Genomic DNA, 56,739 nt, shown 5'->3' on the forward strand with positions numbered 1-56,739 from the left:
CAGGTTGCCTTCCTCACCCAGCAAGGGGATGTTGGGCCGCCCCATGATTCGCAGGTTGATGGAATACAGCGCGATCATCATGATAATTCCGGATAACAGGTTGTTGATTTTTCCTTTCGTATGAATGAGTCCGGTGCACATCCCGGCCAGCATGCCTGCCCCCAGGGCTGCAAGGGATGCCAAAACAGGATTCGTGCCGTTGATGATAAGGACAGATGCGATCGCTCCACCGGTTGTAAAGCTGCTGTCTACCGTCAAGTCCGGAAAGGCCAGGATGCGAAAGGTAAGGTAAACGCCGATGGCCATGATGGCAAAGATGAGGCCGGATTCCACCGCTCCTTGCAAAGCGTAGGCCAACTTCATTCACTCCTCATTTCCCGCTTTGACGCTTTGCTTTGCCAAAGCGATCTGTGCTATGAAAACGCATCACTATACATGATACATGAAAGCGTTGGACAAGCCAACGCAAAAAATGACAGTTGCGATATTTACCAGTGCGACATTTGCCAAAGAGGCGGCTTTGGGCGTTATTGTCTGGGCTGATTGTCGTCCTCGGCATTGATCATGTGCTCGGCAGTCAGAACCAGCCGGTGGAAGAATAGATCCCGCGCGGGACCTTCCAAGCCCACTTCATCCATCGCCTGTGCCATGCAATTCAGCCATGCTTTGGCCCGTTTCGGCGTGATGGGAAAAGGCAGGTGGCGCATCCGCAAGCGGGGCGGGCCGTATTCATCGGTGTACAGGGAAGGGCCGCCCAAAAATTGGGTGAGGAACTTGTATTGTTTTTCCATCACCGGCGTCAAATCCTCAGGAAAAATCGGACTGAGGTCCGGGTCCGCTTTGACTCGCTTGTAAAATGCTTCAACCAATTTCCGCAGGCGCTCCGCTCCGCCGATGGCCTCGTAGGGCGTTTGTTTCGGAGATGGAGAAAACGGGATTTGTTGCGGCTGATCGGGAGTCATGCCTTTGCACCTCTTTCTGAAGATGCTTTCCGTTGTTTTTGGATTTTTGTCCTGGGAGCGAATTTCAGGTATAGTGATCCACAGTTCCTGATTTTCTATTGTACACGATTCCGCCTTTTCTTCACATACAATGAAAAAAGGTTCACATCCTGCATTCGACACCTATCAAATGCACAGGAGGGAAAAACCAGATGGCTGAACAGAACACGTACACATTGCCGTCGCGTGACGAGATTGACGCGCGTTATAAGTGGAAACTGGAAGACATTTATCCGTCTGATGAACAGTGGGAGCAGGATTTTGCGGAGGCCCGGGCGATGGTTGAAAAGTTTTCCCAGTACCGCGGGCAAGTGACAGCGTCGGCTGACAAGCTGCTCGAAGCGATCAGGGCGTACGAACAAATCAACCAGCGGCTGGAAAAGCTCTATGTCTACGCGCGGATGCGCAGCGACGAGGATCAGACGGTGACTAAATATCAAGCCATGTCTGACCGGGCACAGGGTTTGAGCGTGCAAGCAAACAGCGCGATGGCGTTTTTTGTTCCGGAAATCCTGTCGTTGGATGAGCAGAGGTTGGAACAGTTTTTCCAGGAACGGCCCGACCTGCGTCTGTATGACTTTTTTTTGCAGGAAATTCTGCGGGAAAAGCCGCACCGTCGCACACCCGAAGAAGAAGAGATCATTGCCATGGCCGGCGAACTGGCCCAAGCGCCGACGAACATTTATTCCATCTTGAATAACGCAGAGATTCGGTTTCCGACTATCCGGGATGAACAGGGGCAAGAGGTTGAACTGACAAAGGCGCGGTTTCTCACTTTCATGGAAAGTCCAGACCGGCGGGTGCGCCGCGATGCTTTCAACGCCATGTATGAGACGTATGGTTCGTTCCGGCATACGCTGGCCGCCAGTTTGAACGCCGGCGTGAAGCAGGAAATCTTTTTTGCGCGGGTGCGCCGTTTTGGTTCCGCTCTGGAAGCGGCGCTTCATCCCGATCATGTGCCGGTCGAAGTTTATCATTCCTTGATTGACACGATTCATGAACATCTGCCTCTCCTGCACAGGTATATGGAACTCCGCAAAAAACTGTTAAAGCTGGATGAACTCCATATGTACGACCTGTATGTGCCGCTGGTTGAAAATGTGGAGATGAAAATCCCGTATGAAAAGGCGCTTGAATTGGTGAAAGAGGGACTGCATCCGCTGGGAGAAGAATATCAGCAGTTGCTCGAGGAGGCGTTTGCAAGCGGCTGGATCGATGTGTATGAGAACCGGGGGAAACGCGGGGGCGCCTATTCATGGGGAGCTTACGGCACGCATCCATATGTGCTGCTCAACTACCAGGAGAATCTGGACAATGTGTTCACGATTGCCCATGAGATGGGGCATGCGCTGCATTCGTATTACTCTGATCGCGAGCAGCCCTATATTTACTCCCAATACACCATCTTTGTCGCGGAAGTGGCCTCCACCCTGAATGAGGCGTTGTTGATGGATTACCTGATGAAGCGGACGGAAGATCCAAAACAAAAAATGGTTCTCGTCAATCATTACCTGGAGCAGTTCCGCGGGACGGTTTTCCGTCAGGTGAAGTTTGCCGAGTTTGAAAAAATCATTCATGAGAAAGTGGAAGCAGGCGAGGCATTGACCGCCGATCTGCTCTGTGAGATTTATCTTGACCTGAACAAGACCTATTACGGTCCGGCGATGGTGGTGGATGAAGAGATTGCCGTCGAATGGGCGCGCATCCCGCATTTTTATTCCAACTTTTACGTCTACAAATATGCCACCGGCTTTTCTGCCGCACAAGCCCTTGCCAACAAAATTCTCACAGAAGGGGCGCCTGCTGTGGCCCGTTACCTGGAGTTTCTCAAGGGAGGGGGTTCCGATACGCCGATCAACCTGTTGAAAAGGGCGGGAGTGGATATGACCAAGCCGGAACCGGTGAGGGAAGCGATGCGGACATTTGGCCGCCTGCTGGATCAGTTGGAGGAGCTGGCAGAAAAACAAACTTCCTGACCGCATCTTGCGTTTATGAAAGAAGAAAATTATATACAATTTTATACAATAGCTGCTATAAAACTGGACAATTTCATATTCCTCTGTTATAATCTGAAGGTCACCAACCCGCAAGCGGAGGTGTTGCATGAGGAAACGAGCAACTTGGATTGGTGCCGCCATGGCTGTTCTGGTGGTGGCCGGGCTCTTTGCCGGGACGCTGACCTTTCTCGGGACACAGAAGGAGGTCAGGCTCCTCTTCAGTGACCGGGAACAGCCACTTACGGTGAGGTCTCATGGTGAGACGCTGCGTTCGCTGCTGAAGAAAGCCGGGTATGACCCGGAGCGGGTAGCGGAGCAGTACCGGAGCAACCTTCCGTGGGAGGCGGTCATCAATCGGGATACGCAGGTGCAATTCCAGCGTATCTATCAAGTGACGTTGACCGAAGCAGGGCAGCAGCGGGAGTATCGAACCACTCAGCGGGACGTCCACGCTTTTTTGAATGAACTGGGGGTTTCGCTAAGTCCGCTGGATCAAATCAATGTGGACCTGAATGCTCCGATTGCGGACGAAATGCACATCATCATCGACCGAGTAGAAAAGAAACAGGAGAAGCGGCAAGAAGTTATCCCCTACCAGACGACCTATGAGAAGGACAACCGCCTCGCAAAGGGAAAGGAACAGGTGTCGCAGCAAGGGAGAAACGGCTACCGGACGATTCGCTTGATCCATACTTATAAAAACGGCAAAAAGATCCGTACAGAGCGGCAGGTTGTGGAAGAGGTCAAACCGCAACATAAGGTGGTTCGTATCGGCACCAGGGAAATGCCTCGGCCGGAGCGCTACCGGCTCGTGGCTTCCCGTGGCGGTTCGGGGGAGCGGACGGCTTCCCGTGCTGACAAACGCACCCAGACCATTGCCGGGATGCCTTATAAAAAGTCAATTCGGGTGGTGGCAACGGCTTATACCCATACCGGCAGTCGAACGGCCACGGGCGTGTATCCGAAACGGGGAACCGTGGCGGTCGATCCCAGAGTCATCCCTTACGGGACACGGCTCTACATTCCCGGATATGGTGTGGGTGTGGCGCAGGATACGGGAGGCGCCATTGTAGGCAACCGCATCGATCTGTTTTATGAAACATCACGCGAGGCCTACGCGTGGGGGATGCGGACGGTAACCGTCTATATCCTCAAGTGACAAAACATGGCGTGAACTTGGCATGACAGGAAAAGAGGGTGTCCCAGAAGCAGATCAAAACGACTGAGGGACACCCTCTTTTTTGCTCCCTTGACACAGGCAAAGACGATGGCTATCCTCGGGATAGGCGCCAAGGGGCTGGAAGAGGCGCATGTTTCGTGGTGACCAAAGGAGGTCGGGAACGGATAAAGCGAAATGATCAGCATCCAGTTACAGCCAGAATACGTTGAGCAATTGCAAGCGGAACTGCTGGCCTGGTTTCGCCGAAGGCACCGCAATCTGCCCTGGCGGAGGGAAAGGGATCCGTACCGCATTTGGGTATCTGAGGTCATGTTGCAGCAAACGCGTGTCGATACCGTGATCCCCTATTACGAACGGTTTATCCGCCTTTTTCCGACCTTGGAGGATCTGGCGAGGGCGGATGAGGCCGAGGTGCTGAAGGCATGGGAAGGACTGGGGTATTATTCCCGGGCGCGCAATCTCTTGCAAGGGGTGCGAGAGGTTTGCGAGCGCTATGGAGGCCAGGTGCCTGATACAATAGAGGAAATGTTGTCAATTAAAGGCATTGGTCCCTATACGGCAGGGGCCATTTTGAGCATTGCTTACGGGAAACCGGTCCCGGCGGTAGACGGAAATGTGATGCGGGTGATCTCGCGTCTTTTTTCAATTCAGGAGGATATTGCCAAAGCTTCTACCAGAAAGCGGATCGAGGAACTGGTTCAGCGGCTTATTCCGCCTGACGCCAGTTCACACTTTAATCAGGGACTAATGGAACTGGGGGCGCTTGTATGCCTGCCGCGCTCTCCGGCCTGCGAAGATTGTCCGCTTCAGGCATTATGCCAGGCGTATCGGGATGGAAACCAGGAAACATTACCGGTCAAGGCGCAAAAAAAACCACCCCGGCCCGTGGGATTGGCAGCCGCTGTCCTATGGTGGGACGGCAAGGTCTTGATCCGGAGGCGGCCGCACGAAGGCTTGCTGGCCGGTCTCTGGGAGTTTCCCAATGTGGTCTGGGAGGCTTCGTTTGACAGGTGGCGGAACATGTCGCGGGATGAAAAGGTTTTCTGGCTCATCGGCCGCCTGGAAGCCATTTATCCGTTTCGATTTGAAAAGCCGCGCTATTTGATGCCCGTCCGGCATGTTTTCAGCCACATCAAATGGGATGGAGCTGTTTTTGAACTGGCTGTCACCCCGTTGGCAGAATGGCAGTGTCAAGACGAACGGTGGGTGAGTGTGGAAGAATTGTCGCGGCATGCTTTTCCTGTTCCATACGGGAAAGTGGTTCGAACTATCCAGCGTACTCAGCCACGGAAATCATAAAATATAGCGGGAAAGGGGCGGATGACAGGGAATGGAGAGGTCAAATGCTCGGCGTTTTGAAGGGAAGGTCGCCCTGATCACGGGCGGCGGCCGTGGCATTGGCCGGGCGATCGCGAGGCGCCTGGCTGCCGAAGGGTGTGAGATTTACATTAACTTTTTCCGTAACCGCAAGCCGGCGGAAGAGACGGCAGAGGAGATCAGCAGGGAATTCGGCGTGAAAACCCACCTCATCAAGGCCAATGTGGGGGATATGGCCAAATTGCGGGAGATGTTTGCGGAAGTGGAAGCCGCCTCAGGCGGCCTGGATATTTATATCAACAACGCTGCCTCGGGAGTTTTGCGTCCGCTGGTGGAGCTTGAAGAGAGCCACTGGGACTGGACATTGAACATCAACAGCAAAGCGCTGCTGTTTGGCGCGCAGCAGGCGGCCCGGCTGATGGAACGGCGCGGGGGCGGGAAGATTGTCAGCATTTCCAGCCTCGGCAGCACGCGGGCGTTGCCCAATTATACGGCCGTAGGTGCCTCCAAGGCGGCTTTGGAGGCGTTGACGCGATACCTGGCGGTTGAGCTGGCCGAAAAAAACATTGCCGTCAATGCCGTTTCCGCCGGTACAGTGGATACCGACGCATTGAAGCATTTCCCCAATCGGGAGGAGTTATTGGAAGATTCGCAACGTCGGACCCCGGCGGGAAGGCTGGTGGAACCGGATGATGTGGCCAAAGTGGTCGCCTTTCTCTGTTCGGAGGATGCCTGGATGATCCGCGGCCAGACCATTGTGGTGGACGGCGGCATGTCACTCTTGCTTTGACGCTGGTTTTGCTGGTTCGCTCTGTTCCGGATGGGGCTCCTGACTTGTCTGCAGTTGTTGAACCATCAGGCCGACATGCCTGAGCTGAGCGAGATATTCCTCGGCAAACAGGAGCACCGGCAATACCTCGGGATGGCCTAAAAAGGGGGCCAGCGGCAGGGGCTGCAGCTCATGTTCCTCGCCGTCAAGGCGTGCCTCCCTGAGCTTTTTTTCAAAGAGCAGGTAAATTCTCTCCTGTTCGCTGGCCATCCGCTCCAGCCAGTTGAGCAGTGCCTCCTGCAAATCAGGCGGGAGGTGCTCCAGTGCCGTGCGGTGATGTTCTGCCTTCTCGAGGAATCGCAGCGCTTCGTCGGCCAATTTGAGCATTTCCCGGTATACGACCAGTTTGCGCCATTGCGAGAAACGGGTTTTCTGAAAATAGGTTTTTTCCTCCTGCAGCAGGAGGTAGAGGTTTTGTGTGTTTTCCTGCAGTTTTTTCATTTCCTGGATATCTTTGCGGCTTTCCTTGGCGTCGCGGGCCGGATCGAGAAGAAAGCGCAGGGAAAGGGCGATCTGTTCCATCAATTGTTTATGCTGGGCGAACAGCCTTTTTTCGTATTGCGGCCGGAAAAAGATGATATTGATGGCCAGGGAAGACAGGACTCCGATCAGAATCAGGAAAAAACGATCCAATCCATACTGCAGGAACTCCTCTTTCGGGACAGTCATCATCGCCAGAACGGTGACCACGGCCAGCTGGGTGCTTTTTTCATACTTCAATTGCAGGTTAATGCCGATGACCAGCATCACCACCATGGCGATGATGAGCGGTCCATTTCCCAGGAACAAGGTAAACAGTGTGGCGATGATCGCTCCTATGATGTTGGATTGTACCTGTTCCAGGCCGTTTTTCCAGGAACGATAAACAGATGGCTGAATGGACAAGGCAGCCGCGATCGCTGCCAGGACAGGGGGTTCCAGATTCAGCCAGATGCTGGCGTACAGGGCCAGGATCACCGTCAGCCCTGTTTTGAAGATCCTTGCGCCAAAACGCATCGCGTTTCCTCCTCCGGTTGTCCAGGCCTTTCGGGCAGCGCAAACGGTTACGGGTTATGACGGGCAAGTTCCGCAAAGGCCTCATCCACCGCTTGCAGTGTATCGTCGATGTCCTGGTCGGTATGGGCCAATGTGAGAAACCAGGCTTCAAACTTGGAAGGCGGCAAATAAACGCCCCGTTCGAGCATCAGATGGAAAAAGCGGGCATACTGTTCGCCGTCGGTTCGCTGCGCGTCGTCGTAATTTCGCACCGGATGACTGCCGAAGAACAGGGTCAGCGCGCCGACCACCCGGTTGACCGTGACGGCGATGCCGTGCCGTTGGGCCGCTTCCAGGATTCCCTTTTCCAATCGCCGGCCGAGCCGATCCATGGTTTGATAGACGGTCGGATCTTGCAGCAACTCCAGGCAAGCCATGCCGGCTGCCAGCGAAGCGGGATTGCCGGCCATCGTCCCGGCCTGGTAGGCGGGGCCAAGCGGTGCCACCTGTTCCATGATCGACTGCCTGCCGCCATAGGCGCCAATCGGCAGGCCGCCGCCGATGATTTTTCCCATTGCGGTCATGTCCGGTTCTACGCCCAACAGATTCTGGGCGCCACCGTAGTGAAAGCGGAAGGCCGTGATCACTTCATCGTAGATGACCAGCGCGCCGGCCTGGTGAGCCAGCCGGTTTACGCCTTCCAAAAAACCTTCCGCCGGCGGGACGATGCCAAAATTGCCGACGATGGGTTCGACCAGTACCGCCGCCACATCCTCTCCCCAGGTGTCGAGCGCTTCCGCCAAGGCGTCCAGATTGTTGTAGGGAACGGTGATCACTGTTTCGACAATCCCTTGCGGAATTCCGGCGCTGTCAGGCATGCCGAGGGAGGATGGTCCGGATCCGGCGGCCACGAGGACCAGATCGGAATGGCCGTGATAGCATCCGGCGAACTTGACAATTTTTGTTCTTCCCGTGTAGGCGCGGGCCACCCGGATGGTGGTCATCACCGCCTCGGTTCCCGAGTTGACGAAGCGGATCCTTTCCAGTGAGGGAATGGCCTCCTGCAGCATCTTGGCAAATTGGATCTCAAGCGGTGTCGGTGTGCCATAGAGGACGCCATTTTCCGCCGCCTTCAGGATGGCCTGTGTGATGTGCGGATGCGCGTGCCCGGCGATAATTGGTCCGAAGGCCGCCAGGTAATCGATGTACCGGTTGCCGTCCACATCCCAGAAATAGGCTCCCTTGGCTCTTTCCATCACGACAGGGGTGCCGCCGCCTACGGCCTTAAAGGAACGGGAAGGGCTGTTGACGCCGCCCACGATATAGCGCTCCGCCTCCCGGAAAAGCTTTTCGGAATTGGGTCTTGGAAAATAAGCTGGCTTCATGTTTTCTCATCTCCGTATGCATGGTGCTGTAGGATGAATGAACTAGATTTACATCTGCGTCTTCCAATTTTGTCAAAAAGGCGGTGCTGTGGCAAGATAAGACTGGGATTGTCCCGAAACGGAAAACGGGCAGCGTGAAAAGGAGCAATAAAAACAGATGGATCGGTCCGTTCGCACGAAAAAAATATTAAACATCCTGGAACAGACGTATCCGGATGCCCACTGTGAGTTGAATTACAGAAACCCATTTGAATTGCTTATCGCGACCATCTTGTCGGCGCAATCCACCGATCAGCGGGTCAACGAGGTGACGGCCGAACTGTTTCAGAAATACCCGACTCCGGAAAGTTTCCTCACCCTGTCGCAAGAAGAACTGGCGGCGGAAATTCGCGGGATCGGACTGTATCGGAACAAGAGCAAAAATATCCTGAAAACCTGCCGCATTCTCGTGGAAGAATATAACGGACAGGTTCCTTCCGACAGGGAAGCGCTCGAATCGCTGCCGGGTGTGGGAAGAAAAACGGCCAATGTGGTATTGAGCAACGCATTTGGCGTTCCCGCGATTGCCGTCGATACCCATGTGTTTCGGGTGGCCAATCGGCTGGGCCTGGCTGACAGCGATGATGTCCGGGAAACGGAAGAGCAACTGATGCGCCGCATTCCCAAAACGAAGTGGTCGCAGGCGCATCATTGGCTGATTTGGCACGGGCGGCGGATCTGCCACGCCCGAAACCCTCAATGTCACCGTTGTCCGTTGCTTGAGGTTTGCCGCTATGGACAACAGCGGAAATAAAAGGTGGCTCCCGCTTTATTGACAAGGTTTCGACAGATCACATAAACTATTTATAATGATTCTAAAATCGTTTGGGGAATAAACGGAGGGTTGCAGCGTGTTGCCCGAGCAAAGTGGCTGTCACGGAGGAACGATGAACCGTGTACAGCAGCGGATCAATACAGCGTTTGACAAGTTAAAAGCGACTGGCGTTCGGATCACTCCGCAACGCCAGGCGATTCTGGAATTCTTGATCCGGTCGATGAAGCATCCGACGGCGGACGAAATCTACAAGGCGCTGTCAGACCGGTTTCCAAATATGAGCGTCGCTACGGTATACAACAATTTGCGTGTGTTTAAAGATATCGGGATCGTCTCCGAGCTGACCTTCGGCGATGCCTCCAGCCGGTATGACGCAAATATTGAACACCCGCACTATCATGTGATTTGCAAGTCGTGCGGAAAAATTGTCGATTTTGAATATCCCTCGCTGGCGGAGCTGGAGCAGGTGGCCTCCCGCCACACCGGGTTTACGATCGACCATCACCGCTTGGAAATGTACGGGACATGCCAAGACTGTGAGCGCAAGAAAGCGGCGGAATAAAAAGGCGAAATGAAAAGTCGTATGAATGACTAAATGACCAGTTACGAGCGTATCAATGCGCGCGACGTCGCGGCGTATAAAACGTATAAAATGACGTGCAAAAGACGCGCAAAATCCTGCTCAGGAAGATGGCGGCGTATGCTCCGGCTGTTTCGGGGCATTTTGTTGTTCCGGAGCGTATTTCGGATCAAAGGTGAGTGTTACGCCACAGAAGAGACACTCATCGGTTTTGCCGATCACTTTGGTGATCCGATTGCAACGCGGGCAAACCACTTTCGGTGCGCCATTGGAGAGCGTGCCGGCGAAAATATAGATGATGGTGCTGAACGCCAGCATGAGAATTCCCAAGGTCAGGAACACGAAAAGACCAGGCCGCCACAACAGGCCGATATACATCAAGATAACTCCGATGAAGATCAGGAGCATCGCGATCGTACGAAACTTGTTCAGCTTTCCTGTAAACAGCATCAGAATACCTCCATTTCGCCAACAGTATAGCACAATCTCCGTGCTTCATCATCCGAATTTCTTTCAATTGCAATCGCAATACATCGGGTGTTGATCTTTCCGCAAACCTGTGCTAAGATACCAATTGCCCCTGGAAATCAGAGTGGCAATCGTTCTGCCAGGGAGAAGAAAATGTTGCAAACCCGTTCCTCGGGTGTTATAATTTAAAACGTGCTTGTTCCTCCGTAGCTCAATGGTAGAGCGCCCGGCTGTTAACCGGTAGGTTACAGGTTCGAGTCCTGTCGGAGGAGCCATCTTGGAGAGATGTCCGAGCTGGTCGAAGGAGCACGATTGGAAATCGTGTAGACGCCCAAAAGCGTCTCGTGGGTTCGAATCCCACTCTCTCCGCCATTAAAAAGGTCATGTGGCCCGTTGGTCAAGTGGTTAAGACACCACCCTTTCACGGTGGTAACAGGGGTTCGAATCCCCTACGGGTCACCATCTGGACGGTTAGCTCAGCGGGAGAGCGCTCGCCTCACACGCGAGAGGCCACTGGTTCGATCCCAGTACCGTCCACCATCAAAAAAACCGTCGCGGGGTGGAGCAGTTGGTAGCTCGTCGGGCTCATAACCCGAAGGTCGTAGGTTCAAGTCCTACCCCCGCAACCAATGTGGAGCTGTGGTGAAGTTGGAGTTCACGCCTGCCTGTCACGCAGGAGGTCGCGGGTTCGAGTCCCGTCAGCTCCGCCATTTTTTTCGTGGTTCGGTAGCTCAGTTGGTAGAGCAGAGGACTGAAAATCCTCGTGTCGGCGGTTCGATTCCGTCCCGAACCACCATGTTAGGGGCGTAGTTTAACGGTAGAACAGCGGTCTCCAAAACCGCCAGTGTGGGTTCGATTCCTGCCGCCCCTGCCAAATTGATATTTTGATACGTGGCGATCGTGGCGAAGTGGTTAACGCACCGGATTGTGGCTCCGGCATTCGTGGGTTCGAGTCCCATCGATCGCCCCATTGGGGAGTAGCCAAGTGGTAAGGCAACGGACTTTGACTCCGTGATGCGTAGGTTCGAACCCTACCTCCCCAGCCATCAAAACGGCTCATTTATCAGCAGATTCCATATAAACAAGACCATGTTTCAATCAAGCGGAAGTGGCTCAGGGGTAGAGCATCGCCTTGCCAAGGCGAGGGTCGCGGGTTCGAATCCCGTCTTCCGCTCCATTTTGATCATTGTATAAAGATCTGCGTATGAGAGCGTGGCGGCATAGCCAAGTGGTAAGGCACGGGTCTGCAAAACCCTCATCCCCGGTTCGAATCCGGGTGCCGCCTCCATTTATTATTTCCGAAGAGAACGATGCAGCCGTTGTCATGTTGCGATGATCTTGCTTCAACAAAGAGGAGGCGTCAACGGGCAACCAGACCGTAACAAGCGGATGCTGGTTGCCTTTTTGGTTTTCCGGCACTTGTGTCATTTGTGGTTCTTTTTGTGGCGTTGCTTGTCTATATATGAAGTATGATTGCTGACGAAACCATTGACGAAAGCCGCAGGTGTAAAATGGAACACTGGATTCTCGCATTTTTGGAACGGTTCGGCTATCTTGGCGTCTTTTTGCTCATTGCGCTGGAAAACGTGTTTCCGCCAATCCCTTCCGAGGTGATCTTGACTTTCGGCGGCTTCATGACCACATACACCGGTCTGACGGTGCCGGGTGTCGTGGCTGCGGCCACTGCCGGCTCGCTTGTGGGCGCGGTCATTCTGTACGGAATCGGCCGCTTGCTGGACGCGGACAGGCTGGAACGGCTGGTGGCGCGATGGGGTCATGTGCTGCGCGTCAGGCCGGCAGACATCCAGCGAGCGGACGCGTGGTTTAAAAAATACGGCTACTGGGCTGTTTTTGTTGGCCGGATGATTCCTTTGGTGCGCAGCCTGATTTCCATTCCTGCCGGGATGTCGCGAATGAATTTTTGGGTTTTCCTTTTTTTCACTGCGGCGGGAACGGTGATATGGAATGTGGCGCTTGTCTCGACAGGCGCCCTGTTGGGCCAATCGTGGGAAACGATTCTTCATTACATGGACGTCTACTCGTATGTGACTTACGCCGTTCTTGGCTTGGGAGCCGTGATTTTCTTCGTATGGTGGTTTCGCCGGAGCCGTTCCGGACGGTAAGGTTTCAAGCGGAAGACGGCCTGTCAGAAACATGTGCCGGTCAGAAATGCGAATAAGGGGAACAAAGAGGCATGGATACAATATTGGGTTTGGGAATGTTGTTGAAAGCGCTGATTTTAGGGTTGGTCGAAGGGGTGACTGAATATATTCCCGTTTCGTCGACGGGACACATGATCATCGTGGATGACATGTGGCTGCGGTCGGAGGAATTTTTGACCAAATACGGCGCCAATACGTTTAAGGTCGTGATTCAGCTCGGCTCCATTTTGGCCGTTGTCATTCATTTTTGGGACCGCTTTATGGGGCTTTTGGGACTGTCCAGGCGTCATGAAGTCTTGCGGGGCCGGGGCGGCGGGTTGCCGCTGGGGAGGCGGAACAAACTGACGCTGGGGAAAGTCATTGTCGGTTTGTTGCCGGCGGGTGTTTTGGGATTGGCGTTTAAAGATTTCATCGATGATTATTTGTTTTCGACCCAAACGGTGCTGTGGGCTTTGGTAATCGGAGCTCTGCTGATGATTCTTGCGGACCGGGTGGCTTCCAGAAACGCCAAACACATAAAAACGCAGACGGTGGACGATGTGACCTATGGGCAGGCGTTTTTGGTCGGCTTGTTTCAATGCCTGTCTTTGTGGCCCGGGTTTTCCCGTTCCGGCGCCACCATTTCCGGCGGTGTGCTGCTCGGCATGAGTCACCGGGCGGCGGCTGATTTTACGTTCATCATGGCCGTCCCGATCATGTTCGGAGCCAGCCTGGTTTCGTTGCTCAAAAACTGGGAATATATCACGTGGGAGATGTTGTCCTTTTTTGTGGCCGGCTTTATCAGCGCTTTTGTGTTTGCGTGGCTGTCCGTCGGTTTTTTCTTGAAAGTGATTTCCAAGGTCAAGTTGTTGCCGTTTGCCATTTACCGGATCGTTTTGGCTATCGTGATTTGGCTGGTTTATTTTTAAAAAAAGGGCAGATGAAACACCCCGTCACGTTCAAGAAACGTGACGGGGTGTTTTTTCTTTGACAGCTCCTTTTACTGCGTTGAAGACGGCATTGTCTTCCGGTCGGATCGGGCAAGTTCGCGCTTGACCACCGGGGCCACCTCGGTGCCCAAGAGTTCGATGGCGCGCAGCACTTTTTTGTGCGGCAACGTGCCCACGGTCAACTGCAAGAGGAAGCGATCGTGGCCGAAGATTTCATGCTGGAACAGGATTTTTTCAATCACCTGCTGGGGACTGCCGACAAAATCGGCGCCCCGAAGCGAACAGGAAAACTCAAATTGCTCCCGCGTCATGGGCGGCCAGCCCCGTTCCTGTCCCAACCGGTCCATAACCGTCTTGAACGCGGGAAACGCGGTGTCGACCGCTTCTTGCGATGTGTCGGCGAGGAAGCCGTGAGAGTTGATGCTCAGGCGAGGCTTCGGATGTCCGGCTTTTTGCGCGGCTGTCCGGTGCAATTGGGCAAAAGGCGCAAACCGTTCCGGCAAGCCGCCGATGATGGCCAGCGCCATGGGCAGACCGAGTGCGCCCGCGCGGATGGCCGACTCAGGGGTTCCCCCGACGGCCACCCAGACCGGCAGCGGATTTTGCAGCGGCCGGGGATAGACGCCGCGGTTGTCGATGGGCGGGCGGTGATTTCCCGACCAGGTGATATGTTCCGACTCCCGCAATTTGAGCAGCAGATCGAGTTTTTCCGCAAACAGTTCGTCGTAGTCCTTCAGGTCGTAGCCAAAAAGAGGGAACGATTCGATAAAGGAACCGCGGCCCACCATGATTTCGGCCCGGCCTTGGGATAGCAAGTCCAAGGTGGCGAATTGCTGAAACACCCGGACCGGATCGTCGGAACTCAAGACGTTCACCGCGCTGGTCAACCGGATCCGTTTCGTGCGGGAAGCGGCGGCCGCCAGCACCACGGCCGGTGCGGAAACGGTGTAGTCCGGACGATGATGCTCGCCGACGCCGTACACGTCGAGGCCGACTTGATCGGCCAATTCGATTTCTTCCATCAGGCGTTGCAACCGTTCGGAGGGGCTGATCAACTGGCCGGTTTCCGGATCAACGGTTCGTTCGCCAAAGGTATAGATGCCGATTTCCATCGGTTGGCGCCTCCTTAAACTTGCCGATGATAGTGTGTGATTAGGCACACCATGTCATGTTTGGATCGGACACATCATCAAACACATATACAGATGGAAAACCATATATTAGATACATATTACTCCCATATTACTCCGTTGTTGCGACACTAGGCAACACGCACCTGACAGTCACCACGGGTGCATGGACGGGACTGTCGGCCAAGGCGGGGAGTTCGCGAAACATAGGTAATTCAGAAGTTTCCATGATAAAATGATCGTGATTGAAAAAGGAGGGGAGAAACAGATGTCATTCGTAAACAAGCTGTTGGCAAGTGTTGGTATTGGTTCGGCAACGGTGGACACGAAAATTTTTCGCAGCCAGCTGGTTCCCGGGGAGAACGTGGATGGGATCGTGCAAATCCGGGGAGGGAATGTCGAGCAGAACATTGACGGTATTTACCTTTCTTTGTTCACGACATACGAGCTGAAAAAAGATGACCATCGGGTAACCGCGCAAACCGAGATCGGCCGCTACCAATTGACCCAGCCTCTGGTCATTCGCCCAAATGAAGTCAAAGAAGTTCCCTTTTCCTTTCAATTGCCGCTGGATACCCCGATTACGATCGGTAAAACCAAGGTATGGGTACGGACTGGACTGGACATCAAAAATGCCGTCGATCCCGCTGACCGTGATTACATATCCATTGTCCCGACACCATTGGTCGGAGCATTTTTTGATTCATTGAGCAAATTGGGTTTCCGCTTGCGGAATGCCGATTGTGAACAGGCAAAAGGGATTTTCCGCAAACGGCTGCCCTTCATCCAGGAATTTGAATTTGTACCCGTGAGCGGGGCGTTTAGAGGGAAGCTGGACGAATTGGAGGTTGTCTTTTTTCCGAACCCTGACGGTGTTGAAGTGTTGATGGAGGTGGACAGGAAAGCGCGAGGATTTGCCAGCTTATTGGCCGAAGCGCTGGAAATGGATGAAAGTCTGGTGAGATTTTTTGTCTCGGAACGGGATATTCCTCATTTGACCGAAATCATTCGCTCCGTGATAGCCCGTTACAGTTAAACCGGATGAAAGAACGCGGAATGTTTATGGGATACCGGGCACACCCGAAGCGGCGGATATGGCGCTGGACGGGCATGCGCGGAGTGACAGGACATCGGGACAGGTCATCAGGACAGGACATCGGACGCGGTGAACGCCGCGTCCGATTTTGCATCTTCAGGGCATTTCACATGCGACACGACACGGTTGATCGCGTGATTTTCGTCATTGGGATTTACCCCTTTTTTCGGCATTTGACACAAAGCATGATCTTTGATAAATTATTCATCGATAATGAGAATCGTTATCAATTATCAATGCAAAACATCCGGAATTCTTCGTTGAAAAGCTGATCAACCGTCAAGGAGAATCAGGGCATATGGAGCAAAAAGGAGGGCGTCATGTCAACAAACAGACTGCAACTGGCCGGTGTTGTTCTTGTCGCTTTCATGCTGCTGCTGACTGCTTGCGCAGGTGCCGGCAATTCCGGTGGTGAAAATGCGGCGACGCCGTCATCAAAGGAAACCTCAACATCTTCGTCCGCCGGATCGGCTGAGCCAAAAACCCGTTCCTTTCAGACCGTCAAGGGAGCGGTGGAGATACCGGTCCATCCGCAGCGGATTGTGACCGATTATTATGCAGGCGAATTGCTCGCGGTCGGTGCCAACGTGGTCGGAGCGGTGTCGACCGCCTTTGACAATCCGTTTTTGAAGGATCTTCTGAAACGGGCGGAAGATGTGGGCGATCCGATCAACGTGGAAAAAGTGTTGGAGCTGAATCCGGATTTGATCATCGTGATGTATGACAAAAACTATGATGCCCTCTCCAAGATCGCCCCGACATTGCATATTCCATACGGCACGGCGTCCGATATTTATGAAACCCTGACGTTGTTTGGCGACATCGTGGGGCAGCCCGAACAGGCCGAGCAGTTTATCGCGGAGTATGAAAAAAAGGCGGCAGAAGGCCGGGAAAAGCTGAAAGACGTGATCGACGAGACGGCTACTTTCGGGTTGTATGAATTGACGGATAAAGGCGAATTGTGGATGTTTGGGGATAATGCGGGAAGAGGCGGACAAGCCATCTACAATGCGTTAAAATTGAAAATGCCGGAGAAGATGGCGAACACTGGAGAACAAGTGTTTCAGCTTTCCATGGAAGTGCTTCCCGAGTATGCCGCGGATTACATGTTTCTGACCGTGTACGATCCGGAAAACAGGGGCGAAGCGTTGAAACAACTGCAAAACTCTCCCATTTTGCGTGACTTGAAAGCCGTCAAGAGCAACAGGTTGTTCATCAACGACTTCAACACGTTTTATCCTTACGATCCGATTTCCATCACGAAACAAATTGATTTGTTCGTGGAGATGATTGTGGAAAGAAGCAAAGGGAACGAAAAATGATTTGCGCATCTTGCGATCTGTTTCGATCTTGCGATCTGTTTCGCCAGGATTGCCGTACCGGTATTTGATCTTTATCCAGGAGAGGTCCTTGGCGCAGGGACGGTTTATGGCATCCGTTTGAGTGGAAGAACGTTTGCATGGAAGAATGTAGACCGTGTGCCGCTGACTGCGGAAAAATGATCATGGTGTTGGCCAACCGGTAAAGGTGGAGAATGGAGGGATCCGGATTGCTGCGCCGGTTTTTTGCCTATTACCAGCCCTACAAAGGGCTGTTTCTTTTGGATTTTTTTTGCGCTGTGGGGGCTGCCCTTTTGGAGCTGGGTTTTCCCCTGGCTGTGAACAAAGTGGTGGACGACTTGTTGCCGACGGGCAATTGGTGGTGGATTTTTTGGGCCTGTGTCGGCTTGCTGGTCTTGTATTTGATCAACATGGGCCTGCACTTTGTGGTCACGTACTGGGGACATATGCTCGGCATCAACATCGAAACCGACATGCGCAAAAAAATGTTTGACCACTTGCAGAAGCTTTCTTTCCGCTTTTATGACAACCACCAAACGGGAGAACTGATGTCCCGCATTTCCAACGATTTGCTGGATATCGGGGAAGTGGCGCATCATGGCCCGGAGGATCTGTTCATCGCCGTCATGACGCTGCTCGGGGCATTCGGCGTGATGCTTTCCATCAATTGGGAGCTGGCCTTGCTGACGTTCGCCGTCGTGCCGTTCTTGCTCTGGCTGGCGACCTACTTCAATCAAAAAATGACCGCAGCGTTTCGGCGGATGATGGCCGAACTGGCCGGCATCAATGCCCGCGTCGAGGAAAGCATCGGCGGCATCCGCGTCGTCCAGGCCTTTGCCAACGACGAATACGAAAAGGAATTGTTTGCCCGGAACAACCAGCGCTATCGAAAGGCCAAGCTGCTTGCTTACAAGATCATGGGGTGGAGTTTTTCCGCCAATTACATGTTGATGCGCCTCATTACCGTGTTTGTGCTGTTGAGCGGAACCTGGTTCGTCATCCGGGGCAAGTTGAGCTATGGGGAATTTCTCGCCTTTTTGCTGCTGACGAATGTGTTTTTGGGGCCGATCCAGAAAATCAACGCCGTCATCGAAACATACCCGAAAGGCATTGCGGGGTTTAAGCGTTATCTCGAAATCCTGGATACGGAACCGGACGTGACCGATGCGCCGGACGCCGTGGAAATCGGCCCGCTTCGGGGAGAGATCCGGTATGACCGCGTCACGTTCGGCTATGAGAAGGACAAGCCGATCCTGAAAAACATTTGCATGTCCATACGGGCCGGCGAAACCGTCGCGATTGTCGGCCCGTCGGGGGCGGGGAAAACGACGCTGTGCAGTCTGCTGCCCCGTTTTTATGATGTGACGGAGGGCAGCATCACCATTGACGGGCGAGACATTCGGACGATCAAACTGGCCTCGTTGCGCAAGCAGATCGGCATCGTGCAGCAGGATGTTTTTCTTTTTTCCGGCACGATTCGGGAGAACATCGCTTACGGCCGTCTGGATGCATCGGAGGAAGAAATCTGGGAAGCGGCGAGACGGGCGCGGCTGGACGATTTTATCCGTTCGCTCCCCCAAGGGCTGGATACGGTGGTCGGCGAACGGGGTGTGAAGCTTTCCGGCGGGCAGAAGCAGCGTATCGCCATCGCGCGGATGTTTCTCAAAAACCCGTCCATCCTGATTTTGGATGAGGCCACCTCTGCGCTTGACGCGGAGACGGAGGCGGCCATTCAGCAATCGCTCGCCGAGTTGGCGGAAGGCCGTACAACCCTGGTGATTGCCCACCGCCTCGCAACGATCATAAACGCGGATCGGATTGTGGTCATCACGGAGCAAGGGATCGCCGAGATGGGAACGCACCAGGAGCTGCTGTCAGCCGGCGGCTTGTACCACCGGATGTATAACATGCAGTTCGGGGCGTAGCGTCCTTGTCCAGGAGCTAAACTTTTCCGTCGTTCAAGGCAAAAAAAGCGCCATGCCGGCGCTTATTTTGTCAACAACCGTACCAGATCGTCCATCACTTGTCTGCCGGCAATGGCGCCGCTGTATAGCCAACTGCTGGAGGAGCTCAATTCATACACGCGGTTTTCTTTTACAGCTGGCAGGTTTTTCCAAATCGGCTGGTCCAGCACTTCTTTTCCTCCCGGGCCGTCGCTGTTGACCAGGAAAATGTAGTCGGCATCCAGTTCAGCAAGCTTTTCCAGCGTGACGGGTTTCCATGACGCGTTGTCATCCTTCGGCAAATTCAACACCAACTCGGGAGGCTGTAATCCCAAATCCCCGTACAATACCGAACCGCATGCCATTGATTTATCGACGATGAAGAACGATTTTTGGACCAGCCACAAGGTGGCGACCTTCTTGCCTTTCAGGATGGGGGCAATTTTCTTTTTGGTCTCCTCTACTTTGGCGTCGTATTCTTGCAGGACCTTTTGAGCCTGTTCCTCCCGGCCCAGCAATTCACCGATTTTTGTCAGCGTTTTGCGCCAGTCCTTGACCAGGTCGTCTCCCAGAACAAAGGTGGGAGCGATTTTGCCATACTGTTCGTACATGCCGTTTTGCACCAATGTAGACGACCCGATGATGATAAGGTCCGGATTGAAACTGAGCACTTCTTCCAGAGGGAGATTGTAGCTGATTGTCGGAATTCCCTCCAAACCTTCCGACTGCAGATATTCCTGTTTTCCGTTTGCAACCATCCATTGCGCCACAGGTTTGACGCCCAAGGAGAGAAGATGATCTTCCAGATAGGTGGCCAAGATGCGTTGCGGGTTGGCGGGAATGGTCACCTGATGGCCCAATGCGTCCGTCATCACTTTTCCGGTCCCGTTTGCATTCCCGCTGTTCTTTTCCTCAGTCGCTTGCTGGTTCTGCCCTTTTTCCCCGCCGGATTCCGCCGGTCCGGTCGGCCCCTGGCCGCATGCCGTAACGGCGAAAGCGAACACGAAAGCCAAAATCAGAATGAATGCCGTCTTCATTCTACGCCTTAGTCGCGATGGATCGCGTCTCATGAATATCTCCTCCTGTAGCATTGGGTATGTATACGACCATAATGATATTGATAATCACTTTCAGTGTCAATCACATGTAAGGCGCCATTTTCGATCAATTGCACAATAGGCGTGGGCGTCCAGCTTGGTGTCTTCTTTCGCCCGAATGATTGCGTCCGAAGAACGGACGGCAAGGTTTTTTCTGTTTACAGACCGTCGGTTGGTTTTTATAATACAAATACAGTTCCGATAAAAGGATTTGCGAAAGGTGGACAGCAGCGCGATGAAACGGGAGCTGAAACGGGAACGGACCAGGCAGTTGATGCTGGATGCGGCCAAACAGCTGATTCAGGAAAAAGGATGCGCCAACATGACGTTGAGCGACATCATGGAGCGCTCGGGATTGTCAAAAGGGGGGATTTACCACTACGTCAAAAGCAAGGACGAACTGTTGAGCTGGGTGTTGCTGGAATGGCTTGAGGAAACAAACCGGCGGTTTTTTGCGGCCACGGCGCTTGAACCCAAAACGTTCGATAGGCCCATGCAGGAAATTGTCTCCCGCCTGCCGGATTTGGAAGATCCGGGTAGTGTGGGCAACCAGGTGTTGATGTATTTGCTGGGAAAATGCCATCAGCCGGAAGTGAAAGAAGTCATGGGCCGATTTTACGAACAGGCGTTGCGGGCATCGAAACGGTGGATTGCCGCCGGGCAGGAGGCGGGGGTCATTCCTTTATCCGTGGATGCCGACAAGACGGCTGAATTGTTTGTGTTGATTTCCATCGGGCTGCGCGTGCGCGGTTTTCTGTCTTCGGGCAATGACGCTTTCGGAAGCGCCGAATTTGCCGCGTTGATGACCGGCATGCTTCAGCCTGCAAACCATGCGCGGTAAGGGAGTGGAACGGGATGGCGATTGCGCTGTTTTGCCACGTGTTCGGGGCGGTGCTTTTGTTGGGCAACATCATTACGGCAGCTTTTTGGAAACTGCGGGCTAACCAAACGGGAAATCCGGCCGTGATCCATCATGCGGCGAAAAATGTCATGCTGGCCGATTTTCTGTTTACTCTGCCGGGCATCCTCCTGATTGTCGCATCAGGCACATGGATGGCCGAGCGGGCGGGGTATTCGATGGGAGCGTTCAACTGGCTGACGCTTTCGTTGGGGTTGTTTGGTCTGTCAGGCCTGCTCTGGCTGGCGGTGCTGCTTCCGTTGCAGCGGAGCATGATCCGCCGGAGCCGGCAAGCACTGGAAACTGGCATGGTTGACGCGGGGTACCGGCGGGCGTCTCTGTTGTGGGATGTGTTTGGAACCATTGCCACATTGCTGCCGGTGGCCGTTTTGTACCTGATGATTACCAAAGGTTTTTGACGGATATGGCAATCGATGTCATCATTGGGAGGCTATCCTGTCTTTGTCAAAAAATCAAAAGGGGCGGGGGATAGGATGTTCAAGCCGTTGAAAGGAAAGGTTGCCGTCGTAGCCGGCGCGACGCGAGGCGCCGGCAGAGGAATCGCGGTCATGCTGGGGGCTGCCGGTGCGACCGTTTATTGCACGGGGCGCAGTGTGCGCGGAAATCCGTCCGATTTGAACCGGCCGGAGACCATCGAAGAGACGGCGGAAATGGTGGCGGACGCGGGCGGCGTAGGGATTCCGGTGCAAGTCGATCATGGTGATGAAGCGCAAGTCGAAGCGTTGTTCAGGCGGATCGGGGATGAGCAGAACGGCCGGCTGGATGTGCTGGTCAACGACATTTGGGGAGGCGAGCAACTGACCAAGTGGGGTACGCCTTTTTGGGAACATTCGCTTTCAGACGGGCTGAGGATGCAGGAGAGAGCGGTGTGGACACATATGATTACCAGTTATTATGCGGCTCCTCTGATGGTGTCCGCGAAAAAGGGATTCATCATCGAAGTGACTGACGGCGTCGATTATCGGTACCGGGGAAATCTGTATTACAGCCTGGCCAAAATTTCGGCCATCCATCTGGCGCAAGCCATGGCCGAGGAACTGCGTCCGCACCACGTTGCCGTGCTGGCCGTCACCCCGGGATTTTTGCGTTCCGAGGAAATGCTGGACTACTTTGGCGTCACGGAAGCCAACTGGCGGGACGCCGTCAAAAGCGGCTTGCCCCACGCCGAACACTTTATGGAGTCGGAGACGCCGTATTTTATCGGCAGAGGCATTGCGGCACTGGCGGCTGACCCCGATGTATTCAGGAAAACCGGCCAAGTGTTGGGGAGTTGGGACTTGGCGGATGAGTACGGGTTTACTGATGTGGACGGCAGGAAGCCTCATTGGGGAAACTATGCCAAGAAACAAGGTTTTTTGGACTGAAAGCGTCTCGACCGGGCTGTCGCATTGAACGTACAGGGCGTCGAAACAGGGAAGATGATAGCCGGCAAAAGCGCCCGAAAGGGGCGCTTTTTTATTTGCCGATGACTTCGTTCACCCGTTCCGGGAGATGGACAGGTCCGGCGGCAGCCCGGATGTTGTTTATAATTGACAGGAGAAATGATTTTTGATACATTTTTGCTGACAATGAGAATCGTTATCAATGACATCTCCCTTGACGAACAAAGGATGAACCTCGAATGGGCCTGCGACATGATCCCCTTGCACAGTCGGAAACATCCATGATCAAATTGAAGAGCCGGCCCGCTGCCGCCTCAGGGATTCTGATTGGCGGACTCGTCGCTGTTGTGCTGGGAATTGCACTGGCGGTCTCTGTGGGTGCCGCGGATATCCAATTGCAAACCGTTTGGCAGGCGGTCTTTCATTTTAATCCTGATCTGACCCAGCATCAAATCATCCAGGAATTGAGGCTCCCCCGCGCGCTGGCCGGAGCCATGATTGGGGCCTGTTTTGCCGTTGCCGGTGCTTTGATGCAAGGGATGACCCGCAATCCGCTGGCCGATTCCGGCCTGCTTGGTCTGAATGCCGGCGCAGGATTTGCGTTGGCGCTGTGTTTCGCTTTTTTTCCAGGGCTTCCGTATCCATATCTGATCCTGTGTTCCTTTTTTGGCGCGGCCATTGGCGCGGGCATGGTGTACGGGATAGGCTCGCTGTCCATCAACGGGCTGACGCCGGTCCGCCTGACACTGGCAGGAGCGGCCGTGAGCGCGCTGTTGGTGGCTTTAAGCGAAGGGATCGCCCTCTCTTTTCGTATCAGCCAGGATTTGGCCTTTTGGTATGCGGGAGGGGTGGCCGGTGTGAAATGGATTCACCTTCAATGGATGTTTCCCTTCGTAACGGCAGCGCTGGTTGGAGCGCTCTTGATTTCACGTTCCATCACGCTGCTCAGCCTTGGGGAGGAAGTGGCCGCCGGTTTGGGACAGCGGACAGGGCTAGTGAAACTGGTGGCCGTTCTCATCGTTCTCTTGCTTGCCGGCACGGCGGTTTCCGTCGCCGGGCCCATCAGTTTCGTCGGCTTGATCGTTCCCCATTTCGCCCGTTTTTTGGTCGGCGTGGATTACCGCTGGATCATTCCCTGTTCGGCGGTGCTGGGCAGCCTTTTGATGATTTTGGCCGACATCGGGGCGCGGATGATCAATCCTCCCTATGAAACGCCTGTCGGAGCACTGATTGCCTTAATCGGCGTTCCCTTCTTCCTCTATTTGGCGCGCCGCGAAAGGAGGGAGCTGTGATGGAGGCAGTCAAGCCGCAAGCGGAACACCGGAGAGCTGCTCGCGCTGCCGTTGTATTGTCCGCTTTGGCCGTCCTCATTGTCGTCATGTTTGTGATCAGCATGAACACCGGGTATATCCGCCTGGCGCCGCTGGATGTGGTGAAGACGTTGGTCGGAGCCGGAACTGAGAAGCAGGAACTTATTTTGTTCGAATTCCGGCTGCCGCGCATTGTGATCGCCGTGCTGGTCGGAGCCGGCCTGGCCGTTTCGGGATGTATCCTGCAGGGACTTTCCCGCAACGCGCTTGCCGATCCGGGCATTCTCGGCATCAACGCCGGTGCGGGGTTGATGGTCATTTTGTTCATTTCCTTTTATCCCGTGAATGAGGCTGCACCGGTATTTTTCCTGCCTTTTTGCGCTTTGCTCGGTGCGGGGTTGACCGCGGCGCTCATTTACGTGCTTGCTTTCAACAAACATGAAGGCCTTCAGCCGACCCGTCTGACTTTGACAGGGGTCGCCGTAGCGGCCGGCATCAGCGCGGCCATGATCGTTTTGTCGATTAAACTGGATCCAGACCGCTATCAATTTGTGGCCACTTGGCTGGCGGGGAGCATCTGGGGGACGGATTGGAAGTTTGTGTTGGCTTTGCTTCCGTGGTTGCTGGTGCTGCTTCCCTTTGTCTTTTACAAAGCGGGGGTGCTGAATGTGTTGAACTTGGGAGACCATGTCGCCACGGGGCTTGGCGCTCCCATTGAAAAAGAACGTTTCGGCCTGCTTGCCGCGGCTGTCGGTTTGGCCGCCTCTTGCGTCGCCGTCAGCGGCGGAATTGGCTTTGTCGGGTTGATTGCCCCTCACCTCGCCCGGCGGTTGGTCGGGCCGAAACATCAATATTTGCTTCCCGCGTCCGCGCTGACGGGCGGGTTGTTGATGATTGTCGCAGACACGGTGGGGCGTTCGCTTTTGCAACCTTCGGAAATCCCTACCGGCATTGTGGTGGCGGTCATCGGTGCGCCGTATTTCTTATATTTGCTGGCAAAAACGAAAGCGTGACATAAAGACGGACTTTTTTTGAGGGGAAGGACGGACATGGAGCGTCTGCATACGCAACAACTCGATATCGGATATGGGGAAGCATTAATCGTGAAAAATCTGAATCTGAGCATACCGACAGGAAAAATTACGGCTCTCGTCGGCGCGAACGGTTCCGGCAAGTCCACGATTTTGAAGACCATGGCCCGGATTATGAAGCCGAGAGCGGGTGTTGTTTTGTTGGATGGAAAGGCCATTCATGGCCAGTCCACGAAGGAAGTCGCCAAGCAATTGGCGATTTTGCCGCAAAATCCGATCGCACCCGAAGGACTGACGGTTTCCGAACTCGTCGGATATGGAAGGTTTCCCCACCAAAAAGGCTTTGGCAGTTTGACCCGAGATGATCGAGAAGTTATCCGCTGGGCCATCCATGTGACGGGATTGGAAGCTTTTTCCGATCGTCCGGTCGATCAACTGTCCGGAGGGCAACGGCAACGTGCCTGGATCGCGATGGCCCTTGCCCAGCAGACCGATATTTTGTTTTTGGATGAACCGACCACCTACCTGGACATGGCTCATCAATTGGAAATCTTACAATTGCTGCAGAAATTGAACCGGGATGAAGGGCGAACGATTGTCATGGTCGTCCACGATTTGAACCATGCGTCTCGTTATGCCCATCATATGGTGGCGATCAAATCGGGCATGGTGGTCAGTGAAGGATCGCCGCATCAAGTCATGACAAAAGACATGCTGCGTGAGGTGTTTGGCATCGAGGCGGATATCCTGACCGATCCGAGAACGGGCGTGCCGCTGTGTATACCGTATGAGCTTGCTTCTTCACGGGAAAATCAGCAAACGACGCAGGCAAATCCGGCATCGTCATCGTTCACCGGCGAGAGATTGCCGGTTACCGCTGGAAAGCCATGATCATGTAGGGAAGGAAAAAGGAACATGACCAACGATCATCTGGCAGGACTCCAAGAGATGTTTCATATCACCCTGGAAGACCGGGAAGGCGCGCTGTTTTCAATGACTGCCGAAGATTTGCTGGATCAAGAAAACGCGAAACACTTCCTGCGCATTTATGCTTCGTGCATCAAATCCCCGGAACTGCAACCGGCGGCTGCCTATTTCGGCGGCTGGTTTGGATTCGTGGCGTTCGCCCTGCAGTATATGTTGTCTGTGGAAAATAAGCGGATCGACTTATCTCTTTCCAATATTACCGTCCAGTGTATCCCAAAGGCCAATATTTTCCGCTTTCTTTCAAAATCAATCGCTGGTCGGAGCGGGTGTTGCCTGTGTCCGAAACGGAAAGAACCCGTTCACGATATCAAGCTCTGGCCGATTTTTACGGAAAGACGGTTCGTCCTTTGTTTGAGGCGGTGTCAGCCGCAGCTGAAATCCATGTGGGTCAGCTTTGGGGACAGTTGCCTGCCAGATTTTATTACTTCAAGAACAACTTGTTGGACAACATGGAGGATGCGGGTCTGCGAACCAGAATCACCGATGATTACAACGCGTTGGTTCACGAACTGGAGCCGACCGTTTTTGGGACAAAGAAAAATCCATTCAATATCAAGTTGCGTATGGTGGAAGATATCAGAGACCCGCAAAAGCAAGTTCCGTTGAAAAGCGCTTGCTGTCTGTACTACAAGACGGAAGGCGGCGAATACTGCTATACCTGTCCGCGGTTGAAAGAGGAAAAGCGGCAAGCCATGAGAGACAAGTTTCGTGAAAAGACGTAAATTTCACATGAATCCGTCTTATACAAATTGAAACGTGTCGTTTAGCAATAACGCAAGACGCAGTGCTTGGCGGGTTCCCGGATCGTTCAAGTTGATTTGCAAAAGCTGTTCAATCCGTTCCAGCCGGTAGCGCAATGTATTGTAGTGAATGTGCAGGCATGATGCGGTGGCGCGCAATTCCGACTCGTTTTCCAAATAGGCCTTTAGCGTCTCGAGCAGGTTTCCCGCATGCCGGTGTTCGGCAAGCGTAAGCGGGCGTAAGGTTTCAACGCAGAATGCTTTGATGGCGTCCATGTTGGAAACATCAAAGAGCAATCCGGCGAGCCCGAAGGATTTGGCCCACAGGATGGGTTCGTCACGGCCGAGGCGTTCGTGCCAGGAAAGGGCGTTTTTGCATTTGAAAAACTCGTTGCGGTAGTCGCTCGGCTTGTTGCATGGTTCACTGATCACCGTAAAAACTTTTGTCTGTGGCAAAGAGGCCTCAATGAGCGCGTGCATTTCTTCGGCCCTTGCCATGAGGTTTTCTTGCTCCGGGATGGCGGCCACCAAGCAGGTATTGTCCACGGTTGAGAGCGGAAATCTCGCGACGTCCAACGTCAACTGGATCGAGCGCAGCATGCGGTTGATGATTTCCTGCTGGGACGGGGGAAGCGCGTGGGTCATGCACATGCTGACGATGAGATGACAAGGTTTCCAAAGATTGATCCCCAGATGTTTTGCCCGCTCGCCCAAGATGGCTTCCTGTTCCCCTCGAAACAGCAGTTGATAAAGAAGTGCCGTACGCAGATAGAATTTATTCATCTGTTGGATTTCTTGTGTGCTGATTGCAAGAGCGAGCAGCGTCGTTGCCCGTTCGATGGCGATGCGGTCGATCGCGTCGTACGTTTCCTCGGCAGTGCGTACGGTGGCTAAAATGCCGACGAGAACCTGATTGCTGATGATGGCAGAGCACATGATCTTATGGTTGGATTGTTCAATGAACAGGCTGTTCTGCCCGGAAACCGTCTGGATTGAACTTTTCGCATGGCGAACGATGGCGGAAATGCACTCGGCATCCAACTGGGTGTTCCGGAAATGGGCATGAAGAATTTGGCCTGATGCGTCGAGTAAACACACATCACAAGACAATAGCGACGATAAGGTGAGGATGACGGATTCGACAACCTCTTTTTGCAGGGCCGCTTCGCTTAACTGTTGATGCACCCGGATCAGACGCTGCGATTGGTCATAGAGTTGCGCATTTCGGATGGCGACGCTGGCCAGGCTGGCCAAACTGGAGAGAAAATCGATTTCTTCGGTCGTGAATTCCCGCTGTACCCGCATCGCGGCGTAGAGCACCCCGATCACGTCGGAACCCAACAACAGGGGTACGGCAATGGCGGAAATAATCCCTTCATAATCAATCGCCGCTTCAACCTCTGGGTCTCTGCGGGCCTCATGAGGGTAGTCCGTAAACGTGTGCGGACGTTTCGTTAATACGACGCGTCCGCCAATCCCCTGGCCCAGGCGTTGTTCGACGCCGATCAAGTGGGGGCTGGTGCCGGATGAAGCGCGGACAGTGATCGTTTGTTTTTCCTCGTTGTACAAAGCAATATACCCGATGTCGGTCTGTAACAATGACCGTACCGTCTTGCAGATTCGATTGAGAACTTGTTGTAGAGGTGCTAAAGAAGCGATTTCAAGGGTTAGCTGTTGAAGTGCAATGCTGCGCTGCATTTCTTGTTGGGGACGAATCATCTGCTGTTCCCGTTTTTCCAGCGCGACGAGAAAATGCCTCATCGCATCCTGGAGACAGTCTGGAAGCGAGTGTAAATCCAGCGAGAAGAAATGCTTTGACGATATAGGTCCCTCCTGTTCTAACAACGTTGTTAATTCCTCGATAAAATCGGCCACTTCCAAGACTGCAGATTTGTACTCTATAGCCAATTGTCACCCCTCACTTTCATCAAGTGTTGACATAGACAGATCTTACTATTAATTATATTCTGTTAACAAGGCATTTTAAATACTAGTATAACAAGACAAAATTATTTATTTAAATCTAGAAATAGTTGACGGGGGCGATTAGGGAGAGTGATTAGGGAGTGTGGTGGAAAAAAATGTAGTATTTTTGAGTTCATTTTCTGAATTAACAAAACAGGCCAAGAATCAAAATCTTATTGTGGGGGGTGCCGATCTTGCCACAACTTACCGTTGACATTGACACGGGCGGCACGTTTACGGATGCGACGATTAGTGACGGAAAACAAGTTGTCGCCCTCAAGGTGCGGACGACGCCGCATGATCTGACGGAGTCGTTTCGCGGTATTATCAAAGCTGCAGCGGAGCGATGGAACCTCAGCGAAGTGGAATTTGTAAAACAGGTAGATACATTTCGCTATTCGACAACCATCGGGACGAACACCATTATCCAACGAAATGGGCCACATATTGGACTCATCGTTTTAGAAAAAGATATGCCTTTCTTTACATCGTTGGATCCCGAATCCCTATTAGGGAGTATTCTCTACCCTGTGCGGCAGAAAGTATATGGGATCCAGTTGGATGGGGGCGAGGCCGATCAAAGGGTTATTCTCAATGCGGTTGAAACGCTGTTATCGGAAGGGGCCGAGCGTTTGGTGGTCTCGATTTCCGAACAGGCTGAAGTGGTTGAGCGTAGAATCAAGCGTATCGTATTTTCCGAGTATCCTCGGCATGTCTTAGGTGCATTGCCGATCCTTTTTTCCACCGAATTGGTTGCGGATACAAACATTTTGCGTCGCGCGACGACAGCAGTTTTGAATGCGTATCTTCACCCCAACTTGGAAACTTTCCTTTACAAAGCGGAAGACATTCTGCGGCAGTACCGTTACAACAGACCGCTGTTCATTTTTTGCAACGATGGCACAAGCAATCGTGTGGCCAAGGTTACTGCTGTTAAAACCTTTAATTCAGGACCAACTGGAGGGGTAGAAGGTGCACTTCATCTGGCCCGTCATTATCGACTCCCTCATGTTGTGACCATTGACATTGGCGGTACCAGTACTGACCTGGCCTTTCTTGTTGATGGCCAATTGGAAGAAGATACTACTGGCATGATTGAAGACGCTGAGATCTCCTTTTCTTTGCGGCGGATTGAGCCCCTGGGTGGTGGTGGAGGCACGATTGCGCGGGTAGAGCAGGGGCAGTTCCGCCTCGGACCAGACAGTGCAGGTGCCGCACCAGGACCGGCCTGTTTTGGGTTTGGCGGAACCGAGGCAACGGTTACTGATGCCAACCTGGTTCTTGGTTACTTTTGTGATGGTGCAACTTTGGCGGGGCAGGTTCCGATAGATGGAGAGCGGGCGCTGCACGCGATCACCACAAAGGTGGCTGAACCCCTTGGCATCACTGCGACAGAAGCTGCCGTCTTGATCCGAGACACCCTAGAAGAGCGGATTGCAGAAGCCATCCGCAAAGGTGCTGCGAAGCGTGGATTGTCGCCAGGTGATTTCGTCTTGATTGCGTTTGGTGGCTCTGGGCCGATGCATGCGGCGGGCATTGCTGAACGCGCGGGAATTGGCAGTGTTTTGCTCCCTACTATGGCAAGCGTTTTCAGTTCATTTGGCATCGGATTTAGCGACGTGGTACACCGTTATTCCCGAACCGTTCATCTCACCGATGGCACAGAATTGCGTCAAGCGATTGACACACTTTTCGAACGAGCACGCATTGACATGCGTGGCGAGGGGTTTGCATCAGACAGAGTCGACTTTTGCTGGAAATTAACATTGCTTCAGGGAGAACAGGTTGTGCAGGTGACGGATCAACCTGAGGAAGCATTAGAACAATTGCAACAAAATTCCGGTATTACTGCTGCTTTCGTCGAATTGGAGGCACGTGCCCGCCTGCCCCATTTGGGATTGCAGGAAGTTCCGGTGCGCTTGGATCGGCCAGAACCCTTAAGTCAGAGGCATGTTGCTTGGACCGCTGATAATCGTGTGGTCACTCCCATTTATGCGTTTGATGCGTTGGAAAACTCTGATGGGAAGCTGGCTGGGCCGGCGATTGTGGAAACAAAGTACACGACGCTGGTTGTTCCTCCAGGCTGGCGCTTGTCCCGAGATCGATATGGCCAGTACATGCTGACGCAGGAGGGGAATTGAGATGACCGAACAGTTCACTGAGCGGATTACGGAATATCTTGACATCGATTTGGAAAAGGAGGTGTGGTGCTGCAACAGATGTGGACATGTCTTGGCACCTGCGCGTCAGAACTATAAAACCGGTCTTTTGGTATACGAACGCGATCCTCGTGAGATTCATCGGCCGATGCTGAACGAGAAAGAGTATCATTACACTTATGCTCCAGACCCCAACTGGTGTCGCTTGTTGGAGTATTACTGCCCTGGCTGCGGGACCTTGGTTGAAACTGAATATTTGGTGCCAGGACATCCCATTACGCATGACATAGAGCTGGATATTGAGTGGTTTAAGCGGCGAGCAAAAGAGAACAGAGCAAGGGAGGAAACAGAGGGATGAAGCGGATTAGTGTCGACATCGGCGGCACCTTTACGGATTGTTTCATCGTCTGGGATGAACAGTTGGTGGAAGCCAAGGCACCCACCACTCATTACAATCTGGCCCAGGGATTTATGAACGCCCTTCGTAACGGTGCTGAACAGTTGGCAATATCTGTCGAGGAGATACTGGCGCAGGTGGAATCTGTCAGGTATGGAACCACCTTAGGTACGAACGCGCTCATTGAGCGCACGGGACCACGCCTTGGATTGATTACCACGGCTGGTTTCGAAGACGCTACGATCATTGGCCGCTCACGCCAGTATGCTGATGGGTTGACGCCGTTAGAGCAGGCTAACGTTTCCGGTGCAGATCGCCCGCGGCCGCTCATTCCGCGCGAGAATATCGTGGGCATACGGGAACGGGTGGATTATAAGGGTGAGGTGTTGATTCCAGCCGATCCAGTTGACATCCGGCGTCAGGTTCAGGTTTTAGTGGATCGTGGGGTGCGGGGATTTGTTGTCGTACTCCTTAATGCGGTGATGAACCCGGCGCACGAAGACTTAGTGGAAGAAATTATCCTGGAAGAGTATCCAACCTCGTACCTCGGATCATTTCCTGTCCTTTGCTCTCATGATATTTCGTTGAAAAAAGGCGAGTACACGCGCAGCATGTCGACGATTATCGATGCTTATTTGCAGCGCCAGATGCAGTATGGCTTGCGCAGCTTGGAAATGACTTTACGCCATCACGGGTACCGACGGCCCTTGGAGGTGGTGCACAATACTGGTGGTCTGTCTCAGCTCAGCCGGACCCATGCGCTCCAGACCATTCATGCGGGGCCAGTGGCTGGATTATCTGGGGCGGAGCAGATCGCCCGCGAGCTTGAGGTGGAAAATATCATCACTACCGATATGGGAGGCACCAGTTTTGATATCGGTATCGTGGCCGGTGGCGGGATCAAATTTTACGAATTTGCTCCAGTAATTGACCGCTGGCGCGTTGATATTCCGATGATGTTCATTACCGCGATCGGTGCTGGAGGTGGCTCCATTGCAAAATATGACTCGACCCACCAGAGCGTTGAGGTAGGTCCCGAAAGTGCAGGGAGTGACCCTGGGCCTGCGTGTTATGACATGGGTGGACGGGAACCGACGATCACGGATGCTGATCTGCTCCTCGGCTATCTCAATCCGGATTATTACAATATGGGTCGAATTCGCTTGAATCAGCGGCGTGCCGTGACAGCGATGCGTGATCGTCTGGCGCGTTACTTAGATGCAAGTGTTGAGGATGCTGCAGTGGCCGTGCGGGAAGTAGCCGATAACAAGATGGCTCAGGCTATCTTTAAGGAGGTGGCGCTCAGGGGGTACGATCCGCGTAAGTTTACCATACTGGCTTATGGTGGAAACGGCCCTACACATGCTTGTGGTTATGCTGAAGGGTTGGAAATTTCGCGCATCCTGGTGCCTGCTAACAGCGCTGTGTTCTCTGCGGTCGGAGGAGGCAACCTTGACCAGCTCCACATTTACGAACGAACAGTTTATATTTTCCTGTACCACCCCAACGTTGGGACCCTCTATGACAACTACGAAGAACTCAATGGCATTATCGCTGAACTGCAGGATCGTGGCACGCGGGATATTTTGCGGCTCGGCTACAAACCGGAGGATATCCACTACCGGGTTGAGTTTGATATGCGTTATGGGAATCAATTACAGTTAACAACGTTGATCAGCCCGTACCAGAGGTTTGACAAACCGCAACAAATTCTCGATGTGATTAAACGTTACCATACTTCGTACGGGGAGCGGTTTGGCGAGGGAACCCAAACACCACAAGCGGGCATCAGCATCAACAACATCCGTGTAGTTTCATATGTCCCTTTGCGAAAAGTGAGTTTCCGAGGCAGCAGGGTTGGTGTAAGTGGTTCGGCCAAGACAATCGATAAAGCGCTGAAGGGTTCCCGTCGTTGTTGGTTTCCCAAACAGGGATTTTCGGAAACACCGATCTACGATTTCGAAATTTTACCTGTAGGTGAACAAATTCGAGGGCATGCTGTGGTCGAAGCGCCGCACACAACTTTTGTAGTGTATCCTGGCTGGACGCTTCGGTTGCTGGAAAACGGCTTTGTAGAAATGGTTAGAATGTGACGTAAAAATCGTAAAATGAAAAGGAGGTACACCAAATGACGCTCGATGTGCGAAAGGACGATCCGAAAGTCGAGGCGGAAGTCCAGGAATTTTTGCGCTCTCAGGTGCTCTTCCGAGGCCCTGATCCGGAAATCATGCGCCATCATGGACTGGCTCCTCTGACGGAGATGGAACGTCAAGCAATGTCACGCGTCACGGATCGCCTGACCAAAACCGTAATTCGCAACCGTTTGCAAATGATTGCAAACGAAGCAAATGAAATGCTCTCACACATCGCTTCAGCCCCCGGCGCTAAATGGGGAGATTTGATCTGCGGTGTATTTACTGCTGCAGGTGACCTTGCGATAGCTTCCTCCAACGGTGTGCTGATATTTGCAGCGCTGGCCCAGCATCCGATCAAGTACATTCTCAAATACTGGAAAGACGAACCTAGTGTTGGCATCCGCGACGGAGACATCTTTATGCACAATGATGCCCGCTACGGCAATGTTCACAATACCGACCAGGGCTGTTTGACACCGATCTTCTATGAGGGGAAGCTCGTAGCTTGGGCGGGTTCGATAATCCACGAAGGTGAGAACGGTGCGCGTGAACCAGGAGGTATGCCCTCTGCCGCGGAAAGTCCCTATGATGAGGGGCTGAAGATCAGTCCTGTTAAGGTTGGCGAGAACTTTCAGTTTCGCGAAGATTTGGTAACCTACTTCCAGAACTCTGTGCGTGACCCCAAGCTTCAACTGGAAGACATGAAGGCTAAACTGGCCGCATGCCTACGTATACGCAAGCGCGTTTTGGAGATCATCGAGGAATATGGGTTGGACGCTTTTCTGGTCACCATGCGCGAGACTCTTGAATACACAGCGGACGAGGTGCGGCGGAGGTTGGCTGCCCTACCTGATGGCAAGACGCGCGTCGTGTTGTTCGCAGATGGCACACTACGAGAGAACGTTATTGCCAAAATTAACTGTACCGTAGAGAAGCGGGGACAGGAGTTGATTATCGACTTCCGTGGTTCGGCACCGCAGTTTCTCAACAGGGCTACCAATACTGTCCTTGCTTCCCTCAAAGGGATGATCGCACAGGTGTTTCTCAACTACATGTGGCCAGATTTGCCTCGTAACCAGGCTGTTCTTGTGCCGGTGACCTTTTTGACCGATGAAGGTTCGATTGTCGATTGTACGCCAGAAGCGCCGAACGCCCAGAGCATGATGTCTTTCTTTCCGGCATTTACAGCAGTTGATCACTGTTTGCAAAAGCTGCTTTTCAATAACCTGATGAATGGAAACCCAGCGAAGGCCAGCGATGTTCACGCCAGTTGGTGGAACATGATTTCGGGGTTCATCTATGGTGGCTACACGCAGCACGGTTTTTATGTCGGAAACATAACCACTGATATTAATGGCATGAGCGGTGGTGCACGTTGGAACCGCGATGGAGAGCCTTCCTTGAACCCTATTTTTGCCGCTTATGTGGATTTGGGTGAAACGGAGCTTCTGGAAGACGAGCTTCCTTTTGTGTGTCTCAGCTACCGCCGTTTGATGGCTGATAACCACGGCTTTGGTAAATACCGCGGCGGCAGTGGTTACATGCAGATCGTGACGCACAAGGATACTCCACTGTGGGGATGGATGAATACCACGATTGGCAGCAAGTTCCCAACAGTACTGGGTTTGTTCGGCGGGTATGCTGCTCCTACTCAGCCATTGTGCAAGGTGAGGGGAGTGAATGTTCTGGAACTTTTGCGCAATGACCCTGCCTTGACTGCTTACGACATCGTCGAGATCATGAACGAGAAGCCTTTTCCTGGCCAGTACAGTACTCACCATACCGGTCTTCAGTTGGAGATTGTACAGCCGGGAGAGATGTATATGCAGGCGCAAGGAGGCGGTGGCGGATACGGGGACGTCTTGGAGAGGGATCCGGATCTTGTTATGGCAGACTTGCAGCAAGGGCGCATCTCCCACTGGGTGGCCCAGAACATTTACAAGGTGGCCTACGATCCGGAAACTTTGGTTGTTGACCGTGAAGAGACTGAACGCTTGCGCAGTGAAGAACGTCAAGCGCGGTTGCGGCGCGGTGTTCCGTTTCATGAGTTCGTTGCAAAATGGCTGCGTTCGGAGCCTCCCCGGGAGTTGCCTTACTATGGTTCGTGGGAGCGTGACGATGTGGTTTATGGTGGAAATCCTGATGTCAAGATGCCTACCGATTCTCTGCAAGGTATCTTTATGCCATAGCGGTGGCCTCATGCAGGCATACGAGTAGGATGAAAGGCAGCCGACCTAGAACCGGATGTTCTGGTCGGCTCAATTTGGCTAAATCATGGGGTGACATTTAGTGATGGGAACTGTGGAACGATTCATGACGCTCAGCGGGGCACCTCCTCGAACACCGTTGCTGGTGCCGATGACGAGAGGATATGGTGCTCGACTGGAACATCTGAATCCACATGCCGCACGTTATGACGCAGCAGTGATAGCAGACGGTGTGCGACGTGAGGCTGATGTCTTGGTTCCTGATCTGATAGTGATGGGATATGATCCGACGATCCTTGCCGAGTCCTGCGGCTGTGAGGTGAGGATGATTGAGCTTTACAACTGGAGTATTGCGCAACCCGCAGTAAAGGGAGAACCGGAGACATGGGCGTCCTGGCAACCGCCGGATGTGGGCACGAATGTGCCGTTTGTAACTATCATGGAGGCTATGGAGAGGGTCATGCCGGTGATATCATCTCCGATTGCCTGTATGCTTCCGGCACCGTTTACACTTGCGAGACTGCTTGGGGGAGCGATGTTTGAGGAAGCTTTCAAAACGGGGGACGAGCGGTGGCAAGACCTTCTAGATATCAGTGTCATGGTGGTGAGTGATGCGATCAAGGTGGCTCTGCGTAAGGGGAGCTGTGGAATCGTGCTGTATGAGGACCTTTGGCCTTTGTCTGGGGTGATTGGGGATGAACTGCTGAGGACATATGGTACTTGCTTCAATGTGTTACGCCACCATGAACGAAGGTGTCTTTATGTCGTCACGGGTGCAAAAAAAGAGGAAGTGACCACATTAGCTGCCGATTCTTTTCGCGATGTGCTTGCCGGCATCGTGGTTTGTATCAGTGGCTCCAACTTTTCAGATTGGGAGGAAAAAGTGCAGGGGCTGATGGTTGGCTGGGCTACAGAACCAGAATTTTTTACATCTGGAGATGCTGCTTTTGCAGCGGCAGTGACAGCTTTAGGTGAAAGTGTCCACAAAACGGGCATGCGGGTTTTTATGCCCATCGTGCCGGCAACAGCGATTCCGGAGCGTGTGAGGGAACTGGTTACGCGTTTTCGCGCAGCTGCAGGGTCAGTTCACAAGTGATAAATGGAACGGTGTCGGATGCTCTGGCTGATTTTGACATTGAATAATAATAATGAAGAACGTGCGTATCGAACATCGCGTTTTAGGAATTGGCAAGGGATCAAGTTGATTGTTATAGGGAGGGACCGACATGACAGCGATGAACATCGGCTATCTGTTAAGCCGTTCGGCAGCAGCCTATCCTGATCATCCGGCGATTGTTTACGGTAACTCGGTATTGACCTACCGGGAGTTTAACGATCGCGTCAACCGGCTTGTGAGTGCATTGCACCAGTTTGGCTTGGAAGCAGGAGACCGGGTAGCCATCTTTTCGCCGAACCGCCCAGAGATCCTTGAGGTGCTTTTTGCGGCGTGGAAGGCTGGCCTGGCAGCTGTACCGATGAACTTTCGCCTCCACCGGGACGAGGTGCGCTACATTTTGAACCATAGTGAAACCAAGGTTCTTGTGTATGCGGGTGTGTACCAGGATGATATCGACCGCATTGCTGGGGATCTAACTACGATCCGCGCCGCAGTTTGCCTGGATGACCTAAGGGGCGATGAGCAGAGAAATTCTTTCACAATACTCGATTATAGCCGGATGCTGAATCGGGGAGAGGCTGTCGAATGGGTGGCTCCGGTTGATGGAGACGACTTGGCTTGGCTCTTTTACACCTCGGGTACCACAGGGCGACCCAAAGGAGCCATGCTGACGCATCGCATTCTTTTGTTGGCTTCTTTGAACGCCTGTGCAGACGTCTATCCGTTTGGGCACGACGACATCGCGCTGCATGCGGCGCCGCTCACCCATGGCTCAGGCTTGTACGCCCTTCCCCTGATCGCGAAAGGGGGAACCAACGTGATCCTGGACGCCCCCCGTTTTGATCCGGAAACCGTCTTTGCTTCGATTGAAAAACATCGCGTCACCGTACTTCCGTTCATGGCCCCTACCATGGTGAAGCGGTTGATCGAATCGGAAGCGCTTACCAGATACGACTGGCGCAGCCTGCGGTGCATTGTTTACGGCGGCGCCCCCATGTATGTGGAGGATCTGACAGCGGGAATAAAAGCATTCGGAAAAATTTTCGCGCAGGTATACGGGCAAGGCGAATGCCCCATGACGATTACCGGGCTCAGCCGTGAAGAGCACGACCTTAACCGGCCCGAACGCCTTGCCTCTGCCGGAACTGCCCGCATGGGTGTGCAGGTGGGCATTCAGGATGCCGATGGCCGCATGCTGCCCGCAGGGGAGGTCGGTGAGATTGTCGCGCGAAGTGATCTGGTGATGAAAGGATACTGGCGCAATCCGGAAGCGACCGCCGAAACGATCGTGAACGGGTGGTTGCGTACTGGAGACGTCGGGTACATGGACGAGCACGGTTACCTCTATATCTTGGACCGGACGAAGGACATGATTATCAGCGGCGGAAACAACATCTACCCCCGCGAGGTGGAAGAGGTGCTGTTGCGTCATCCAGCCGTACAAGAGGTTTGTGTGTTCGGTGTCCCGGATCCGGAATGGGGAGAGGCGGTCAAGGCCGTCGTTGTGGTGAGACCGGGGTACACCGTCACAGAAGAGGAGCTTATTGGGCATTGCCGTGAGCATCTTGCCAGTTACAAGAAGCCGAAGTCGGTAGACTTCGTCGAGGAGCTGCCAAAGAACGCCTACGGTAAGGTGCTCAAGCGTGAACTCCGGGCCAAGTACTGGGAAGGGCATACGCGTATGATATAACGGAGGGACCCTTTAAGAGACCTTAACGGGAGAGTGATACCGAATGCGTCGGGTATCGATCATCGGCGTGGGATGCACGCCGTTTGGCAAGCTTAGTGGGCGCTCGATAAAGGACCTGGCTTTAGAGGCCTGTCGGGAGGCTTTGGCTGATGCTGGCGTTTCTCCTGACCAAATCGAAGCCTTTTACCTTGGAAACTTTGCCGGAGGCATGTTGGCGCGGCAAGAGTTGACAGCTGCTTTGGTGGCCGGAGCCCTCGGGATTGGCTCCGTGCCGGCGACGAAGGTGGAGGGGGCTTGTGCATCGGGAGGCATTGCGCTCCGTCATGGCTATATGATGATCGCAGCCGGCTACTACGACGTAGTTCTGGTAGCCGGCGTGGAGAAGATGACGCAGGCCAGTACAGAAGAGGTTACGGCGGCGCTTTCTACGGCGGCCGACCAACAAACGGAGGGTATGACTGGGCTCACCTTTCCCGGATTTTTCGCGGCGGTGGCCCGCCGCTATATGCACGAGTATGGTGCGACGCCGGAACACCTGGCGGCCGTGGCTTTCAAGAACCGGGAAAATGCGCAGCGCAACCCGCGGGCACACTTTTACGGCAAAACCGCTACCCTGGACGAAATCCTGTCATCTCGATTGGTTGCGGATCCCCTTCGCTTGTATGACTGTTCCCCTATCAGTGACGGTGCCTGCGCAGCGGTACTGGTGGCCAACGACCGGGTCCATGAATTCGACCGGCAGCCGATCGACATCTTGGGCTCGGGTCAGGCTACGGGTTGCACGACGCTCCAGGAAATGGATAACCTGTGCAGCTTGGAAGCAGTGATTGAAGCGGCCCGCCAGGCTTACGAACAGGCAGGGGTGGGTCCCGAGGATGTTGACGTGGCGGAGGTACACGACTGCTTCAGCATTGCCGAACTGATCGCGTTGGAGGATCTTGGGCTCATGCCACGGGGAGAGGCGGGTCCTCGCACAGTGGCGGGGGAGACCCGTGTAGGGGGCCGGGTAACGGTGAATCCTTCTGGAGGTCTCCTGTCCAAGGGGCACCCGGTCGGGGCGACCGGCCTGGCTCAAGTGTTCGAGATAGTTCGGCAGTTGCGGGGAGAGTCTGACAACCAGGTGCCCCGTGCACGCATTGGTCTTACGCATAACGTCGGTGGCACTGGTGGAGTTGCCGCAGTGCATATCTTGGGAGTGGGGTGAGTCGTATGGGAGGACCTGAGATCGGTTTTCCTGTTTTGCGTTGTAACATATGCGGCCGTGCGCAGTTGCCGGGCAGGTTGGTTTGCCGCTTCTGTGGAGGGATGAACCTCCAGGACGACAATTTGCCGCCGGAGGCGACGCTGGAAACCTACACGCGCATCCGCGTGCCGCCTGCGGATTATGTCGAGCAAGCCCCTTACGTCGTCTTGGTTGCACGCCTGGCCGAAGGGGTGAAGGTGACGGGCCGCTTGCTGGGGGAACAAGAGGAGGAATTACCGATCGGCGCTCCCCTGCGGCTTGTGCGGTGGAATGAGGGCGCATGGTGGTTCAGTCGGCTTTGAACATCTTAATAATGTCAGAAAGGGAGGAGGAAGTTCTGTGAACAAATTTCGTGTTCTTTTTGCCAGCATTTCCGGTTCCATCATCGAGTGGTATGATTTTTACCTGTACGGTTCGGCAACCGCTTTGGTTTTTTCAACGCTTTACTTTCCGACGCACGATCCTGCCATTTCACTGATTCTCGCGTTTGCCACCTTTGGCGTCGGTTATGCTGCCCGACCGCTTGGCAGTTTGTTGTTCGGACACCTCGGCGATCGCATGGGACGCTAAGCGGCACTCATTTATACACTTGTCGGTATGGGAGTCAGTTCGACGCTCATTGGCTTGTTGCCTACGTATGAGCAGATTGGCTTGCTAGCCCCCATTCTGTTGGTTTTGCTGCGGTTGATTCAGGGAATTGCCTTGGGTGGCGAATGGGGTGGAGCGATTCTGTTGGCCACCGAATATGCGCCGAAAGGCGTTCGTGGACTTTACGGCTCGATTCCCCAACTAGGGGTTCCGATCGGGTTGGTCCTCGGGACGTTTAGCCTTTCGATTATCAGCCATTTGACGACCGAAGAGCAGTTTATGGCCTGGGGATGGCGGATCCCGTTTCTCGCAAGTATTGTCCTCGTCAGTTTAGCCATCTGGATCCGCAGTGGTATCGATGAAACACCGGTCTTTCAGGAGCAGAAGGAAAGTGGCGATATTGCGAGGGTGCCCATTGTTGAAGCGATTCGCACCGACTGGAAAAACGTGTTGCGCGCGATTGGATTGAAACTGGGGGATGGGTTCTTCAATGTCTTTGCCATGTCGTATGTGCTTACGTTTGCAACCGTTTACCTGAGTTATTCCCGTGAAATTGCCTTGAACGCGTTGACGATTGGGTGCGCCACCATGCTCGTGACCATCCCTGCAGTTGGCTACCTTTCCGATTTTGTCGGCCGGAAACGGATCTATATCGGTGGCCTGATCCTTCTATTCATTCTTTCTGTTCCATATTTTTCTTTGATCGGTCAAGGGGCCGGCTGGCTTTACTTGATGGAGGCTGTCATGCTTGGCGTGATCTGGGCGGCGATTTTTGCCACGCAGGGGACGTTTTTCTCCGAACTGTTTCCACCCAAAGTTCGTTATACAGGATTGTCGGTCGGTTATCAGATTGCTGCCGCCATTGTCGGCTTTGGACCCATGCTCTGGACATCGATGGCAAAATTGTACGGTCCATCGCCTTGGGTATTTGGTGGGTTCATGATGGCGGGCATCGCTCTCAGTTTGATATTGAGCCTGTTTGCGCCTGAGACGAAAAACTTGGCCTATTCGCGTAAAGTCGGTCCAGATATGTCAAAAACGATATAAACCTCAAGAGTGTTTGATGCGGGCTTGTGAGGTTTTCTCACGAAGCCCGCATTTTTTCAACGCATTTTTTTCAATCCGGACCTTAACCCGGGCAACCGACGTACCCCGTCGGCATCCATGCTTCAGAGAGCCTTGAGTGCGTCTTGGATGGGTTGGTTGCCGCTAAGGAGTTCAAACGTTTTGTTTTTGGCATTTTCCAGATCAAGACAAGATACGATGACCTGTGCCACATCGCTGCGTGGGATATCTCTTCCTGCAATGCTTTCAAAATGCGCAGCAATTTCCACTTTCCCCGTAGGCGGGTCGAAGCTGAGATAGCCCGGACGAACGATGGTATATGTCAATCCGCTTTCGATGAGGTATCTGTCCGCTTCCCCTTTTGCTTTAAGATAATGGGCCAAATTTGGCAAAGCATCCGGATCGCCGGATCCATACGAACTGAGCATGATAAAATGCGCGACCCCTTCTTTTTTCGCCGCGTTTACCAGGCGTTTTGCGCCTTCCTGGTCTACGGAGATCGTTTTATCCGGACCTGTATGTGAGCCGGAGCCGGCAGCGAAAATCACCGCATCCATCCCTTTGACGGCATGCGAAACATCTTCTTCAAGATCGGCCAACACCGTTTCTTTGGCGCCAAGTTGTTTCAATGTTTCCGCTTGCGCTGCGTCTCTGATCATGGCATAAGCTTCATGGCGATCGCTTTTCCCGAGCAGCTCCACGATTAATCTGCCTGTGTGGCCGTTTGCGCCTGCAATAAGTACTTTCATATTCCCACTCCTTTTTAAACAATTGGGGCCGACGATGATTCCCATAAATAATAAGCCGGCAAACGGATAGCGTCATTTCAAATCGGGAATTGACTTTTTCATCAACATATAACAATATGATTATATCATTATCTTCATGTTTTGGGGAGGACGGCATGGAATTTGAAAAATTGGCGGATCTTCTCAAGGCGCTTGCCGATCCGACGAGATTGAAGATTCTTTCGCTGTTGCGGACTCGCGATTGCTGCGTATGTGAGCTGGTCTCCATATTTAATATTTCCCAACCGGCGATCTCGAAACATTTACGTCGTTTGAAAACGGCCGGTTTGGTTCAAGAAACGCGGAAGGGACAGTGGGTGTTCTATTCGATTAACGAGAAAAGGTTAGAGGAGATTGCGCTTGCGTTGTCCAACTTGCCTGATCTGTCTGAGGAGCTGCGGAAATTGGAAGAGAAAGGGCTGATGGTAACTTGCTAGCAATGGGAGAGCAAAGGCGGGAAATAAAGTAAAACGATTCGTCTGGAATGCGATTGGGATCCTGTGGATCACGCTCCACATCAACGAGGTGTGATGACACATGTCAGGCAAAAAATTGGTTTATTTCCTTTGCACGGGAAACGCTTGCCGCAGCCAGATGGCGGAGGGGTGGTTGAAAGCGTTGGGGGGTGATCGGTACGAGGTGAAAAGCGCCGGTGTGCACGCGCATGGGTTGCATCCCCGTGCGGTACAAGTCATGAAGGAGGCGGGTGTGGATATCAGCAGCCATACGTCCGATGTGATTGATCCGGAGATTTTGCATCGGGCGGACTATGTGATTACATTATGCGGGCATGCCGACGATCATTGTCCGGCCATTTCCAATCCCAACGTGGTGAGATGGCATTGGGGGTTTGATGATCCGGCCAAAGCGACAGGAACCGAAGAGGAAATCATGGACAAGTTTCGGGAGGTCCGGGATGCGATAAGATCGCGCATCGAGAAGTTTGTCGCCGAAGGAAAGTGATTTCGTAAGGAATGAAGGAAAAAATTCTCAGGCAAGGGGGGCTCTCATGAATCAGATCAACAGCGATCAAATTCGGCAAAACGTTCGCAGACATTATCGGCAAATTGCGCTGCAAGATGTGAATGCGGGCAGTTGCTGTACCACGACGGCAGGATGTTGCGGCACTTCTGTTGAGGTGTCGGCCAAATTGGGGTATACCGATGAAGAGTTGTCAGCTGTTCCGGCAGGCGCCAATCTTGGACTGGGTTGCGGCAATCCGCAGGCTATCGCTGATTTGAAACCGGGAGAGGTGGTGTTGGATCTTGGCAGCGGCGGCGGGCTCGATTGCTTTTTGGCTGCCCGTCAGGTTGGGGCGACCGGTCGTGTCATCGGCGTAGACATGACTCCCGAAATGATTAGCAAGGCACGTGAGCTTGCCATCCGAGGCGGTTTTACCAACACGGAGTTTCGGCTGGGCGAGATCGAACATTTACCGGTGGCTGACAACTCGGTCGATGTCATTATTTCGAACTGTGTCATCAATTTGTCTCCGGATAAGCTTCAGGTATTCCGGGAAGCCTTTCGGGTGTTGAAACCGGGAGGGAGGCTGGCCATTACTGACGTGGTGAGGACGGCGGAATTTCCGGATGAAATCCAAAACGATCTCGAGGCGTTGTATCCAGGATGTATAGCTGGGGCGGCGTTCATAGGCGAGTTGGAATGGATGCTGCAACAGAGCGGATTTACCCGTATCGTCGTTGAACCAAAAGATGAATCAAAGGCGTTTATCAAAGATTGGCTGCCCGGAGTCAACATCGAAGATTATCTTGTGTCGGCGATAATTACAGCGATAAAGCCATGTACAGCTTCCACCGGTTAAGGTGAAAAAATTCTAGCAAAAATAGGTCGAAACTTCAGAAGACGACTTCATTGCCATGAAGTCGTCTTCCGTATTTTTATGGACTGGTTGCACCGTTCGTATCCGCTCTGTGATCGGTGTGCTTTTGCATGATGCTGTTTAGATGGTAAGCAATCGTCCGCCGGATGGTTTCCGGGGTAACGGTGCGGGGATCGATCAGGGCATGGATGACCAACCCGTCAATCAGCGCGTGAAGTCGTATGGCTTCCAGCTCAGCGTTTGTCTCAGGCGGGACCAGTCCGCAGCGGATGAGGGCATCTGTCAGTTTCTTGTAGAGAGCATATAATTCTTTCTGTGCCTCGGCCGCCAAGACGCCCAATGTGGGGTCCGCCAATGATTTGCCGATAAACGCGAGCCAGATGATGGCTTCGGTGATCCGTTCCTCATCCAGCGGTAGTGTTTCTCCGATGATGGTCTCGATGTCTTTGCGGATGTCTCCCGTCATACTCAGATTTTCGATGCGTTTTTTGATCCGCTCGCCGACCATTTTCAAAGAGAACGCCAACAAATCGTTCTGGCTTGAGAAATAATATCGCAAGGCCCCAAGAGACATCCCTGCTTCCTTGGCGACGCTTCGCACCGACACGCCTTCCAGACCCTCGCGGCGGATGATGCGCCATACGGCTTCTCCCAATTGTTTGCGTTTTGCTTCGTGATCCACGATTTTAGGCATGTTTTTATTCTAGCATGATTGTTTATTTCGTACAAATGTGCTAAAATAACCCCGTATTTTAATACAAATGTATTATAAAAAGAGACGCATGCGGGGAGAGGGTGGCGTATCATCATGATGGCAGCGTTGATTATCGCTTGTGAGATCGGGTTTTGGCTTTTTGTCGCGGCGGGCCTGTTCTGCCGGTATATCCTGAAGGCTCGCCGATTGGGCGCATGCTTGCTTTTCTGCACGGTTGCCGTCGATTTGGCGTTGTTAATCTTTACGGCAGTCGATCTGCGGAACGGCGCGACAGCCAGTTTCTTTCACGGTTTGGCCGCTGTTTACATTGGCGTGTCGATCGCTTTCGGGCATCGGATGATTCGCTGGGCGGACGAACGCTTCGCCTATTATTTCGCCCATGGTCCCTCTCCGACAGTGAAACCAAAGTTCGGAACGGCACACGCACGCTACGAGCGGCGGATGTGGTACCTTCATTTGCTGGGTTGGCTCATCGGGAGCGCAATCCTTTTCGGGATGATTCAAATTGTAGGCGACGAAAGCAGAACGACTGAACTGTGGCTGACGATTGTACGGTGGTCCATTGTGCTGGCCATTGATTTCATTTGGAGCTTTAGCTACACTTTGTGGCCTCGCAAAGCACAAACATGATGTTGTGATCCGTGAGGAATCAAACATGTATCTTTCATCTTGTTTTGATCTTGCATCGAACGCTCAAAGATTTTACTTCCTGGCCATTCTGTAGTAAAATAAAAGGCGTCAAGAAAATGATGTGCCCTTAGCTCAGTTGGATAGAGCGTCTGACTACGAATCAGAAGGTCGGGGGTTCGAATCCCTCAGGGCACACCACCTCCTTTACCAAAGGATGCCGAAGTGGCGGAACTGGCAGACGCGCACGACTCAAAATCGTGTGGGTTTATCCCGTGTCGGTTCGACTCCGACCTTCGGCACCAACCATACATGTCATGAAAGCTCTTAAGATTCCGGAGGTCTGATCTTAAGAGCTTTTTTGCGTGGCGTCAAAGCACGGTGGTTGCCAAAACATCTGAGGCGAAGAGAAGGGAAGGTCGCAAACAGATGTGTTCTGGCGTTACCGTACTTGATTTTGATCACAGTTATCATCAGCAAGCTCATTTGCAAAATCCAGCCTATGAGTGGCTTGACTTATCAGATATTCCGGGCACAAAACGGTATTGTGCCGCCGAATCGTTGTCTGTCATCCGTCAAAGGTTAAGGAAACGAAAAAAACGAGGCGTGACATTAATCGGGAGCGGGAATTATCATTACGTGACTTATTTGCTTTTGTCTGAAATGAAAATGCCGTTTTCATTGGTATTGTTTGATCATCACACCGATATGATGGAACCGCTTGGCGCGACGGTCGTGTCCTGCGGTTCGTGGGTTTTAAAGGCCGTGGAAGAACTTCCCTTGCTTAAGAAGGTCGTCATCATTGGCGCAAGACATGGAACAAAGTGGAAGATCCCGTTTCATCTGAAACGAAAAATTTCGATTCTCGAAAATGTGCCTCCAGGAACGGCGGAAACCCTCGTGCGTTCCATCGTTTCGTTGCTCCCGACCAATGTTGTCTACATCAGCATTGACAAGGATGTGCTGGATCGGACCGAGGTGGTAACGGACTGGGAACAAGGAACGATGAAGCTTCAAGTACTGATCGGCTTGCTCCGTGGCATCGCGAAATACCGGGAGATCTGTGGAATCGATATATGTGGGGAGTATCCGGTTTCTCCGGTTGCGATGTTTCGCCCGGAATACAGGGGCGCAGTGCGGAAAAATGCACGAGCCAATCAGGTGTTGTTGGATACGATCCATACATTAAAGATTAAAGATTAGATCATTATCGCTATCTTCTTGATCTTGATCGTCTTTATTCAACCTCGCGTATCATTTTTTCCACCGCTGCTACACGCTTTTTCAACACCTGCAATTCCTCCGCTGTTTCTTTCAAATTCTCCAATGTTTTCATTTGAAACTGGATGGCTTCTTCCGCCAGTTGTTGATATGCCTGTTCTTTTCCGCCGTATATTTTCGCCTGCCAGGTTTTGATCAGCATGACAGTCACGATCACAATTGGGGTCAGGATGAGGATGAATATGATGAATACGGGCAAGGTCATCCATAATGCATCCATGGCTATATCCATGTTTCAAACCTCCTCATCATCTGCTTGTTTTGTCTTCCTGTCAACCGTCAGTGTTTCAGCCGCATCGGCAATCAGTTCATGGGTGAGGTGAAGTTCAAAAGGGACGATTTGAACATACTTCATCGCTTTGCCATCCTCGGACAGTTCCAATTGGCTGGACACGATTCCCGCTTCTTCGAGCCGGCGCAAGTGCATATACAGCAAAGGACGGCTCATTTTCATTTCCCGCGCAAGTTGGCTGACATATTTGCGTTCCTTTGTCAATATGGAGATGAGCTTCAGCCGATAGGGATTCGACAATGCTTCAAAGATCCTCAGCAGCTCATTTCCGGTCAGTTTGACGCGCCCATCACTCATCTTTGTTATTCAACCTCTTGCAGAATCTTTTCAACGGTTGCTGTGCGTCGCTTGATCTCGTCGATTTCCTCCGTCAACTTTTGTTGCACTTTTTCGATTTCTTTTTTTAACGAAGCGGCTTCCGCGCTCAATTGACGGTACCGTTCCTCTTTTTGTGCCATGATTTTGGTCCTTTGGGTGTTGATCAACGAAACAATCACCGCAACTATGAGTGCGATTACGAATACTAAAAAGAGCAAATATGCCCAAGAAACTAGGGTACCCAAAATCATTTTAGCCTCCTTTCCGGGATAACCATGTAAGTTACTTATAGATACATGTGTAATAAAAATATTACACGTATAATAAAAAGTCAACCTTAAATCCATCGAAAAACGCCGTCTCCGCATGGCTCAAATGCTTTTGACATGCTGGTTGAGAAAAAGTTCCCTGCACAGGATGAGAAAATGGTGAAGGGCGGGCGTCATCAAAGCATCACGCCGGCGCACAAACAGGGTTTCCACACGTCCGTCATTTTCTTCCAGCGGCTGAACCCAAAGTCCCTGATGCATTCCCTTACCGTGATAGTGTTGGATGACCGAGGCGGGCACAAGCGAAATGCCCATTCCTGCCTCGACACAGCCGAGGATCGCTTCCAGTGTCCCAAATTCCATGATCTTCACGGGCAGCATTCCCCTTGCACGGACCCACTGTTCCAGGCGGGCGCGATAGGAACAGCCGCTGCGAAACACCAGCAGCGTTCGGGCGATGTCCGCCGAAAACGGATGGTTGATTTCGCGGCCGGCGATAAAGACAAGGTTTTCCTCAAGGATGGTTTCCTGCTCCAGTTCCGGGTGGTTGACAGGTCCGGCGACAAAAGCCCCGTCCAATTGATAATCCAGTACCAGGTGCAGCAGCTCTTCCGTGGGACCGGTGCGCAGGGTCAAATCCACTTCCGGACAACTTCGATGGAAGGCGGCCATCAGTGCGGGAAGGCGTACGGCGGCGGTGGTTTCCATCGCGCCGATGCGCAGGGGACCGCGGGGAACCGAGGACTGGCTCACCGCCTGTTCCGCCTGATTGGCCAGATGGAGAATTTGCTCGGCGTATTTCAGCAACATGTTTCCCTGAGGGGTCAGGGAAACGCCGCGGGAATGGCGGTAAAAGAGCGGCGTCTTCAAATGGTTTTCCAATTGCTGGATGCGGGCTGTCACATTGGACTGGACATATCCCAGCTGTTCCGCCGCTTTGGTGATGCTTCCCGTTTTGGCTACCGCGGCAAAAAGACGCAAGTCTCGCAGTTCCATGCGCGTTTCTCCCTTCAAATGTCACGCTCTTGATAGGCGTTCTTTTTGTGTGCTCTGATTTTTTGTGTATTCTCATCAAAAATAGTGATGGAAGACATCATTTTCAATCATTATACATTATGGATATTTCCTGTTAAACTGAAAAAAAGCGGTCAGACGGGAGGCGGAGAGTTGAGAAGGGATTTGCAAGCACGAGACAAGCGCGCCGTTCCATTGCCGGCCGTGTTGTCGGCCGGCATGGCGGCCTTAGTCGTGGCCATGGGAATTGGCCGCTTTGCCTATACACCGATACTGCCCTTGATGCAGGCCGGTGAGGGGTTTTCCGAGTCGGTCGCCGGAGTGGTTGCGGCGGCCAACTATCTCGGTTATTTTTTAGCGGCATTGTTTGCGGCCTTCTTTTCATGGGAAAACAGGCGAATCGGCTGGTTGCGGATTCATTTGTGCCTCAATTTGTTGACGACAGGGGGAATGGGCTGGGTATCTGGCACCGTGTGGTGGGTGCTGATCCGGTTTTTGTCCGGCTGGAGCAGCGGTGTGGTGTTCGTCCTGGCATCCAGTGTGGTGTTGGAGCGCTTGGCTGCGGAACGGCGGAACGGTTGGGCGGGGATGTTCTACAGTGGCGTGGGCCTCGGGATTGCCTTGTCGGGATTATTGGTGCCTGAATTGGCATCCCTGTTTGGCTGGCGTGGCGCCTGGTGGGGATTGATGTTTGTGGGAGCGGTTCTCGGCGTGTTGATCTGGTACGGATTGCGCGATGAGCATGCAGCAGACCTGCGTGCGATGGGCCGCGATCCCGTGATACGTGAACCGGCGGTTCACCAACATGCTGATCGCGAGAACATCAACGAGAGGGATGCCAAAAGCCGTGATTCGGCGTACCATACGCGGCTGCCTTCGGTATCCCGAACCTCGCGGTTCAGATGGCTTGTGGCAGCCTACGGATGTGAGGGGCTGGGTTATATTGTCAGCGGCACATTTCTTGTGGCTGTCGTGATGGACCTGCCGAGGATGGAGGCATATGGAACTTGGAGCTGGGTGTTGGTCGGATTGGCGGCGGCGCCTTCCACGCTCATCTGGAGCTGGCTGGCCGAGCGCCGGGGGTATGTTCCGGTGCTGATCTGGGCTTATCTGTTGCAGGCGGTCGGGGTGGTGTTGCCGGTCCTTTCTTCGCATCCGGCGCTGGTCCTGCTGGGCGCCATACTGTTTGGCGGGACTTTTATGGGAATTACGACTTTGGCCTTGACAGTGGGCCGCCTTCTTTGTGAACATGAAGGCAACAGGGCGGTCGGGCAACTGACGGCTGCCTACGGGCTGGGGCAGATCATCGGTCCTGCCGCGGCTGGGATGGTGGCGGATTGGACAGGCGGATACGTTTTTCCCTTGCTCATCTCTTCTGTCGTTTTACTGTCAGGCATGGGCATGCTGGTTGCCGTCAGACAGCGCTGAACATCCTGCTGTAGTTAACGCCTGAGTGAACGCCTGCTGGTTTTTCCGCCCGGATGATTGCAAAAAAATCCAGAGGCAAAAGGAGGGGCTGCCATGCCGTTTGTCAATGTGAAAATCACCAAAGACGGCGCGACGCCTGAGCAAAAGGCGGAGCTGATCCGCCGGATTACTCAGGATCTGGTGGAAGTGCTGGGTAAAAATCCGCAAACCACGATGGTGGTGATCGAAGAGATTGACACGGACAACTGGGGGATTGCCGGAGAGACGGTGACCGTTCTCCGCAGCCGGGGAAAGTGAGTCGCTGCCGGCTTACACCGGCTTCACCGGCGGTTGCTTGGCAGCCGGATGTGGAAGGCAGTGCCTTTTCCGACCTGGCTAGTGACCTTGATTCTGCCGCCATGGGCTTTGACGATCCAGTCCGCAATGGACAGCCCGATGCCGGTGCCGCCCAGCTTCCGGGAACGATCTTTGTCGACGCGGTAGAAGCGTTCAAAGATGTGTGGCAGATCCGTGTCAGGGATCCCGATGCCCGTGTCCTGAACCACGCATTCCAACCCGCCGTTGGCATGCGAGAGCGTCACGTTCACCCGGCCGCCTTCTGGCGTGTACTTGATGGCGTTGTCCAGGAGAATGTAGAGCAATTGGCTGAGGCGTTCCCGGTCTCCATGCATCCAAACGGGTTGTTCCGGCGTGTGGCAAGTGAGCTGCACGCCTTTTTTGCGTGCGATGTTATTCATGCGTTCGGTCACGGAACGGCAGGTTTCCGCAAAATCAAATGTCTCCTTCAGGAGTTCCAGCTGTCCGGCATCGCTGCGTGCCAGGACGAGCAAGTCCTGAACCATTCGCCCCATGCGCGCGACCTCATCTGCCATGTCGTCAAGGACACGTTGGTGGAAGTCGGGGATTTGGGGTTTGATTTCATCCAGAATTTCCACCGAGGACTGAAGAATGCTGATGGGTGTCCGCAACTCGTGGGAGGCGTCAGCGAGAAATGACTGTTGCTTCCGGTAGGCATTCAGGATGGGAATCATTGCCCGTTCGGAAAACAGGAATCCGATGATCGCGGCGACAAACAACAGACCCAGCGCAAGGATCAACAGCATGTTTCTCATGCGCTGAATAAAAAACCAGTAATCGGTCACTTCATTACCTACAAACAGCCTCCCTTGAAGGGAAAATTGGCTGACATATTCATGGTCGTGTTCATGTTCATGTTCTCGGGATAAGTGCTCACCGGACAAAGGAAGCGCCATGAGTGCATAGACTTGCTCTTCTTCATTTTCCGGCTGGCGGAAAAGCCTTTTGACTTTGTGCAAGTCTTCGTCCGGCCAGCGTGCAAGTTCCGCTTGGAGCCATTCAGCCATTTTCGCATCGGTCAGGGAGTGGGCGATAAGGGTTCCCTGTTGATCGAAGAGCAGAAAAAACCGGTCGCTGTAAAGAAATTCATTCGGCTTCCGTTTTTCGTCGGAGTCATTATCTTCACCATGTTCTTCATGTCCTTTCGAAAAAAAAGGCTCCCGCTTTTTTTCGCTTTCGCTGAACCCCTCCTCACTCAAATAGGACATCCATTGTCCGGCCAGCTCTTTGAGTTCTGTCGTTTCGTGACGCTTTAGAATCTGGACAAGACTGAGGTAGAAGACACCCGCCATGATCAACAGGGTCAAAGCGATAATGCTGCTGTACAGGAGAGTGAGACGCCAGCGCGTTTTGTGTATCAAGGTTCTCCCACCAATCGGTACCCCAGTCCGCGGATGCTTTGAATCCGTTTGGGCTTCCGGGGCGAGTCGATCTTTTTGCGGAGCAGGGAGATGTAGGCGTCGACGGTGTTCGGGGTGACGTCTGCGTCCAGTCCCCAGACGGCATCCATGATCATTTCCCTGGTCAGGATCTGACCGGCATTTTTCATCAGATAGGCAAGCAATTGAAACTCCCGTTTGGTCAAAGAAATCGGCTTGCCGTTCCTGGTCACTTCATGCGTGCGCAAGCTGAGTGTCAGATCCCCGACGGTCAACACCTCATCTTGCCATGACCGCACCGTACGCCTGCCGAGGGCTCGGATGCGTGCCAGCAATTCTTCAAATGCAAAAGGCTTGATCAGATAGTCGTCGGCCCCCGCATCCAGCCCCTGGACCCTATCCTGTACCGCATCCCTGGCCGTCAGCATCAAAACCGGGGTGTGATCCCCCTGAGCCCGTAGTTGGCGGCAGAGTTCAATGCCGCTTTTATCCGGCATCATCCAGTCCAAAATGATTAAATCGTACCCTGAACCGTCGAGGTAAGCTTCCGCTTCCAGACCGTCTTGGGCCCAGTCCACGTTATGGGCTTCTTTTTCCAGCTTGTAGTGGATGAGCCTCCCCAACTTGGGATCGTCCTCGGCCAGAAGGATGTGCATGGGCGTTCCCTCCCTTTTTGCGTGTGAGTGCGCGCAGGACTGTCAAGACCAGTATAATTCCGCCTGTCGCGGAATAAAAGGTGACGGCCCAATGCTTGGAAGAATCGGTTCCCGCGGTGATGCCGTGGATCATGGCCGCAAAGAATGCCGGATAGGCCAGCAGGTGGAGAAGGTGCCACCTTTTTTTGCCGAACAGCGAAATGACCTCTGAGTTTAATGCCAAAAAGAGGATCAGATAAAATGCGAGGATGCCCAGGCCATAAGCGATTGGTTTTGATTCAGTGGCCAGTGGTATGAGCAGTTCCAACCAGGAAAAGGGATGGTACGAGTCGACGGTCAGCAGAAGAACGTGTGCCAGAATCATGAGCAAGCCTGTGCGGAGTGAAAAGGTATGCGCGGCGAAGAGAAGGCTTTTTGTTTTTCCGCTGAACAAAGACATGCTCTGCATGATTCCGCTCACAATCCCGATAAACAGAAGCAGGTGGGCTGAAAATCCCAGGGCGCGGATGAGTTCCCAGGTTGGCCACTGGAGAATCCAGCCGGTCGCCATGGAAACCAGTTTTTCCATCCGGAAACACTCCTTGTCTGAACAAAGTAATCTCCGAAATGAAATCAATGAAATCAGGAAGCGCGTGTGTTCGTTTGGGGCACCCATCCTACTTGCCTGAGCATGAATTTTGGCGAAAACTCGTCTTCCTCATCTTCAGGATCCAGCGATGGAGCCAGCGAAGGAGATGGTTCGTACGGTTCGAGGTCGGGAAAAGGGACCTGGAAGAAATCGGGTGTTTGGCTGGTCGGCATGCCGGTTTCATCTGACGATGAGATCAGGGCAAAGCTGCCCGCAAATGTGAGCAGGCCGGCCAGACCAACGCCAAGACGCACTTTGGTTTTGCCGTCCATCAACGCTTTACCTCCATTCTTTGGACCTCGCCGTTTTCCAAGACAAGCGTGCCTTCTCCTTTGTCAGAGATGAGGAAGGCGGCCAATGGCCGTTTTTCTGTTTCCATGTACCGCTTCAGGAAACGTACGCCTTCTTTTTGCCCCAGTATGACGATCACTTTGGCCAGCACCTCAGCCTCAACCAGGCAAGGCGAAATCACGGTGCATTGGACAAGGTCGCTCTGGCTTGGCCGGCCGGTTCTTGGATCGATGAGGTGATGTTGAATCCCTTCGGGCGTGCGCCATCGCCGAGCCATTGTGCCGGAGGTGGCAACAGCCCCCCGGCGAATTTGAATGAAGGCGATATCCTTGGCTGGCGGCATGTCCGGACGCAATGGCTCCCATCTATCCCGCAACGGGTGGCTGATGCCGATGGTCCAAGGCGCATCACATCCATAGCCTCCCCAGGCGTACAAGTCTCCGCCAGCATTGACCAAACCCCATGGAACGGCATGTTCCCGTTGCAGATGGCGAGCCAGTTGTTGGGCGGTCCAGCCTTTTACGATGCCTCCCAGATCGATGCGAAGTCCTGGCGGGCGTTCGAGCAATTGTTGGGAAGGGTAAATGTGGAATGTGTGTCTGTCCGGTCCGGTGACGGCTGGCTGCGGAAGCGGCCGGGTTTTGGGACAAGTTTCCTCCGCGGATATGGCGGATGGCTCGGATATAGCGACTGGTGGGAGACATTCGAACGAATGGGCATATCCGGCTTTTTCCAGCGCATCCAGGAGGAAGGGGCTGAAAAGGCCGTCTGTTTTCAGCCAAAAATGCCTGGTCAAAGATAAGACTTCGGCCATCGCTTTGGAGACGAAGACCCAAGAGCTGGATGACTGGTTGATCCGGCTGAGTTCACTTTTTGGGTCAAACCGGGAAAAGCGCTCCTGGCTGTTCCGGAACCAGATTTCGGCTGTTCTGGCATGGTGGCTGTGTTCCGCCGGGAGGATTACCTCGATCTCCGTATTCATGGCCCGGAAGCGGTGTGTGGCCATGGGAACAGGTGTGTTTTGTTTTTTCTTCGCGGAAGCGTTCGGGTGTGAACAGGTCAATTCAGTCTTGGTCATGTTTGCCATGGCGATCACCTGTCATTCGTTTCGCGGCAGTCTGTGTCATCCGTGTATCTCATCATCATCAACCTCATCATGTTTCTCATCCTCATGTTCGTCATGATGTTCGTCATGCTCTTCGGCCGGCCACCCGTCCCAGCCGCGGCCTTTCCAATCATGACCTTTCCCGTGATGATTGTCCCGGTCATGGTCATCCCGGTCACCTTGTTCGCTCATGTCGTTCCCACTCTCTGCTCTTCCGGGAACCGCAAAAGATGCGTGGGTTCGCGCTTGCGGATCTGTTACCAAGGAGGCTGCCCGATCCTGGGGCAGCACAAATAGGAATGGCTGGCTTGTGTCTGTTTCAGGATGCATGCCCGATTGAGAATGATCATCGTTTAAACGGTACGGATTCAGTGAATCGCTGTCGGTGATTTGCGCTGTCCGCTTTTCTTGCGAATCCTGATTGGCTGCAACCGCTTCGAGGAAGGCGTCATTTTGCCTGATTCCTTGAAATAGAAGGGCAATGACCAGTGTTCCGCCGGCGCCGATGCCCCATTTGATCCATTTGTTTGGTTTGGACATGATCATCACCTGATTCTTGTTTTCCTTCATTTTTCACCTTTTACTTTATGGGTTGATTCTGAAAAGAACATGAAAAGGCACGGGAGAAATCCGTGCCTTGTCATGTGTGCAGTTTGCGATTGTGCCGGCGGCAGGGGTGTCACATTTCCCTGGTGCGGAAGAGACGCATCCCGTTGAGCGTGACCAGGATCGTGGCTCCCATGTCGGCAAGGATGGCAAGCCACAGGGTCAGCCACCCCGGGAAGACGAGAAGCACGGCCAACAGCTTTGTCCCCAGAGAGAATGCGATGTTTTGCCGGATGACGCGAACGGCTCGCTGTCCAAGGTGAATGGCGAAGGGAAGTTTCAGCAAGTCGTCTCCCATCAGGACGACGTCGGCGGTTTCCAACGCGGTATCGGTGCCGGCGCCGCCCATCGCTATGCCGACGGAGGCGGCGGCCAGGGCGGGGGCGTCGTTGATTCCGTCGCCCACCATGGCTGCGGTGCCGTATTGCCGAAGGAGAAGCCGGACTTGCTGCAATTTTTCTTCCGGCAGAAGTTCCGCTTCATAATCATCGACACCCACCTGTTGGGCAATGGCTGCCGCCGTGCTCCGGTTATCGCCGGTGAGCATCCGGGTTTTGATGCCGTACCGTCTTAACCGGAGGATGGCGTCAACACTTTGCGGGCGTACCGGATCGGACACGGCCACAAGCCCCAGGATCTCTTCCTCTGTGCCGAGAAGCATCACGGTTTTTCCCTGCTTTTGCAAGGCGCCGATCCGTGCCATCAGCGGATCGGTGTTCAGGCCCTTTTCCTCGGCCCAGCTTGGTTTGCCGATCCAGTAACGGATGCCGTCGATTTCACCTTCAGCTCCCTTTCCGGGCACCGCGTAAAACGACCGCGCCGGCGCATAGGGGATTTCCCTTTCGTCAGCACGCTGGATGATCGCCCGGGCCAAAGGGTGTTCCGACCTGGCTTCAAGGCCGGCGGCCAGGCGCAACAGCTCCTCTTCCGTCTGTTCGCTTGCGGGCAGAAGATCGGTCACTTCCGGTTTTCCCATGGTGAGGGTTCCCGTCTTGTCAAAAGCGATGGCCCTGAGCCGACCGATCTCTTCCAAGTAGATGCCGCCTTTCACCAGCACGCCGTTCCGGGCTGCTGCGCCAATCGCCGAGACAATGGCCACCGGTGTTGAAATCACCAGTGCGCAGGGGCAGGCGACGACCAGCAGGGCCAGGGCTTCATACACCCAGTGATTCCAGTTTCCGCCAAGCAGGAGGGGCGGGATGAGGGCAACTCCTGCGGCCATCAGGATGATCAGCGGCGTGTACACTTTGGCAAAGCGGTCGACAAAGGCCTGGGATGGCGCCCGTTCCCCTTGCGCTTTCTCCACCAATTGGATGATGCGTGCCAGCGTCGTATCTTCCGCCCGTTTGGTGGCCCGCATGCGGAAAGCTCCCTGTTGGTTCAGCGTGCCTGCGTAGACCGGATCGCCGGGCTCTTTTTCGACCGGCATGGACTCGCCGGTAATGGGAGCTTCGTTGACGGAAGTGGCTCCCTCCAGGATGATGCCGTCGAGGGAGATCTTTTCGCCCGGTTTTACAACCAGAATATCGCCAGCGTTGACCTCTTCGACGGGGATGCGCACTTCCTGCCCGTTGCGGAGCACCGTGGCCTCTCTTGGGGCCAGCTCCATCAGCGAGCGGATCGACTGACGGGCTTTTTCCATGGAATAGGATTCCAGCATCTCACTGACGGCGAAGAGGAAGGCGACCACGGCCGCCTCATTCCATTCGCCGATGATGAGGGCGCCCGTGATAGCGATGGTCATCAGCACATTCATGTCAAAGTTGAGACGCAGCAGATTCCGGAGTCCTTTTTGTGCCACGGGATAACCGCCGATAAGGATGGATGAGAGCAGGAAGATCTTTTGCAATGATTCATATGTGCCCAAAGAAAGTCCCAGGAGCAATGTGGCCAGTGACAGCCCGGTACGCAGCAGTTTCCCGTTTGCTTGCAAGAAGGACTGGCGGACAGTCGCTTCTGCCGTCTTT

General features: G+C 53.4%; 54 protein-coding genes, 14 tRNA genes and 2 pseudogenes (2 of these 70 only partly in view). 49 read left to right on the forward strand and 21 right to left on the reverse strand.

The annotated features are described in order from the left end of the window. A protein-coding gene (locus BAA01_01620; protein ID OUM86071.1) for an ABC transporter permease crosses the window boundary here: on the reverse strand, positions 1–363 show its start. It extends 603 nt beyond the left edge of the window; the window shows 363 of its 966 coding nt (coding positions 1–363); its start codon is at positions 361–363; its stop codon lies off the left edge, out of view. A gap of 164 nt (positions 364–527) precedes the next feature. Then, a complete protein-coding gene (locus BAA01_01625) occupies positions 528–962 on the reverse strand; it encodes a globin (protein OUM86072.1) in 435 nt (144 codons plus the stop codon). 191 nt (positions 963–1,153) lie between these two features. Here BAA01_01625 and BAA01_01630 point away from each other — a divergent pair, with 191 nt between their 5' ends. From BAA01_01630 to BAA01_01645, 4 genes are all read left to right on the forward strand, one after another. Then, positions 1,154–2,977: an oligoendopeptidase F gene (locus tag BAA01_01630; protein OUM86073.1), complete on the forward strand. Its 1,824-nt coding sequence runs from the start codon at positions 1,154–1,156 to the stop codon at positions 2,975–2,977. 127 nt (positions 2,978–3,104) lie between these two features. After that, entirely contained in the window at positions 3,105–4,157 is a 1,053-nt protein-coding gene (locus tag BAA01_01635) for a hypothetical protein (GenBank protein ID OUM86074.1), read from the forward strand. Between the two features lie 195 nt (positions 4,158–4,352). After that, on the forward strand, positions 4,353–5,477 hold the full coding sequence (locus BAA01_01640; GenBank protein ID OUM86075.1) for an A/G-specific adenine glycosylase: 1,125 nt from the start codon (positions 4,353–4,355) through the stop codon (positions 5,475–5,477). 31 nt (positions 5,478–5,508) lie between these two features. Then, positions 5,509–6,285 carry an enoyl-[acyl-carrier-protein] reductase gene (locus BAA01_01645; protein ID OUM86076.1) on the forward strand — a complete coding sequence of 259 codons (777 nt, stop codon included), beginning with the start codon at positions 5,509–5,511 and terminating at the stop codon, positions 6,283–6,285. Here BAA01_01645 and BAA01_01650 read toward each other — a convergent pair. Both BAA01_01650 and BAA01_01655 read right to left on the reverse strand, forming a co-directional pair. After that, positions 6,271–7,320: a hypothetical protein gene (locus tag BAA01_01650; GenBank protein OUM86077.1), complete on the reverse strand. Its 1,050-nt coding sequence runs from the start codon at positions 7,318–7,320 to the stop codon at positions 6,271–6,273. The two genes, BAA01_01645 and BAA01_01650, sit on opposite strands and share 15 nt — an antisense overlap. Before the next feature lie 47 nt (positions 7,321–7,367). Further along, a complete protein-coding gene (locus tag BAA01_01655; protein ID OUM86078.1) occupies positions 7,368–8,684 on the reverse strand; it encodes a glutamate-1-semialdehyde aminotransferase in 1,317 nt (438 codons plus the stop codon). Between the two features lie 157 nt (positions 8,685–8,841). Between BAA01_01655 and BAA01_01660 the strand changes: the two genes are divergently transcribed. Together BAA01_01660 and BAA01_01665 are read left to right on the forward strand one after the other, a co-directional pair. After that, positions 8,842–9,477: an endonuclease III gene (locus tag BAA01_01660; protein ID OUM86079.1), complete on the forward strand. Its 636-nt coding sequence runs from the start codon at positions 8,842–8,844 to the stop codon at positions 9,475–9,477. 133 nt (positions 9,478–9,610) lie between these two features. Further along, entirely contained in the window at positions 9,611–10,060 is a 450-nt protein-coding gene (locus BAA01_01665; protein ID OUM86080.1) for a transcriptional repressor, read from the forward strand. Positions 10,061–10,180: 120 nt separating this feature from the next. Here BAA01_01665 and BAA01_01670 read toward each other — a convergent pair whose 3' ends face one another. Beyond that, a complete protein-coding gene (locus BAA01_01670) occupies positions 10,181–10,534 on the reverse strand; it encodes a hypothetical protein (GenBank protein OUM86163.1) in 354 nt (117 codons plus the stop codon). Positions 10,535–10,746: 212 nt separating this feature from the next. Between BAA01_01670 and BAA01_01675 the strand changes: the two genes are divergently transcribed. The 14 genes from BAA01_01675 (at position 10,747) to BAA01_01740 (ending at position 13,616) form a co-directional block, all read left to right on the forward strand. Continuing rightward, positions 10,747–10,821, forward strand: a tRNA-Asn gene (locus tag BAA01_01675). Positions 10,822–10,825: 4 nt separating this feature from the next. After that, positions 10,826–10,918 (forward strand) — tRNA-Ser (locus BAA01_01680). Positions 10,919–10,933: 15 nt separating this feature from the next. After that, positions 10,934–11,008 (forward strand) — tRNA-Glu (locus tag BAA01_01685). A 3-nt stretch (positions 11,009–11,011) separates the two neighbouring features. Continuing rightward, positions 11,012–11,086, forward strand: a tRNA-Val gene (locus tag BAA01_01690). A gap of 13 nt (positions 11,087–11,099) precedes the next feature. Beyond that, positions 11,100–11,175: transfer RNA gene (locus BAA01_01695), tRNA-Met, on the forward strand. Between the two features lie 4 nt (positions 11,176–11,179). Continuing rightward, a tRNA-Asp gene (locus BAA01_01700) sits at positions 11,180–11,256 on the forward strand. A 10-nt stretch (positions 11,257–11,266) separates the two neighbouring features. Next, a tRNA-Phe gene (locus tag BAA01_01705) sits at positions 11,267–11,342 on the forward strand. Positions 11,343–11,346: 4 nt separating this feature from the next. Then, positions 11,347–11,420: transfer RNA gene (locus tag BAA01_01710), tRNA-Trp, on the forward strand. Positions 11,421–11,440: 20 nt separating this feature from the next. Further along, a tRNA-His gene (locus BAA01_01715) sits at positions 11,441–11,516 on the forward strand. Position 11,517: 1 nt separating this feature from the next. Next, positions 11,518–11,592 (forward strand) — tRNA-Gln (locus BAA01_01720). A gap of 56 nt (positions 11,593–11,648) precedes the next feature. Beyond that, positions 11,649–11,723 (forward strand) — tRNA-Gly (locus BAA01_01725). Between the two features lie 37 nt (positions 11,724–11,760). Continuing rightward, positions 11,761–11,834, forward strand: a tRNA-Cys gene (locus BAA01_01730). 223 nt (positions 11,835–12,057) lie between these two features. Then, positions 12,058–12,669: an alkaline phosphatase gene (locus BAA01_01735; protein OUM86081.1), complete on the forward strand. Its 612-nt coding sequence runs from the start codon at positions 12,058–12,060 to the stop codon at positions 12,667–12,669. Between the two features lie 71 nt (positions 12,670–12,740). Next, on the forward strand, positions 12,741–13,616 hold the full coding sequence (locus tag BAA01_01740; GenBank protein OUM86082.1) for an undecaprenyl-diphosphatase: 876 nt from the start codon (positions 12,741–12,743) through the stop codon (positions 13,614–13,616). Between the two features lie 71 nt (positions 13,617–13,687). On the opposite strand, the gene BAA01_01745 is transcribed toward BAA01_01740, so the two are convergent. Beyond that, a complete protein-coding gene (locus BAA01_01745) occupies positions 13,688–14,749 on the reverse strand; it encodes a luciferase (protein ID OUM86083.1) in 1,062 nt (353 codons plus the stop codon). Between the two features lie 286 nt (positions 14,750–15,035). Here BAA01_01745 and BAA01_01750 point away from each other — a divergent pair, with 286 nt between their 5' ends. The 4 genes from BAA01_01750 (at position 15,036) to BAA01_01765 (ending at position 19,128) form a co-directional block, all read left to right on the forward strand. Next, positions 15,036–15,803, forward strand: a complete 768-nt coding sequence (locus tag BAA01_01750) for a sporulation protein SpoOM (protein OUM86164.1) — start codon at positions 15,036–15,038, stop codon at positions 15,801–15,803. A gap of 20 nt (positions 15,804–15,823) precedes the next feature. Continuing rightward, the gene (locus BAA01_01755; protein OUM86084.1) at positions 15,824–16,135 is read left to right on the forward strand and encodes a hypothetical protein; all 312 of its coding nucleotides are present in this window, start codon (positions 15,824–15,826) and stop codon (positions 16,133–16,135) included. A 48-nt stretch (positions 16,136–16,183) separates the two neighbouring features. Beyond that, entirely contained in the window at positions 16,184–17,185 is a 1,002-nt protein-coding gene (locus tag BAA01_01760) for an iron(3+)-hydroxamate-binding protein yxeB (protein OUM86085.1), read from the forward strand. A gap of 227 nt (positions 17,186–17,412) precedes the next feature. After that, positions 17,413–19,128: a multidrug ABC transporter ATP-binding protein gene (locus BAA01_01765; GenBank protein OUM86165.1), complete on the forward strand. Its 1,716-nt coding sequence runs from the start codon at positions 17,413–17,415 to the stop codon at positions 19,126–19,128. 62 nt (positions 19,129–19,190) lie between these two features. Here BAA01_01765 and BAA01_01770 read toward each other — a convergent pair whose 3' ends face one another. Then, positions 19,191–20,216, reverse strand: coding sequence for an ABC transporter substrate-binding protein (locus BAA01_01770; protein ID OUM86086.1), 1,026 nt, complete (start codon positions 20,214–20,216; stop codon positions 19,191–19,193). Positions 20,217–20,478: 262 nt separating this feature from the next. Here BAA01_01770 and BAA01_01775 point away from each other — a divergent pair, with 262 nt between their 5' ends. The 7 genes and pseudogenes from BAA01_01775 to BAA01_01805 all read left to right on the forward strand — a co-directional run bounded on the left by BAA01_01775 (position 20,479) and on the right by BAA01_01805 (position 26,594). Beyond that, the gene (locus tag BAA01_01775) at positions 20,479–21,084 is read left to right on the forward strand and encodes a TetR family transcriptional regulator (protein ID OUM86087.1); all 606 of its coding nucleotides are present in this window, start codon (positions 20,479–20,481) and stop codon (positions 21,082–21,084) included. Positions 21,085–21,098: 14 nt separating this feature from the next. Further along, positions 21,099–21,560, forward strand: a complete 462-nt coding sequence (locus tag BAA01_01780; GenBank protein ID OUM86088.1) for a hypothetical protein — start codon at positions 21,099–21,101, stop codon at positions 21,558–21,560. A gap of 75 nt (positions 21,561–21,635) precedes the next feature. Then, positions 21,636–22,526: a short-chain dehydrogenase gene (locus tag BAA01_01785; GenBank protein OUM86089.1), complete on the forward strand. Its 891-nt coding sequence runs from the start codon at positions 21,636–21,638 to the stop codon at positions 22,524–22,526. 257 nt (positions 22,527–22,783) lie between these two features. Then, positions 22,784–23,836 carry a ferrichrome ABC transporter permease gene (locus BAA01_01790; protein OUM86090.1) on the forward strand — a complete coding sequence of 351 codons (1,053 nt, stop codon included), beginning with the start codon at positions 22,784–22,786 and terminating at the stop codon, positions 23,834–23,836. Continuing rightward, on the forward strand, positions 23,836–24,867 hold the full coding sequence (locus BAA01_01795; GenBank protein OUM86091.1) for an iron ABC transporter permease: 1,032 nt from the start codon (positions 23,836–23,838) through the stop codon (positions 24,865–24,867). Before BAA01_01790 ends, BAA01_01795 begins: the two co-directional genes overlap by 1 nt. A 36-nt stretch (positions 24,868–24,903) precedes the next feature. Next, complete coding sequence (gene fecE, locus BAA01_01800) at positions 24,904–25,776, forward strand: iron-dicitrate transporter ATP-binding subunit (protein OUM86092.1); 873 nt, start codon at positions 24,904–24,906, stop codon at positions 25,774–25,776. Between the two features lie 24 nt (positions 25,777–25,800). After that, positions 25,801–26,594: pseudogene (locus BAA01_01805) on the forward strand (hypothetical protein). Between the two features lie 18 nt (positions 26,595–26,612). Here the strand turns inward: BAA01_01805 and BAA01_01810 are convergent. Continuing rightward, entirely contained in the window at positions 26,613–28,373 is a 1,761-nt protein-coding gene (locus BAA01_01810) for a hypothetical protein (protein ID OUM86093.1), read from the reverse strand. Between the two features lie 398 nt (positions 28,374–28,771). Between BAA01_01810 and BAA01_01815 the strand changes: the two genes are divergently transcribed. From BAA01_01815 to BAA01_01855, 9 genes and pseudogenes are all read left to right on the forward strand, one after another. Continuing rightward, complete coding sequence (locus tag BAA01_01815; protein OUM86094.1) at positions 28,772–30,718, forward strand: hypothetical protein; 1,947 nt, start codon at positions 28,772–28,774, stop codon at positions 30,716–30,718. Between the two features lies 1 nt (position 30,719). Continuing rightward, positions 30,720–31,094, forward strand: coding sequence for an acetophenone carboxylase (locus BAA01_01820; GenBank protein OUM86095.1), 375 nt, complete (start codon positions 30,720–30,722; stop codon positions 31,092–31,094). Continuing rightward, positions 31,091–33,226, forward strand: coding sequence for a hydantoinase (locus BAA01_01825; GenBank protein ID OUM86096.1), 2,136 nt, complete (start codon positions 31,091–31,093; stop codon positions 33,224–33,226). The genes BAA01_01820 and BAA01_01825 overlap by 4 nt, the downstream gene beginning before the upstream one ends. A gap of 35 nt (positions 33,227–33,261) precedes the next feature. After that, positions 33,262–35,457 carry an acetone carboxylase subunit alpha gene (locus BAA01_01830; protein ID OUM86097.1) on the forward strand — a complete coding sequence of 732 codons (2,196 nt, stop codon included), beginning with the start codon at positions 33,262–33,264 and terminating at the stop codon, positions 35,455–35,457. Between the two features lie 100 nt (positions 35,458–35,557). Further along, positions 35,558–36,571, forward strand: a complete 1,014-nt coding sequence (locus BAA01_01835; protein OUM86098.1) for a hypothetical protein — start codon at positions 35,558–35,560, stop codon at positions 36,569–36,571. A 139-nt stretch (positions 36,572–36,710) separates the two neighbouring features. Beyond that, the gene (locus BAA01_01840; GenBank protein ID OUM86166.1) at positions 36,711–38,282 is read left to right on the forward strand and encodes an AMP-dependent synthetase; all 1,572 of its coding nucleotides are present in this window, start codon (positions 36,711–36,713) and stop codon (positions 38,280–38,282) included. A 43-nt stretch (positions 38,283–38,325) separates the two neighbouring features. Continuing rightward, entirely contained in the window at positions 38,326–39,486 is a 1,161-nt protein-coding gene (locus BAA01_01845; GenBank protein OUM86099.1) for an acetyl-CoA acetyltransferase, read from the forward strand. Between the two features lie 5 nt (positions 39,487–39,491). Continuing rightward, positions 39,492–39,827, forward strand: a complete 336-nt coding sequence (locus BAA01_01850) for a hypothetical protein (protein OUM86100.1) — start codon at positions 39,492–39,494, stop codon at positions 39,825–39,827. A 37-nt stretch (positions 39,828–39,864) separates the two neighbouring features. Then, positions 39,865–41,160: pseudogene (locus tag BAA01_01855) on the forward strand (MFS transporter). A gap of 122 nt (positions 41,161–41,282) precedes the next feature. On the opposite strand, the gene BAA01_01860 reads toward BAA01_01855, so the two are convergent. Continuing rightward, positions 41,283–41,927 (reverse strand): NAD-dependent dehydratase, encoded by a 645-nt coding sequence (locus tag BAA01_01860; GenBank protein OUM86101.1) that lies wholly within the window; start codon positions 41,925–41,927, stop codon positions 41,283–41,285. A gap of 155 nt (positions 41,928–42,082) precedes the next feature. On the opposite strand from BAA01_01860, the gene BAA01_01865 reads away from it, so the two are divergent. The 3 genes from BAA01_01865 (at position 42,083) to arsM (ending at position 43,788) form a co-directional block, all read left to right on the forward strand. Continuing rightward, positions 42,083–42,403, forward strand: coding sequence for a transcriptional regulator (locus BAA01_01865; GenBank protein OUM86102.1), 321 nt, complete (start codon positions 42,083–42,085; stop codon positions 42,401–42,403). A gap of 100 nt (positions 42,404–42,503) precedes the next feature. Further along, the gene (locus BAA01_01870; protein OUM86103.1) at positions 42,504–42,929 is read left to right on the forward strand and encodes an arsenate reductase (thioredoxin); all 426 of its coding nucleotides are present in this window, start codon (positions 42,504–42,506) and stop codon (positions 42,927–42,929) included. Positions 42,930–42,975: 46 nt separating this feature from the next. Then, positions 42,976–43,788 carry an arsenite S-adenosylmethyltransferase gene (arsM, locus tag BAA01_01875; GenBank protein OUM86104.1) on the forward strand — a complete coding sequence of 271 codons (813 nt, stop codon included), beginning with the start codon at positions 42,976–42,978 and terminating at the stop codon, positions 43,786–43,788. Positions 43,789–43,864: 76 nt separating this feature from the next. Here the strand turns inward: arsM and BAA01_01880 are convergent, their stop codons facing one another. Continuing rightward, positions 43,865–44,500: a TetR family transcriptional regulator gene (locus tag BAA01_01880; protein OUM86105.1), complete on the reverse strand. Its 636-nt coding sequence runs from the start codon at positions 44,498–44,500 to the stop codon at positions 43,865–43,867. 114 nt (positions 44,501–44,614) lie between these two features. Here BAA01_01880 and BAA01_01885 point away from each other — a divergent pair, with 114 nt between their 5' ends. The 4 genes from BAA01_01885 (at position 44,615) to BAA01_01900 (ending at position 46,351) form a co-directional block, all read left to right on the forward strand. Beyond that, the gene (locus BAA01_01885; GenBank protein ID OUM86106.1) at positions 44,615–45,151 is read left to right on the forward strand and encodes a hypothetical protein; all 537 of its coding nucleotides are present in this window, start codon (positions 44,615–44,617) and stop codon (positions 45,149–45,151) included. A gap of 121 nt (positions 45,152–45,272) precedes the next feature. Next, positions 45,273–45,349, forward strand: a tRNA-Arg gene (locus tag BAA01_01890). Positions 45,350–45,367: 18 nt separating this feature from the next. Beyond that, a tRNA-Leu gene (locus BAA01_01895) sits at positions 45,368–45,453 on the forward strand. A 124-nt stretch (positions 45,454–45,577) separates the two neighbouring features. Beyond that, positions 45,578–46,351: a hypothetical protein gene (locus tag BAA01_01900; protein ID OUM86107.1), complete on the forward strand. Its 774-nt coding sequence runs from the start codon at positions 45,578–45,580 to the stop codon at positions 46,349–46,351. Between the two features lie 34 nt (positions 46,352–46,385). Here BAA01_01900 and BAA01_01905 read toward each other — a convergent pair whose 3' ends face one another. The 4 genes from BAA01_01905 to BAA01_01920 all read right to left on the reverse strand — a co-directional run bounded on the left by BAA01_01905 (position 46,386) and on the right by BAA01_01920 (position 48,304). Next, positions 46,386–46,661: a hypothetical protein gene (locus tag BAA01_01905; GenBank protein ID OUM86108.1), complete on the reverse strand. Its 276-nt coding sequence runs from the start codon at positions 46,659–46,661 to the stop codon at positions 46,386–46,388. 3 nt (positions 46,662–46,664) lie between these two features. Further along, positions 46,665–47,018: a transcriptional regulator gene (locus BAA01_01910; GenBank protein OUM86109.1), complete on the reverse strand. Its 354-nt coding sequence runs from the start codon at positions 47,016–47,018 to the stop codon at positions 46,665–46,667. Positions 47,019–47,023: 5 nt separating this feature from the next. Next, a complete protein-coding gene (locus tag BAA01_01915; GenBank protein OUM86110.1) occupies positions 47,024–47,290 on the reverse strand; it encodes a hypothetical protein in 267 nt (88 codons plus the stop codon). 120 nt (positions 47,291–47,410) lie between these two features. Further along, positions 47,411–48,304 (reverse strand): transcriptional regulator, encoded by an 894-nt coding sequence (locus tag BAA01_01920; protein ID OUM86111.1) that lies wholly within the window; start codon positions 48,302–48,304, stop codon positions 47,411–47,413. 171 nt (positions 48,305–48,475) lie between these two features. On the opposite strand from BAA01_01920, the gene BAA01_01925 reads away from it, so the two are divergent. Together BAA01_01925 and BAA01_01930 are read left to right on the forward strand one after the other, a co-directional pair. Further along, positions 48,476–49,750, forward strand: coding sequence for a hypothetical protein (locus BAA01_01925; GenBank protein ID OUM86167.1), 1,275 nt, complete (start codon positions 48,476–48,478; stop codon positions 49,748–49,750). Positions 49,751–49,843: 93 nt separating this feature from the next. After that, positions 49,844–50,047, forward strand: a complete 204-nt coding sequence (locus tag BAA01_01930; GenBank protein OUM86112.1) for a tautomerase — start codon at positions 49,844–49,846, stop codon at positions 50,045–50,047. A 23-nt stretch (positions 50,048–50,070) separates the two neighbouring features. Here the strand turns inward: BAA01_01930 and BAA01_01935 are convergent, their stop codons facing one another. The 7 genes from BAA01_01935 to BAA01_01965 all read right to left on the reverse strand — a co-directional run. Next, the gene (locus BAA01_01935; GenBank protein OUM86113.1) at positions 50,071–51,468 is read right to left on the reverse strand and encodes a hypothetical protein; all 1,398 of its coding nucleotides are present in this window, start codon (positions 51,466–51,468) and stop codon (positions 50,071–50,073) included. After that, entirely contained in the window at positions 51,465–52,142 is a 678-nt protein-coding gene (locus BAA01_01940; protein ID OUM86114.1) for a DNA-binding response regulator, read from the reverse strand. Before BAA01_01940 ends, BAA01_01935 begins: the two co-directional genes overlap by 4 nt. Continuing rightward, the gene (locus BAA01_01945; protein OUM86115.1) at positions 52,066–52,710 is read right to left on the reverse strand and encodes a hypothetical protein; all 645 of its coding nucleotides are present in this window, start codon (positions 52,708–52,710) and stop codon (positions 52,066–52,068) included. The genes BAA01_01940 and BAA01_01945 overlap by 77 nt, the downstream gene beginning before the upstream one ends. Before the next feature lie 53 nt (positions 52,711–52,763). Beyond that, positions 52,764–53,042 carry a hypothetical protein gene (locus BAA01_01950; GenBank protein OUM86116.1) on the reverse strand — a complete coding sequence of 93 codons (279 nt, stop codon included), beginning with the start codon at positions 53,040–53,042 and terminating at the stop codon, positions 52,764–52,766. Beyond that, a complete protein-coding gene (locus BAA01_01955; protein ID OUM86117.1) occupies positions 53,042–54,148 on the reverse strand; it encodes a hypothetical protein in 1,107 nt (368 codons plus the stop codon). Before BAA01_01955 ends, BAA01_01950 begins: the two co-directional genes overlap by 1 nt. A 36-nt stretch (positions 54,149–54,184) precedes the next feature. Continuing rightward, on the reverse strand, positions 54,185–54,736 hold the full coding sequence (locus BAA01_01960; protein OUM86118.1) for a hypothetical protein: 552 nt from the start codon (positions 54,734–54,736) through the stop codon (positions 54,185–54,187). Between the two features lie 109 nt (positions 54,737–54,845). Further along, positions 54,846–56,739 carry the 3' portion of a cadmium transporter gene (locus tag BAA01_01965; GenBank protein ID OUM86168.1) on the reverse strand. The gene runs 125 nt beyond the window's last position, so the window shows 1,894 of its 2,019 coding nt (coding positions 126–2,019); its start codon lies beyond the right edge, outside the window; the stop codon is at positions 54,846–54,848.

Origin of the sequence: Bacillus thermozeamaize, from assembly GCA_002159075.1 — a bacterium.
Classification (GTDB): domain Bacteria; phylum Bacillota; class Bacilli; order ZCTH02-B2; family ZCTH02-B2; genus Bacillus_BB; species Bacillus_BB thermozeamaize.

Bases quoted from the DNA above. Each gene is read 5' to 3' on its own strand.
- BAA01_01625 (OUM86072.1), bottom strand. From the start codon at position 962: ATGACTCCCGATCAGCCGCAACAAATCCCGTTTTCTCCATCTCCGAAA.
- BAA01_01630 (OUM86073.1), top strand. From the start codon at position 1,154: ATGGCTGAACAGAACACGTACACATTGCCGTCGCGTGACGAGATTGAC.
- BAA01_01635 (OUM86074.1), top strand. From the start codon at position 3,105: ATGAGGAAACGAGCAACTTGGATTGGTGCCGCCATGGCTGTTCTGGTG.
- BAA01_01640 (OUM86075.1), top strand. From the start codon at position 4,353: ATGATCAGCATCCAGTTACAGCCAGAATACGTTGAGCAATTGCAAGCG.
- BAA01_01645 (OUM86076.1), top strand. From the start codon at position 5,509: ATGGAGAGGTCAAATGCTCGGCGTTTTGAAGGGAAGGTCGCCCTGATC.
- BAA01_01650 (OUM86077.1), bottom strand. From the start codon at position 7,320: ATGCGTTTTGGCGCAAGGATCTTCAAAACAGGGCTGACGGTGATCCTG.
- BAA01_01655 (OUM86078.1), bottom strand. From the start codon at position 8,684: ATGAAGCCAGCTTATTTTCCAAGACCCAATTCCGAAAAGCTTTTCCGG.
- BAA01_01660 (OUM86079.1), top strand. From the start codon at position 8,842: ATGGATCGGTCCGTTCGCACGAAAAAAATATTAAACATCCTGGAACAG.
- BAA01_01665 (OUM86080.1), top strand. From the start codon at position 9,611: ATGAACCGTGTACAGCAGCGGATCAATACAGCGTTTGACAAGTTAAAA.
- BAA01_01735 (OUM86081.1), top strand. From the start codon at position 12,058: ATGGAACACTGGATTCTCGCATTTTTGGAACGGTTCGGCTATCTTGGC.
- BAA01_01740 (OUM86082.1), top strand. From the start codon at position 12,741: ATGGATACAATATTGGGTTTGGGAATGTTGTTGAAAGCGCTGATTTTA.
- BAA01_01745 (OUM86083.1), bottom strand. From the start codon at position 14,749: ATGGAAATCGGCATCTATACCTTTGGCGAACGAACCGTTGATCCGGAA.
- BAA01_01750 (OUM86164.1), top strand. From the start codon at position 15,036: ATGTCATTCGTAAACAAGCTGTTGGCAAGTGTTGGTATTGGTTCGGCA.
- BAA01_01755 (OUM86084.1), top strand. From the start codon at position 15,824: ATGTTTATGGGATACCGGGCACACCCGAAGCGGCGGATATGGCGCTGG.
- BAA01_01760 (OUM86085.1), top strand. From the start codon at position 16,184: ATGTCAACAAACAGACTGCAACTGGCCGGTGTTGTTCTTGTCGCTTTC.
- BAA01_01770 (OUM86086.1), bottom strand. From the start codon at position 20,216: ATGAGACGCGATCCATCGCGACTAAGGCGTAGAATGAAGACGGCATTC.
- BAA01_01775 (OUM86087.1), top strand. From the start codon at position 20,479: ATGAAACGGGAGCTGAAACGGGAACGGACCAGGCAGTTGATGCTGGAT.
- BAA01_01780 (OUM86088.1), top strand. From the start codon at position 21,099: ATGGCGATTGCGCTGTTTTGCCACGTGTTCGGGGCGGTGCTTTTGTTG.
- BAA01_01785 (OUM86089.1), top strand. From the start codon at position 21,636: ATGTTCAAGCCGTTGAAAGGAAAGGTTGCCGTCGTAGCCGGCGCGACG.
- BAA01_01790 (OUM86090.1), top strand. From the start codon at position 22,784: ATGGGCCTGCGACATGATCCCCTTGCACAGTCGGAAACATCCATGATC.
- BAA01_01795 (OUM86091.1), top strand. From the start codon at position 23,836: ATGGAGGCAGTCAAGCCGCAAGCGGAACACCGGAGAGCTGCTCGCGCT.
- fecE (OUM86092.1), top strand. From the start codon at position 24,904: ATGGAGCGTCTGCATACGCAACAACTCGATATCGGATATGGGGAAGCA.
- BAA01_01810 (OUM86093.1), bottom strand. From the start codon at position 28,373: ATGAGGCATTTTCTCGTCGCGCTGGAAAAACGGGAACAGCAGATGATT.
- BAA01_01820 (OUM86095.1), top strand. From the start codon at position 30,720: ATGACCGAACAGTTCACTGAGCGGATTACGGAATATCTTGACATCGAT.
- BAA01_01825 (OUM86096.1), top strand. From the start codon at position 31,091: ATGAAGCGGATTAGTGTCGACATCGGCGGCACCTTTACGGATTGTTTC.
- BAA01_01830 (OUM86097.1), top strand. From the start codon at position 33,262: ATGACGCTCGATGTGCGAAAGGACGATCCGAAAGTCGAGGCGGAAGTC.
- BAA01_01840 (OUM86166.1), top strand. From the start codon at position 36,711: ATGAACATCGGCTATCTGTTAAGCCGTTCGGCAGCAGCCTATCCTGAT.
- BAA01_01845 (OUM86099.1), top strand. From the start codon at position 38,326: ATGCGTCGGGTATCGATCATCGGCGTGGGATGCACGCCGTTTGGCAAG.
- BAA01_01850 (OUM86100.1), top strand. From the start codon at position 39,492: ATGGGAGGACCTGAGATCGGTTTTCCTGTTTTGCGTTGTAACATATGC.
- BAA01_01860 (OUM86101.1), bottom strand. From the start codon at position 41,927: ATGAAAGTACTTATTGCAGGCGCAAACGGCCACACAGGCAGATTAATC.
- BAA01_01865 (OUM86102.1), top strand. From the start codon at position 42,083: ATGGAATTTGAAAAATTGGCGGATCTTCTCAAGGCGCTTGCCGATCCG.
- BAA01_01870 (OUM86103.1), top strand. From the start codon at position 42,504: ATGTCAGGCAAAAAATTGGTTTATTTCCTTTGCACGGGAAACGCTTGC.
- arsM (OUM86104.1), top strand. From the start codon at position 42,976: ATGAATCAGATCAACAGCGATCAAATTCGGCAAAACGTTCGCAGACAT.
- BAA01_01880 (OUM86105.1), bottom strand. From the start codon at position 44,500: ATGCCTAAAATCGTGGATCACGAAGCAAAACGCAAACAATTGGGAGAA.
- BAA01_01885 (OUM86106.1), top strand. From the start codon at position 44,615: ATGATGGCAGCGTTGATTATCGCTTGTGAGATCGGGTTTTGGCTTTTT.
- BAA01_01900 (OUM86107.1), top strand. From the start codon at position 45,578: ATGTGTTCTGGCGTTACCGTACTTGATTTTGATCACAGTTATCATCAG.
- BAA01_01905 (OUM86108.1), bottom strand. From the start codon at position 46,661: ATGGATATAGCCATGGATGCATTATGGATGACCTTGCCCGTATTCATC.
- BAA01_01910 (OUM86109.1), bottom strand. From the start codon at position 47,018: ATGAGTGATGGGCGCGTCAAACTGACCGGAAATGAGCTGCTGAGGATC.
- BAA01_01915 (OUM86110.1), bottom strand. From the start codon at position 47,290: ATGATTTTGGGTACCCTAGTTTCTTGGGCATATTTGCTCTTTTTAGTA.
- BAA01_01920 (OUM86111.1), bottom strand. From the start codon at position 48,304: ATGGAACTGCGAGACTTGCGTCTTTTTGCCGCGGTAGCCAAAACGGGA.
- BAA01_01930 (OUM86112.1), top strand. From the start codon at position 49,844: ATGCCGTTTGTCAATGTGAAAATCACCAAAGACGGCGCGACGCCTGAG.
- BAA01_01940 (OUM86114.1), bottom strand. From the start codon at position 52,142: ATGCACATCCTTCTGGCCGAGGACGATCCCAAGTTGGGGAGGCTCATC.
- BAA01_01945 (OUM86115.1), bottom strand. From the start codon at position 52,710: ATGGAAAAACTGGTTTCCATGGCGACCGGCTGGATTCTCCAGTGGCCA.
- BAA01_01950 (OUM86116.1), bottom strand. From the start codon at position 53,042: ATGGACGGCAAAACCAAAGTGCGTCTTGGCGTTGGTCTGGCCGGCCTG.
- BAA01_01955 (OUM86117.1), bottom strand. From the start codon at position 54,148: ATGGCAAACATGACCAAGACTGAATTGACCTGTTCACACCCGAACGCT.
- BAA01_01960 (OUM86118.1), bottom strand. From the start codon at position 54,736: ATGAAGGAAAACAAGAATCAGGTGATGATCATGTCCAAACCAAACAAA.